The sequence below is a fragment of the Pseudoalteromonas sp. S16_S37 genome (assembly GCF_014694405.1).
Lineage (GTDB): Bacteria > Pseudomonadota > Gammaproteobacteria > Enterobacterales > Alteromonadaceae > Pseudoalteromonas.
Genome location: NZ_JAAUWV010000028.1, coordinates 1 through 53268, shown reverse-complemented (window position 1 = coordinate 53268; position 53268 = coordinate 1). Strand labels below are relative to the sequence as shown.

Sequence of the window (53268 nt, the reverse complement as noted above, 5' to 3'; positions counted from 1 at the left end):
AATGGCTTAGAAACAAGGTAAATATTTCGCTATGTAGTTATTCTACATGAGAAATATTTAACGCAGTTAATGAGTCATTTAGCTCGCTAGAATGATCAATGTATTAATAAAATTGGTATCAGAGTACATTGCTGACAACGCAGAAGAGAATTTACGGAAGAGAGCAGTGTGTTAAATCAGGCCTTGTGCATTAAATCAGTGGTGACAGCGTGTAACATATTGTGCAAAATAGTATCAGCATTCATGGTGTTATGTTGTTCTTTTGTTTATTTAGCGATTCATAAGATCACTAGACATCATGAATGTTCCCCACATTTTCCAAAATTTCTAAAATCTCCATCTTATTGATATATAAACACTAGTTTTGGGGATGCCTTAGCCTAGCAAGGGTAAATCTATAGACAGATCCTTCAGCAACTCTAGTACTTAATAAATATGAGTTCCCTATTAGAATCTTAACTGTACTAGCTGCCCCCTTTTTAGGCGAGGCCCAGCTCAACGGTTTATACGCATTCAAGCAAGTATAGAAATTACCTAACTTTCCTTCTCCATATCTAACGTCTCGTTTGGTATCAAAGTTCTGAATCTGATATGAGGATAATGAATCAAAATTTGATAATTCATTTATATAACCCCTTGCTTGCAAGGTCTCATTCACGCCATATACAAATCCGAGAGTCGTTAAAAAGTAAATGAGCCCAATAAATACTTCAACATGACTGGCGAGTTTATTTAACGCCTTTGCCGGTAAATCTGAAAATGGTGGATAAGCTTCTAAAAAGTTGGCAATTTCCTGATGTTCAACTTCCATGGTTTGCCTTTATATAAAACAGTCAGTTAACCCATTGTGGGAGAGAGCTGAGTAATTTGCAATGCCGCACTCGTATGCAGGGCTCTGATGCATTGTGGCTGGTGATACAATTTTTGCTTTTATAACAGTGTCCAAGAAAGAGCGAGTGCGCTAACTGCGCACTCGCTTTTGGTTGTTAAAAGTGTGCGGCATGAAAACGCAGGTGCTCATCTATAAAGCTACTGATAAAAAAGTAACTATGATCGTAGCCTTCACGCAGGTTAAACGTAAGTGGATAATTGATACGCTCAGCCGCTTTTTGCAGATGCCATGGTTGCAACTGCTCATCTAAAAAGCCATCAGCATCTCCTTGGTCTATTAAGATAGGGATAGGCTGCTCAAATTCTTTGGTCGACATAAGCGCTGTTGCGTCGTACTGCTGCCAAGTTTTGGTATCAATGCCTAAATAACCAGTAAACGCTTTGATACCCCAAGGACATTGCTGAGGATGAACTATCGGACTAAACGCAGAGATACTTGAGTACTGCTCAATATTACGCAAACCAATTGTGAGCGCACCATGACCACCCATAGAATGACCACTGATAGCCTGCTGCTGGGTAACAGGGAAGTGACGTTTAATGAGCTGCGGCAATTCAGTCACCACATAGTCATACATTTGATAGTGCTTATCAAATGGCGGCATGACGGCATTGAGATAAAATCCTGCACCTAACCCGAAATCATAATCGCCTTTGGGGTCATCAGGTACGTGTTCGCCTCGAGGGCTAGTATCAGGTGCTACGATGGCGATACCTAATTCGTTGGCAACTTTAAAAGCTCCCGCCTTTTGCATAAAGTTTTCATCTGTACAAGTTAGACCCGATAACCAGTAAAGCACAGGGACTTTTTGCCCTGTATTAGTAATTTCAGGTAAAAAAACAGCAAAGGTCATATCACAGTGAGTAGTTGTGCTAGCATGGCGATAGCGCTTATGCCAGCCGCCAACTACTTTATTGCTGGCGACAAGTTCCATAACAGCCTCTTATTTATAGTGAACCACAGAGCGAATGCTCTTACCTTGGTGCATCAAGTCAAATGCTTCATTGATGTCTTCAAGGGCCATAGTATGGGTGATAAAGTCATCTAATTTGAATTCGCCAGCCATATAGCGCTCAACAATTTCTGGTAGTTCTGAGCGACCTTTAACACCGCCAAAAGCACTACCACGCCATACTCGACCAGTTACTAACTGAAACGGGCGAGTCGATATTTCTTGACCTGCACCGGCAACGCCAATAATAACCGATTCTCCCCAACCTTTATGACAGCACTCAAGTGCGGAGCGCATCACATCAACATTGCCAATGCACTCGAAAGAGAAGTCAACACCGCCATCGGTCATCTCGACAATCACTTCTTGAATTGGTTTATCATAATTCTTAGGATTTATAACATCAGTTGCGCCAAGTTTAGTGGCTAACGCAAACTTGCTTTCATTGATATCGATACCTATGATGCGCTTGGCACCCGCCATGGTCGCGCCAATAATTGCAGACAAACCAATGCCACCTAGGCCAAAAATAGCAACGGTATCACCAGCTTGTACTTTTGCCGTATTCATTACCGCGCCCATGCCAGTAGTAACGCCACACCCTAGCAAACAGATCTCTTCAAGGGGAGCCTCTGGGTTTACCTTTGCTAACGAGATCTCTGGCAACACCGTATACTCTGAGAACGTTGATGTTCCCATATAGTGATAAATAGGCTTACCGTCTTTATAAAAACGGGTTGTTCCATCTGGCATAAGCCCTTTACCTTGAGTGTCACGGATCTTTTGGCACAGGTTGGTTTTTCCCGACGTACAGAATTTACACTCACCGCACTCAGGTGTATAAAGCGGAATGACGTGGTCTCCAATCGCGACGCTAGTGACACCTTCACCAACAGCTTGCACGATGCCAGCACCTTCGTGGCCCAAAATAGCAGGGAATACGCCTTCAGGATCATCCCCCGACAGAGTAAAAGCATCGGTGTGGCAAACACCGGTTGCGGTGATCTTAACCAGCACTTCACCTGCTTTGGGCATCATTACGTCTACTTCTTCAATACTTAAAGGTTGTCCCGGACCCCAAGCGATAGCGGCTTTTGATTTTATAAATTCTGACATGGTTTTTTCTCATTCTTAATCAAGATAGGTTAAGTATAATTACTTTATAATTTTTGATAATATCAAAATATCTAAAACACTTTTACGTATTTGTAATAATGGATAGATGGACGGGTATTGATGAGTTTGTTGCTGTAGCAACGTTGGGATCATTTACGCAAGCGGCCAAACAGCTGGGTACATCAGTTGCACAGGTGAGTAGAAGAGTAAAAGAGTTAGAGCAGCAGTTAAACCATCAGCTCCTAACGCGCACAACAAGAACTTTAACGCTTACGCAAGAGGGCAAAGTATTCTTAACCCATGCAAGACATCTACAGCATGCCTACAATGATGCGCAATTAGCGCTTCGCCAGCGGGATCAGCAGCCTTCTGGTGTATTGAAACTGACGGCTCCGGTGATGTTTGGAGAGCGTTACATTATGCCACTTGTACACGATTTTATGCGCAAGTACCCAAAAGTCAGTGTTGAAATGCTTTTGAGTAATGAGCAATTAGACATTGTAACTATGGGTATTGATGTTGCGATTCGTTTAGGTAATTTGAAAGACTCGTCACTGAAAGCACGAAAACTATCCACTAGAAACACGCTGGTATGTGCATCGCCTTCTTATATTGCCAATTATGGCCAACCATATAGTTTAAATGAGCTCTCAGCGCATAACTGTTTAATTGGAAACAGTCGTACTTGGCGATTTTTAGATGATACTAGAGAGCGAAATATCAGTGTTCGAGGCAGCTTGATATGCAACAGTGGCTGGGCATTATTGGATGCTGCATGCAAGGGGCTTGGACTAGTTCAATTACCACATTACTATGTTCAAACGGCTATAGAGCAACAAAAGCTCGTGGAGATACTGCCCAAGTTTCGACCAGAGCCAGAAGGCGTCTGGGCACTTTATCCACCCAGACAGTATTTACCTACCAGTTTGCGCCTGCTGCTTGATCATTTGGCAGAGCTGTTTGCTCATGAGCGTTCATAGCGGCTAGTGCTAATTTAAGTGCTTCTTCTCGACTGTCGCAAAATGCGTTGCCACCTAATCGCTCGTTGATATTGAAGCGATGTAATTGATCGCTGGTTTCCTGATTTGGCGAATAAATGAATACGTCGCAATTAACATCAAGAGCGTCAATGATCGCATTCTCTAGTGCAAGGCTTACCGTAACATCAAGCATCGCCACATCACTTAAATCTAAAACCATTGCTTTATATTTAGCAATATCTCGATGCTGGCGCGCAATTGCTTTTGACACGCTAAAGATCATAGGGCCAGAGAGATAAAAGTAGAGCAGTTTTCCGTTTGCTTGATTAAATAACTCGCGCTCGGTATCACTCATTGGCACATCGTCATCGCTATCACTAATCGCTTTAACCTGTTCAGCCTGAACGCGGCTTAAGCGTTCTATCACTATGATATTAGAGATAAATACGCCTAGACCAACGGCAACCATCAAATCAACAAAAACGGTCAGTAGCATAACGCCATACATAATGGCCATTTGCATTAGGCTCAGCTTGTGTGCCCGTTGGATAAAGCTCCAGTCTAAAATATTGAATCCGACATACACCGCGATACCAGCAAGCACGGCCATTGGAATTGGCTCGGTTAAGCCACCGGCAACAAATACCACTGCCATTAATATAAGCGCACGAATGATCCCAGCAGCAGGGGAGCGCGCACCCACTTGAATATTCACGACCGTGCCCATGGTTGCCCCAGCACCTGGCAGAGCACCAAACAGACCCGATATCATATTAGCAATACCTTGGCCTCGTAGCTCTTTATCCGAGTTATGTTCGGTACGCGTTAAGCTATCGCCAATAACTGCTGTTAATAAGGTATCGATACAGCCTAAAGTGCCCAAAATTAGAGCGTCAATCACCATTTCTGTGAATACTTCTGCCCCAAAAGTTGGCCAAACTATATCTGGCAGGCCACTGGGGATTTCGCCAATTCTGCGAATGCTGTCTGTATCAAAAAAGATAATAGAAAACAAAGTGATGGCTACTAGTGCAACAAGTTGCGCGGGGACATACTGGCGATATTTTTGAGGTAAATAGAAAAGGATACCAAGCGTTAATATACCAAGTAGCAGTTCAGAAAAGTGCAGGTTCATCACAAGCTCTGGTAGCGCAGATAAGGTGCCGACTACGCCACCTGATGGTGCTTTGTGACCTAGCAAAGGAGCAATTTGCAAAATAATTAATATCACACCGATACCAGACATAAATCCGGATATCACGCTGTATGGCATTAATGTTACATATTTTCCTAATTTTAGGGTGCCAAGCAAAACTTGAAACGCGCCAGCCATCATGACGACGGTAAAGGCCATGGCCATGCCAGTTTCAGGGTATTTTGCCATCATGGTGGTCAACACTGCGGTCATAATAACCGTCATCGGACCTGTTGGTTCAGAAATCAGAGAGGTAGAGCCGCCGAATAGAGCAGCGAAAAGGCCTACAAGAATTGCACCCCACATACCGGCTTCAGCACCAGCTCCAGAGGCAACACCAAAGGCGAGAGCGAGCGGAAGAGAAATGATAGCAGTAGTCACCCCTCCAAATAAATCGCCCTTTAAATTCATGTGCTTAAATCGAGATAAAGACAACATAAAACTTCCATGCCGCGAGATTGACCGCATTTTACACGAAAAATCGAATTTAACTATCGGATATTCAATATTTTTTTACAATTTGCAGCGTACCCAAGCAGCACTGGTTTGTGATAGTATTCGCAGCATTAACATTTAAACATAATCAAAATCAAATATGTTTCAGCCAGTTAGCCTGTTTGTTGGCTTAAGATATGCCAAAGCTGCTAAAGGTAACGCCTTTATTTCTTTTATCTCATTTTTTTCTATCGCAGGTATAGCCCTTGGTTTGATGTCTTTGATCACGGTTAGCTCGGTAATGAACGGCTTTGAGCAATCTCTCAAAACGGCAATGCTTGATTTAATACCCCATGTTCAGCTTAAGCATTCCGCAAAGTCTGAGAGTAGCGCGCAACTAATAGAGCAATTAACCAGCAGCGAACAGGTTAAGCGTATCCAACCTTATCTAACTTCTGATGTGATATTGCAAACGAATAAAGAATTAGTTGGCGTTAGGTTACAAGGCGTGTTCGAAGGGTATAGTAATCCTGTAGAGCGACACATTTATAGTGGCTCAAGTGAGCGATTGGTACAGAGTAAATATCAGTTAATGATTAGTCGCTATTTGTCGAGCAAACTGGGCGTCGGGGTTGGAGATGAGGTGCGCGTTATTATGCCTGATATTTCAAGCTATACGCCTCTTGGTCGAGTACCCATGCAACGGCTGTTTTCTGTTGCAGCAATTTATGATTCAAGCAGTGAAGCGGATACATCTCTGACGTTTGCCGATGGTAAGAGTTTAGCTAGGCTTATGCGCCGAGCTGACAGCACAACTTACGACATTAGTATAACCTTGCACGATGCATTTTCGCTTAACGATTTCTACGTTGCTCACCCACAGCTAAAAAGTGAATTTGATGTAGACGACTGGCAATCTCAACAGGGCACCTTATTTGCTGCTGTTGCGATGGAAAAACGCATTATGTCTTTGCTTTTGGGGCTTATCGTCATCGTGGCGATATTTAATATTTTATCTGCGTTGTCAATGATGGTAAGTGAAAAACAAGGAGAGGTAGCGATTTTACAAACGCTAGGCTTCACACCACAAATGATAGGCCGAGTGTTTATGGTGCAGGGGTTATATAACGGATTAGTGGGAACGGTGATTGGTGTGCTATTGGGTATTTTAGTTGCCAATTATATTAATGAAATACTGGCTTTTAGTGGTTTGTCATTACTTGGAGGGGCGCGCTTGCCGGTCGTTTTTTCGCCATCAGGGTTAGTGATAATGGCACTAGTAAGTATTTTTATGAGTTTTATAGCAACGTTATATCCGGCAAAGAAAGCTGCAAATGTGCTACCTGCAGAGGTATTAAGGTATGAATAATTTAGTCATTGATTGTCAAAAGCTAGGCAAGTCTTATCAAGATGGCAAAGCCCAAATTGAGGTTTTAAAAGGTGTAGACTTACAGGTCCGCCAGGGAGAAATGCTAGCCATCGTGGGTAGTTCAGGCTCTGGTAAAAGTACCTTATTACATATTTTAGGGACTCTTGATACGGCATCATCTGGCAGTGTGAGCATTAAAGGCGTCGAGGTCGGTAAATTGTCTCGTGCTAAGCAAGCTGAATTTAGAAATCAAAATATGGGCTTTATCTATCAGTTTCACCACTTATTAATGGAATTTACGGCGCTTGAAAATGTTGCCATGCCATTACTGATCAGAGGCGTCAGTGCTAAAGAAGCAGAGCCAGAGGCGCTTGCAATGTTAGAAAAGGTGGGATTACAAAACCGCTCATCTCATAAGCCATCGGAGTTATCGGGTGGCGAGCGACAACGTGTGGCAATTGCAAGAGCGCTAGTCACGAAACCCGCGTTGGTACTTGCTGATGAACCAACAGGTAATTTGGATAAGCATAACGCCATACGTATCTATGAATTATTAGCACAATTGAACCAACAGCTAAATACCAGTTTTGTGGTGGTGACACACGACTTAGAGCTGGCAGCAAAGCTTGGGCGCAGTGTTCAGTTAGATGATGGTGAGCTTGCTGAGGTTAGCCATGCTTAGCGCGTTTTTGAGTAAGCGGTTTCGTCATGCTAAGCATAAAACAGGTATTGTGAGTCTTTTAAGTAAGGCTTCTACATTAGGTGTTATGCTTGGTGTTACAGTTTTGATCATTGCACTGTCGGTTATTAACGGCTTCGAGCAACAACTTGAAGAGCGCCTGCTATCAGTGGTTCCCCACGTAAGTTATCAAGCACCATATGAGCCAATCAGCGACTGGCATGAGAAAGTTGAAATGCTCAAAGCGCATCCAAATATTGTTGCGGCAACACCCGAAATCGACTTAACCGCCATGGTGCAGTTTAAAGGTAAGCTCAAGGCAACACAGTTAAAAGGGGTTGTACCAAGGCTTCATCAAACGGTATCTGGAGTTGGTAACTTCGTTCAAGGTAAAGGAATTGCTCAGCTCGAATTAAATGAGATCATCATAGGTAACAGAATAGCAAAGTCATTGGGTGTTAATGTTGGTGATAAAGTCACCGTTCTTGTTGCAAATCAGCATTCAGAACAACCGTTAGCTGCACCAAAACGAATTACCTTACAGCTTGTTGGAGTAATTAATATGGGCGGGCCAATCGATGAATCGCTCGCTTTGACCCATTTAGAAACTCTGCAAAATACGCTAGGTCTCGAAAAGGGACAGGTTACAGGGTTAAGAGCGAAAGTTGATAATGTGTTTAATGCCCACGATGTTGCAATGAACGCGGGGCAAACTCTGCCTGATCTTGTTTATGTCAGTAGCTGGTTTAGAACACAGGGTAGCCTCTACCAAGATATTCAGATGGTTAGAACTATCGTGTTTTTAGTTGTTTTTCTTATTATTGCGGTCGCTAGCTTTAATATCGTCTCTTCAATGGTGATGGAAGTGAAAGATAAACAAGCAGACATTGCCATTTTGAAAACAATGGGGGCAAAGGATAGCACCATATTTGCAACCTTTGCGCTTCAAGGTATCACTTATGCTGTGATAGGTGCATTTATTGGCACTGTAGTGGGGGTGTTACTTGCCATAAACCTGCCAAATTTGTTTAATGCTGTGTTTGCAGAGGCGGGCAGTAATCCGCTTGCAGGCGTATATTTTGTTGAGTTTTTGCCATCAAAACTCATTTGGTCGGATATTTTTATCACACTAGCCGTCACTTTATTGTTGGCTGTTAGCGCGAGTGTGTATCCTGCGTGGCAGGCGACAAAAACTGAGCCAGCACAAGTACTTGGCAACACTTAATCGATAACGCCAGTAGCTTTGATAGAACAATATGCAATTGTGTTGGCTATACGTTTTGGCTAAAGGGTTGCAAGGGGACTATCAAAACCGTACATTACTGGCATTAAAACAAGCTTAAAAAGAAGTAGAACATGAGCGAACAACAACAATTAACACCTCAACAACTTGAAGAATTAGAACAGCAGTGGCAAAGAGAGTGCTTCCAAAATGCACAGAAGCACCTAGCTGAAAAGGGTATTATTCCAAGCACTGTATTTGATAAAGAGAGTCGTTTTCTTGCTCCATTGTGCGCTATATGGAAAATGAAAGCACAGTCTGGCAAAACATATTGGGTAGTTACTGGTCGTTTACCAACCGATCATATGGAGACAAGTGGCGCGGCGACAGCCAGAGAAGCGCTAAAGCATTTTTCTTATCGTTGGCAACTTAGGGCCGATGAAATAGTTGCCGCGGGCGTAAATGATGAGACACAAGCAAAGTTTGCAAACCTGCTTGTAAATAGAGCCCACGGCCTCTATGAAATTGCAGACAAAGATGAACTATGGGTCAATGAAGCATCGTAAATGGCTCGGTTCTAAATGCAGAAATAGGGCACCTAAGCTTTTGTCTTGGGATGCCTGCTTCCATAAATACACAGCCTTGTTTTAAAAAGCCATTTTCAACAAAATTAGGCACTTCATCTAAAATACAATTCACGTAAATATTGTCTAACCCTTTATCACTGGCGAGTAAAACTAAATAATTGAGAAGTGATGTATAAGCGTCACGGTTGCGATGAGATTGGATAACTGCAATACGGCTTATTAAACCATCAGGGCTTAGTCTTCCTGTACCGACAGGTTCATCGTTGTCGTTGCAAATAATGACGTGATCTGACTCTGCATCAAGAGAGTCAAATTCAACTTCCTTGGGTATGTGTAACTCATAAACAAAAACGCGCTCACGAATTTGCTTTAATTGCGCTTTTTTATGAAGCCAACTGACCTTGTCAACATGGTAACTCATGATTCCTCCACTTAATACTTAGCGTATTTGCGCAGGTTCCCAAGTCTTTAAGTGCATATTTTTGCGCCCATTTAATCATTGTACAAGCCGTGCACAATGATTAAAAATAAACCTAAAGTTACTTGGCAACGGTCACAGTTTGAGCTGCCATTGTCGGCTTACTCAAACTCATCGCCTTCTTGTAAGTAATACGTTCCCTCACTAATCAGTTTAGTAAAGGTTTTCATAAATTCCACACAATTTAATGCATTTTTAATTTGCGATACTGTAAAGCTATTTTCATCAGTTAACAGTTTCACTCCTGCCAATGATGTTAGTGGCAAGCGATAAGTTTCACCGTTAATGCTAAGTAATATTTGCTCGGGTGTAATTTGATAAACACTACGAACGCCCCCAGCTCGCACAACTGTTTCTGCTGAGGCTAGGTACTCAACAAGTTCTTCGCAGTGCAAAGGTTCATCTAGCGGTGCAAGATCCATATCATGCTTGGGTTGGCTGATCATTGTGCCAAACCAATGTTTAAATGTAGATCTATCTTCCAGTAGGTCTTTCATTAGCTTTTGAACTGTATCAATTTCATCTTCACTGATTAGTCCTACTGAGTCTGGTTTAAATAAGTTCGGATCGCTGTAACGTTTGTTTCCAAGCTCATGGTCGATTAAATAGTCAGCAAAGTTTGATATTAAGTCTTTTTGATCTGGAGCTCTAAAACCAACTGAGTAATTAAGTGCATTTTCAACAGCATAGCCCTCATGAGGGCAACCTGGGGGGATATAGAGTATGTCGCCAGGTTCCAAAACCGCATCTATTAGCGCTTCAAATTGCTCTACTTGAAGTAAACTTTTGTTCTGAGCAAACTGCTTTAGTGATGGGTCGGGCATACCAACTCGCCAATGGCGCTTGCCTTGTCCTTGAATAATGAATACATCATACTGGTCTAGGTGAGGCCCAACACCGCCACCAGGTGTAGAATAACTAATCATTAAGTCATCAATACGCCAATTAGGAATAAAGCGGAACGGTTCAATCAATTGTGCAGCATCAGGATGCCAGTGATCTACAGCTTGAACGAGCAAGGTGCTATTGGTATCAGTTAAGCGAGAGAAGTCTTCAAATGGTCCGTGATAGGCTTGCCAATCATCATTGTGATTTGTGATAAGGCGTGACTCTATCGTTTCTTCCATTGCTAAACCTGCAAGCTCTTCAGGCTCAATAGGGTCGACAAAGTTTTGGAAACCGCCTTTGATTAATAGCGGCTTCTTTTGCCAATAATTTGATAAAAACTGATCGGTAGTTAAATCATTGATGCGTAACTGATACATAAATTTTCCATAAAAAAAGCGAAAGATTTTACTCTTTCGCTTTATAACTTAATTTTGTTCGAAGTTATACAAGCTCGTCGATGAAAGCTTCTGCACGGCCAATATAATTAGCTGGCGTCATTTGTTTCATTTGTGCTTTTACCTCTTCAGGTAGTTCTAAGCCGTCGATAAAATCAGCCATGATCGCTTGATTTACTCGTTTACCACGGGTTAGTTCTTTTAGCTTTTCGTATGGCTTTTCAATGCCATATTTACGCATTACTGTTTGAATTGGCTCAGCAAGTAGCTCCCAGTTCTGATCAAGCTCTTCAAGTAACTTATCGGCATTCACTTCAAGCTTGCTTACCCCTTTAAGGGTTGCTTGATAAGCGATTAAGGCATATCCCATGCCAACACCTAAGTTACGCAAAACAGTCGAATCGGTCAGGTCGCGTTGCCAGCGAGAAACAGGTAACTTTTGTGCCAAGTGAGCAAAGATTGCATTAGCAAGACCTAAATTACCCTCTGAGTTTTCAAAATCAATCGGGTTTACTTTATGTGGCATAGTTGAAGAACCAATCTCACCAGCAACCGTTTTTTGCTTGAAGTGGTTTAGTGCAATGTAGCCCCAAACGTCACGATCAAAGTCTAACAAAATAGTGTTAAATCGAGCGATAGCGTCAAATAGCTCTGCAATATAGTCGTGAGGCTCTATTTGCGTTGTGAATGCGTTCCAAGTTAAACCTAAGCTGGTCACAAATTGCTCGGCATGAGAGTGCCAATCATAATCAGGGTAAGCGCTAAGGTGTGCATTGTAGTTACCTACAGCGCCGTTGATTTTACCTAAAATCTGTACGTTTGCGATTTGCTCGCGTTGACGCTGTAAACGTACATAAACGTTGGCAAATTCCTTACCCATAGTAGAAGGAGAGGCTGGTTGACCGTGGGTACGTGTCATCATGGCAACTGAGCGGTATTCAATTGCTTTTTCTTTGATAGCTGCAAGTAGCTTATCGCAGTATGGCAATAAAACTTTATCCCTTGCTTCTGTTAACATTAAACCATGAGATAAGTTGTTAATGTCTTCAGAAGTACATGCAAAGTGAATAAACTCATTGATTGCGTTTAGCTCAGCGTTATCGGCAACTTTTTCTTTTAGAAGGTACTCAACTGCTTTCACGTCGTGGTTCGTAGTGCGCTCGATTTCTTTTACGCGCTCAGCATCTGCTTCACTGAAGTTATCTACGATGCTATCTAGCAACGCATTAGCTTGCTCACTGAACGCTGGTACTTCAGCAATACCTTGTGCCTTCGCCAGTGCTTGTAACCAACGAACTTCTACAGTCACGCGGTATTTTACTAAGCCAAACTCACTGAATATGCCACGTAACTCGGTAGTTTTGCCACCATAGCGACCATCCACTGGAGAGATAGCGGTTAACGCTGAAAGCTCCATAATTACTCCTAAACTAATTGGTTTTGAACGATATTTTTAAACTCTTTTCTGTGCTTCGGCGATGATTTTCTTTTTACCAAAGAAAAACTGACGGCGTTTTCCGCCAAGCTGTCGCCAAAGTACGGCACTGCGAATACCTGCAAGTAGCAGTGCTCTAATTTTTTGTTGAGTCGCGGTTTGTTTGAGCAACTCAGGTTGTCCGAAGACTTGAATTTTTTGACCTAATGGGCTGATAACTTCACTATAAATATCAGCAAAGGCAGCGATTATGGTGCTGTCTGTAATTTCAAAGTGCTGCAGTTGGCGCTCGACGTCTTTCAGTCGCCTAGACAACTCGTCAAGCGCACTTTTGTTACTCATCAAGGCTCTTTCAAGTTGCATTAAACTGCCAACATATTTGACCATTTCAACGTCTTTATCACCTTGTGGCGACAATTGCGCCAACAAAATACGATAACCTGATTTTAAAGCGAATGAATCAGAATACACGTCTTCTGGTTTCTCAGGGGTGAGATTAACAATGCTGTGTAAAAAGCTTTCTACTTCACGTTCGTTAAACTGCCCATATTTAGCTGTTTTTTGTACTAACTTTGTGATTTGGCACATCGCAGCCAAGGGCATCACATAATTTGCTGACATTATTTAATCACCGAATCAATAATCCCGCCGCCTAAACAAACTTCATTTGCGTAAAATACCGCTGATTGTCCTGGCGTCACCGCTTTTTGAGGCTCATCAAACAACACGCGAGCCATGCCGTCTTCACCGACAAGCAAAGTACAAGGAATGTCGTTTTGGCGATAGCGTGTTTTAACCGTGCAACGAGTTGTTCCTTTAGGGCCTTGTCTGTCAACCCAGTGTAACTGGTTTGCATTCAAGCCATTACTGAATAGGCGAGGGTGGTCGCTACCTTGGCCAACTACAAGTACATTTCGCTCAATGTCTTTATCAACAACGTACCAAGGCTCACCGTTGCCTTCTTTCATTCCACCGATAAGCAAGCCTTTGCGTTGACCAAGTGTGTGATACATCAAACCTTCATGGTCGCCAACAACATTGCCGTCTGTATCTTCAATTTCACCAGGTTGCGCGGGTAGGAACTTTTGTAGGAAATCTTTGAACTTGCGCTCACCAATAAAACAAATGCCGGTACTGTCTTTTTTGTCGTGTGTTATTAGGTCTTGCTCTTCTGCAATGCGACGTACTTCTGGTTTAGCAATGTCACCAACAGGGAAAAGAGTTTGCGCAATATGCTCGTGACTTAAAGTATACAAAAAGTAACTTTGGTCTTTATTATCGTCAAGACCTCGGCACATGACGAATTTGCCATCACGTTCTTCGCGGCGGACATAGTGACCCGTCGCAATATAATCGGCGCCAAGGGCCTGTGCTGCAAATTCCAAAAACGCTTTGAATTTGATCTCTTTGTTACACATGATATCTGGATTGGGTGTGCGTCCTGCTTTGTACTCTGCAAGGAAATATTCGAATACATTGTCCCAGTATTCTGCTGCAAAGTTGACAGTATGTAGCTCAATACCTAGCTTATCGCAGACAGCTTGTGCGTCTTTTAAATCTTCAGCAGCAGCACAATATTCATCATTATCATCTTCTTCCCAGTTCTTCATGAACAGACCTTCAACTTGATAGCCTTGTTCTTTTAATAAGTATGCTGAAACTGAAGAATCTACACCGCCGGACATGCCAACAATGACTTTAATGTGACTATTATCGCTCATAATGTTTGCTGTAAATTTACCTGATTTGGAAAGGCCGTGATTATAGCACGCAAAAGCCCTATGCTAAAAGCTGATAAGGCATTCATTGCTTACCAAGTACTTTATATTCGCCGTTTTTTAATCCATCTAAGGTATATTTGCCAATTTTTGCTCGGATCAAACGTAAAGTTGGGTGGCCTATATGCGCTGTCATTCGTCTGACTTGACGATTTTTTCCTTCACTAATGCTTATACTCAGCCACGTAGTGGGGATATTGGCTCGTTCTCTAATTGGTGGTGTTCTAGGCCAAATATCAGGCTCCGGTATGATCTCAACTTTGGCGGGGCGAGTTAGGCCATCTTTTAGCTCAACCCCATCACATAACGCATTTATTGATGCTTGAGATGGTACGCCTTCGACTTGGACCCAGTAGGTTTTTAGCGAGTTTTTGCTTGGATCAGTGAGCTGATGTTGCAGCTTGCCGCAGTTGGTCAGTAACAACAGCCCTTCACTGTCTCTATCTAAGCGTCCTGCTGCATAAACATCTTTTTCTTTTATAAAGTCGGCAAGTGTTTTGCGGTTTTGGTCATCGGTAAATTGGCACAAAACGTCAAATGGCTTATTAAACAGAACTATTTTTACCTGTTCTGGAGGTAACGCCTGTTTAACTGTTCTTGTTTTAGTGAACTTAGTAGAACGTTTTGCTTTGTTAAATTGAACTTTTTTTGCGGTAGTTTTGTTCATCTTCTCACCAGATAATCACAACAAAATAAATTGTAACATTGCTCAGCCCTGAACCACAAAGCTTTGTATTATTGTTTGGTTTTTTCGTGACAAATGTGCTTAATATTACTAAGTTATGTATAACAATATTGGGAAAGCCAAGACGGATATTATGATCAAAACGAGAGTGGTTTATTTTGTTAGTACTTTTGGCGTGCTCATCGCGTTGTCGTGTCGTGCTCAGGATGAACTTTTTACTCTCACATTAGAAGAATTACAAAATGTGCCTATTGCTGTTGCGACTAAAACAAATGTACAGCTTAAATATGCGCCCTCGACAGTGAGTTACTTTTCGGCTGAGCAAATAAAGTTGCTAGGGATTGAAACACTTAGTGAACTTTTTACTCATATTCCTGGCTTTTACTCCATGTATAACTCAGTGGAAGGAAACCAGTCTTATCTTATTGCACGTGGTCACCCACAAAAATATGCAAACACTTTATTGGTACTCGTCAATGGCCAACGTTTAAACGAAGACTACACTGGCGGCATTAATTATATTGACCGGTTTGTGAGCTTACATAATGTAGATAAAGTTGAAGTCATAAGGGGTCCTGGCTCGACTTTGTATGGTTCTAATGCCTTTCACGGCGTGATAAATATAGTGACTAAAGTTGAAAACTATCTAGAGCTTTCGATTGGTTCATTTGCAAAAAAAGAACTCAATGGCGGTTTAGTACATCAATTTGATGACCTTATGCTAGGCATTGATATTCATTGGTATAAAGATAATGGTGACACGCTTGACAATGTTTTTGATAGGTTTGCGTTGCAAGAGACAACCAGCGATGCGCACGAGTCAAAACAGCTCGAGCTGTTAGCAAAGTACAAAAATTTCACTTTTCGAAATCACTATTTAAATTCTACCCGAGATAACCACTACCTCTTTAGACGCCTAAGAGATGGAACTAATAACGTAGATACTAAACACTGGTTGTCACGACTTGAATATGAGACCAGCGAGCAAGATATTTGGACTCTCAATGTTGGCATGGAGTATTCAAAAGCAAGGCGCAAATCTCTTTCAGCTCTTGAGCTTAGAGGAACAGGGCCTTTTGAGCAGAGCGATTTTTTATTTGGTGAGAATTTTACACACGATTCATATCGAGCAAATGCCGACTACAGTTATCAAGTAGGCGATTCTCATCGGCTTTCAGTGGGGGCTGAGGTTGTGCGATCTCAAGTGCCTGGGGGTTATTTACGAAGCAATTACGATATTTTTGGTGATCTTGATTTCTTTGGCGAAGTTGTAGAGTTAACCCAACCAAGCCAGCGAATTGTGCAAGATAAAAAGCGTAAGATTCGAATGGCGTATGGCCAGTTGGAGTCTAACTGGAATGAACGCTGGCGCTCGACTATTGGGTTACGCCGTGATGGGTACAATGACGTTGAAGATAAAACCAATCCTAGAGCGACCATTATTTATGCGCCCAATAATGCACACACCTTTAAATTGATATATGGAGAGGCGTATCGCGTGCCCTCATTAGGAGATTTGTACGATGAAGAAAGTGGCCTGACTGTTGGTAATAACCAGCTCAAACCAACCACTTTAGAAGCACTAGAGATGGTTTATCAGTATGTAAACCAAGACTTTACATTTAGCACGAGTTTTTATCGCAATAAAATTAGTGAGTTGATTGATTTTCGTGTTGAAGGTGACAATGTTTTCTTAGGTAATATCGCAGACAATAAAGCCGAGGGGCTAGAGCTGGAGTGGCAGGCTAGGATATTCCCAAACTTAGAATTAAAAGGTTTTATCACTCACTTGTTTAGCAACAAAACAACCATCGAGCCAGGTCAAACAACTTCTCCATCGGATAAATTAGTGCCGAAAACTTACGCGATGACATCGTTGCTTTATGCCCCCTCTGAACACTGGAGCATGTCGCTGTCAATGAGTGGGCGAAGTGGCGTTGACACCTTGGTAGATAAAGACTCGAACAAAGTGCTTTCTGGAACCCTTAATTATCAGGTTAATAGTAATTCTACAATTACCTTAGATGTAAATAACTTACTAGATAAAACCTATAGTACAGCTGCCATAATTCCGTTTGGTGAAAAAGCAGGTAAGCCGTTTGGTGAGTATAGAGCTAGGGGACGAGACATTAAGTTATCGTATAGATATCTATTCTAAAGATATGTATCTGCAAATAAAAAAGCCTGCGAGAGCAGGCTTTTTTGGGTCTATATTTTTTAAATCTTAAACTAATTTAGCCAAGATTTGGTTGAATGTATTGCTAGGACGCATAGCCGCAAATGCAAGCTCGTCGTTAGGCTGATAATAGCCGCCAACATTCATTGCTTTGCCTTGTGCGCCGTTTAATTCATCAACAATTGTTTGCTCTTGTGCTTCCAAATCACGTGCAATATCCGTGAATTGAGATTGCAGCTGTGTGTCTGTTGTTTGTGCAGCTAGTGCTTGAGCCCAATATAGAGCAAGATAGAAGTGGCTACCACGGTTATCCAGCTCGTTTACTTTACGTGATGGAGATTTGTTCTCATCTAAGAACTTACCAGTAGCTTGATCAAGTGTATCAGCAAGAACCTGAGCTTTAGCGTTACCAGTTATTTGGCTTAAGTGTTCAAGAGAAGCCGCAAGTGCCAAGAATTCGCCCAAAGAATCCCAACGTAAGTGGTTTTCTTTTTCAAACTGTTGAACGTGCTTAGGTGCTGAACCACCGGCACCAGTTTCGAATAAGCCACCACCATTCATAAGAGGCACAATTGAAAGCATTTTCGCACTTGTACCAAGCTCAAGAATAGGGAACAAGTCAGTTAGATAGTCACGTAATACGTTACCTGTTACTGAAATTGTGTCTTTACCTTCTTTCATACGCTCTAGTGAGTATAAAGTGGCATCAACAGGTGCTTTAATTAACAGCTCTAATCCTTCAGTATCGTGCTCAGGAAGGTATGCATTCACTTTTTTGATTAGTTCAGCATCGTGTGCACGCTTTTCATCTAGCCAAAATACTGCTGGGACACCAGTTGCACGAGCGCGGTTAACTGCAAGTTTAACCCAATCTTTGATTGGCGCATCTTTAACCTGACACATACGCCAGATATCGCCTTGCTCAACATCATGAGATAACAACACATTGCTGTTATTGCTATCAACTACGCGGATTGTGCCAGCTGCAGGTGCTTCAAATGTTTTGTCATGTGAACCATATTCTTCAGCTTTTTGTGCCATTAAACCTACGTTAGGAATAGTACCCATGGTACGTGGGTCAAATGCACCGTGCTTTTTACAAAAGTCGATAGTGGCTTGGTATACGCCTGAGTAACAACGGTCAGGGATCACAAAGCTAGTGTCTTGCTGTTTACCTTCAGCGTTCCACATTTGACCGCTGGTACGAATAGCCGCGGGCATTGATGCATCAATGATCACGTCGCTTGGTACGTGAAGGTTAGTGATACCACGGTCCGAATCTACCATCGCAATAGCTGGGCTTGATTCATATACAGCAGCGATGTCGGCTTCAATTTCTTGACGTTTAGCATCATCCAGTTGTTGGATTTTTGAGTAAACATCACCTAGGCCGTTGCTTACATCAACGCCTAATTGTGCAAACAACTCTGCATGTTTAGCGAATACGTCTTTGTAGAATACTTTTACAGCATGACCGAAGATAATAGGGTCTGATACCTTCATCATGGTTGCTTTCATATGTAGTGAGAAAAGCACACCTTTATCTTTTGCTGATGCAATTTCTGCTGCTAAAAACTCTTGTAACGCAGATACACTCATACAAGATGCGTCAATAATCTCGCCTGCTAGTAGCAGTGTGCTTGCTTTTAATACAGTTACATCGCCGTTTTTAGCTACGTGTTCAATACGTACGTCAGTTGCTTGCTCAACCGTTGTTGATCGCTCAGAACCGAAAAAGTCACCATCGCTCATGCTTGCAACATATGATTTTGAGTCTGCAGACCAAGCACCCATTGAATGCGGGTTCTTGCGCGCATAGGCTTTAACTGATGCTGGCGCTCGACGGTCAGAGTTACCTTCACGAAGTACAGGGTTTACTGCACTGCCTTTGATTTTGTCGTAAGTAGCTTTAATAGCTGCTTCTTTGTCGTCTTTTGGCTCTGCAGGGTAATCAGGTAACGCATAACCTTTTTCTTGTAACTCTTTAATGGTGGCGCGTAACTGAGGAATAGAAGCACTAATGTTCGGTAGCTTGATGATGTTAGCTTCTGGTGTTTTAGCTAATTCACCTAATTCTGCAAGTGCATCGCCAATACGCTGCTCTTCAGTTAAAAACTCAGGGAAGTTTGCGATGATACGTCCCGCAAGAGAGATATCTCGAGTTTCAACTTCTACGCCAGCGGCATTGGTGTATGCTTGAATGATCGGTAGCAATGAATATGTGGCTAACGCCGGAGCTTCATCGGTTTTTGTATAAATAATTTTTGATGTCATCATCATTCCTAGATTTTGTGGCTTTTACAGCCATTCAACAATGCAAAGGGAATGCTATGTTGCCTAAGGCAACAGGTTATAGCAAGTTTGTTAGATATTTTCACTCAAGGGTAAATAAATATATCTAACCTACCTGACGACAACGGGCAGTATTGTAGCAAGCATTATAACTGAGGGCTAATTAGAAATTTTAAAGGGGAAGAAAGAAAAATTATAAGGAATATGAAGCGAGAAACAAATGCAACCCGCTTCCGATAGCCAAAACTACAATCACGCCATTTCTTCATCGCGAGGTGCGATGTTGGTAGCGTGTAGACCTTTCGGTCCCTCTTGTAGCTCGAATGTTACATCCTGACCAGCTTTAAGCGTTTTGTATCCATCCATTACAATCGTTGAGTAATGGGCGAAGATATCTTCCTCACTGCCGTCTTCTACGATGAAACCAAACCCTTTGGCATTGTTGAACCATTTGACTTTTCCGCAAGCCATACTTCTACATCCTTCTATAAGTTGACTAATTTAGTTAATCTAAACTTTATAATTTGCTAGACTGCCCATAGATTAAGCAATCTATAACGACTGTAGTTTAAATGAGCAGTCAGTCAAGTTTTTTAACGTTTTTTTTAACATTTTATTTATTTTATAATTCAAGTTTGCTTGAGTTACCAAGACAAGACTATATTTATTATGAGTGGGACGAAAGATTCAGGTGTGATAGACACGGTACGTGAAAGCGCAAAGCAAAAGCTGAGCCCTCCACGTAAGTACAAGGTCATTTTGAATAACGACGATTACACGCCAATGGAGTTTGTAATTGAAGTTTTGATGACATTTTTTAATATGGATAGCGAAAGAGCAACTGAAGTGATGCTGAAAGTGCATCATGAGGGAAAAGCTGTATGTGGTATATATCCTGCAGATATTGCCCACACAAAGGCTGAGCAGGTAAATCGTTACGCTCGCGATCATGAGCACCCGTTGCTGTGTAATTGTGAGCAAGAATAACCTTTTTGATTCTCGTTTGGGGGTTGCCAATGCTAAATAAAGACTTAGAAGTTACCTTAAACGCCGCTTTTCGTGAGGCACGTACACGTCGCCACGAATTTATGACAGTAGAGCATTTGTTATTGGCGCTAATCGATAACCCATCAGCAGGAGAGGCGTTAGGCGCCTGCGGGGTTGATATAGAAAATTTAAAACGTGAATTGTCAGAGTTCATTGATGAGACAACTCCCGTCATCCCAGATTTGGAGGAAGATAGAGAAACCCAACCTACACTAGGCTTTCAACGTGTATTACAGCGTGCCGTTTTTCATGTGCAATCATCAGGTAGAAGTGAAGTAACCGGTGTAAACGTACTGGTAGCCATTTTTTCAGAGCAGGAGAGTCAAGCAGTCTATCTTCTTAAAAAGAGCGATATTAGCCGTCTTGATATTGTTAACTTTATCTCCCACGGTATATCTAAAGTTGACGAAGAATCTGAGCATGATGATCATGAAGATATTCATGATGATACTAATGAAGTTCAAGCTGACGATAATACTAAACTGGAGAACTTTACAACCAACTTAAATGCATTGGCGCAAGCTGGTCAAGTCGACCCGCTGGTTGGGCGAGATGAAGAGGTCGAGCGTACGGTTCAAGTATTGTGTCGACGTAAGAAAAACAACCCTCTGTTGGTAGGCGAAGCGGGTGTTGGTAAAACCGCAATTGCCGAAGGGTTGGCTTATCGTATTATTAATAAACAAGTGCCTGAAGTTATTGAAGATGCGGTCGTTTACTCGCTTGATATGGGGGCACTACTTGCCGGAACGAAATATCGTGGAGATTTTGAAAAGCGCTTTAAATCACTGTTAAAAGAGCTTCAAGCAAAGCCTCACGCAATTTTGTTTATCGATGAAATTCATACCATAATCGGTGCTGGTGCCGCTTCTGGTGGCGTGATGGATGCGTCAAATTTAATTAAGCCACTATTATCAAGTGGTCAACTACGTTGTATGGGTTCTACAACATACTCTGAATTTAAAAACATTTTTGAGAAAGACCGTGCATTAGTACGACGCTTTCAAAAAATTGATGTGGTTGAACCAAGTGTTGCTGATACTACAAAAATTCTTTATGGCCTCAAAGAGCGTTATGAAGAGCATCACGGTATACGCTACACACAAAAAGCATTGCGTGCAGCAGCAGAGTTAAGTGCAAAGTATATCAATGAGCGTCATTTACCTGATAAAGCAATTGATGTTATTGACGAAGCTGGTGCAAATCAACGATTGCAGCCTATCTCACGACGCAAGAAAACCATCGGGGTGTCTGACATCGAAATGATAGTGTCGAAGATTGCCAGAATACCTCAGCAAAGTGTGTCGAATAGTGATAAAGAAACGTTGAAAAATTTAGACCGTAACCTAAAAATGTTAGTGTTCGGTCAGGATCAATCTATTGATGCCTTAACATCAGCGATTCGCTTGTCACGTTCGGGTCTTGCTAACGAGGATAAGCCGATAGGTTCATTCTTATTTGCAGGTCCAACGGGTGTTGGTAAAACTGAAGTGACTAAGCAATTAGCTAAGTGTATGGGCGTGGAGTTTATTCGCTTTGATATGTCTGAATATTCAGAACGACATGCCGTTAGCCGTCTAATCGGTGCGCCTCCTGGATATGTGGGCTTTGAACAAGGTGGCTTGTTAACCGAAGCCGTTATTAAGCATCCACATGCAGTAGTGCTTTTAGATGAGATTGAAAAAGCCCACCCTGATATTTACAACATTCTTCTTCAGGTTATGGACCATGGTACATTAACTGACAACAATGGCCGAAAAGCCGATTTTAGAAATGTAGTTGTGGTAATGACAACTAATGCGGGTGTTCAAGAGACTATACGTAAATCTATTGGTTTCCAAGAGCAAGATCATTCACATGATGCAATGGTTGAGATCAACAAAGTGTTTACGCCCGAATTTAGAAATAGGCTGGACAATATTATTTGGTTTAACCATCTTGAAAAAGAGGTGATCTTGCAGGTAGTTGATAAGTTTGTTGTTGAGTTACAAGCACAGCTAGATAAGAAGGCTGTTAGCCTTGAGCTTACCTCTGCTGCCAGAGAGTGGTTGGCAGATCTTGGCTATGATAAAGCGATGGGCGCGCGTCCTATGGCAAGAGTTATCCAAGACAAACTTAAAAAGCCACTGGCAAACGAAATCTTATTTGGCAAGTTGAGTGAGGGAGGTAACGTTAAAGTTGGTGTTAAGTCTGGAGAGCTAGACTTTAGATATGAGTCAACTTTAGTGTCGGCCTGATATTTATTGATTTAATATTGAACGTCAAAAAGCCTAGCATTTGCTAGGCTTTTTGTTAGGCGCTGGTATTTAACTTCAACGCGATTTTAAAGTACATAAAGACCTCCGTACTTTAAAATACAACCTGACTTATGGGTTCTACACCGTTCTATTAACGAGCGCGGAAGACAATGCGTCCTTTGGTTAAGTCGTACGGTGTCATTTCTACCGTTACTTTGTCACCAGTAAGAATACGGATATAGTTTTTGCGCATTTTACCTGAAATATGTGCAACAACCACGTGACCATTTTCTAGCTCAACGCGGAACATTGTATTTGGTAAAGTATCAAGGACTGTGCCTTGCATTTCAATTACGTCTTCTTTCGCCATGTGTAGCGTAACACCTCTTTGAATAATTAAACGCTGCAGATTTTGCCCAAAAGCAGACGATAAGTAAAGGTAAGGGCCAAAAATTTGTTATTTAATTGGCCAATCAGCATTAGGAAGTGATTAATCGCGTCAATTCAAACTTACGGTATGGGTTTTGGAAACGTTAAAACTTACTCACTTGATCAATCCAAACGTCGTTCACAAATCTTTGAGCGGGCAAAAATTGCGATTTGTAGCGCATCTTTTTACAACTGTCTATTTGATACCCTAAATAAACAAAGTCTTTGTTTAGCTTAGTCGCATGATCTATTTGTGCCATGATCATGACATTTCCTAAACTGTAATGCTCATATTCTGGGTCAAAAAATGTATAGATGGCTGAAAGCGAGTTCGGCATTGTATCTGTGACTGCGACAGCTATCAATTTGCTTTCATGCCACAGCTCTAAAAAAGTGATTGGCAACCACTGACAAAACAAAAAGCTTTCATATTGCAATCTATTAGGCGGATACATACTGCCATCACTATGGCGCAGAGAAATATATTTTTCATAAAGAGGGTAGTACTCATCGCGCTCTTTATGACTTACAGTAAAAGAAAAATCGTTAACTGCTTTTTTGAACTTTCGCTTTTGCGATTTTGACGCAATGAAGCGTTTAGCAGGAATTCTCATAGACTGGCAGGCACTGCATTTTGGGCAATGAGGGCGATATATTTGGTCACCGCTACGTCTAAAACCCAATTCTAATAATCCCTCAAAGCGTGCTGGCGTGTAGCAGGACGGGTCCAAAATTACTAGCAACTGCTCCTGTTGCTGAGGTAAATAGCTACAACTAAACTGCTGACTTAAACCAATTTTAGAAGGGAAATGTTCAGTCATAAATGTTTTCCAATGTTTGAGCAAGCCACATTGTGTCAGGCACGCTATACTGTGCCGCTGTATTTAGTTTAGTCAAAAATTCTTCTCGTGATACAACTTTTGCACCTAAACTTGTTAAGTAAGGGTTTTCAAGTTGGCAATCGATAAAGTGCGCATTGTGCTGTTTGAGCCAATTCACTAAGGCCCACATCGCTAGCTTTGACGCATTGGGTATATGGAAGAACATAGACTCACCACAAAAGACGCCAGATTGCATCACACCATACAAACCACCGACTAATTTGCCGTTATGCCAGATTTCTAAACTATGTGCTAAGCCTTGTTTATGCGCTTCGTGATAAGCGAGCAACATATCACTATTGATCCAAGTGCCCTCATTATTAATTCGTTGTTGACGACAGGCCATCATCACTTGCGAAAAAGCCATGTTGACGGTCACAACAGGGTTCAGTTTACGTTGAGCTTTTTTTAGGCTTCTGTTGATATGAAATTCATCAAGCTCAATAATGCCCCTTTGACTGGGTGACCACCACATAATAGGCTCATTTTCGTTAAACCAAGGGAAGATGCCGCTAGCATAAGCATTTCTAAGTCTTTTTATACTTAAACATCCGCCAATCGCCAACAAGCCATCGGGGTCTTTTAAAGCAAATTCACAAGGTGGAAATCGTTGGTCATTTAAGCTTAAGTGAAACAATTGTTGTGTCATACAAGGAGGTGTGAACTAGATATGTTAATTAACATAGCGCAATTTGAGCGTAAATAAAATGGGAGCAAGAGCTCCCATTGTCAATAACCGATTATTTTAGGTTATCTAAGTATCTTTCAGCATCTAAGGCTGCCATACAGCCAGTACCTGCAGAGGTAATTGCTTGACGATATATATGATCTGATACATCACCGGCGGCAAAAACACCCTCAACACTGGTTTGTGTTGCGTTGCCATTTAAACCTGATTGTACTACCAAGTAACCATCTTTCATTTCTAATTGACCTTCAAACATATCAGTATTTGGCTTATGACCGATAGCAATGAAAACACCCGCAAGATCTAACTGCTCGGTATTGTCAGAATCGGTTTCTTTGATGCGAATACCAGTCACACCCATCTCGTCACCTAAAACCTCATCAAGTGTACGGTTTAAATGCAAAACAACATTACCATTTTTCGCTTTTTCCATTAGGCGATCAGACAATATTTTTTCACTTCTGAAAGTCTCACGACGGTGAATAACGTGAACTTCTTCGGCAATATTTGACAGATAAAGCGCTTCTTCAACAGCTGTATTACCACCACCTACAACCGCAACTTTTTGGCCACGGTAGAAAAAGCCATCACATGTTGCACACGCAGATACACCGCGGCCTTGGAATGCAGTCTCTGATTCTAAACCTAGGTATTTCGCTGAAGCACCAGTTGCAATGATAAGTGCATCACAGGTATACGTGCCTTGATCACCTGTCAAAGTGAAAGGGCGTTTAGTCACATCAACTTTATTAATGTGGTCGAAAATAATTTCAGTTTCAAAACGCTCCGCATGTTCTTTCATACGATCCATTAGAGCAGGGCCTGTTAAACCGTGTGCATCTCCAGGCCAGTTTTCAACTTCAGTCGTGGTTGTTAGTTGGCCACCTTGTTGCATACCAGTGATCAGTACTGGGTTTAAATTTGCACGTGCGGCATAGACTGCGGCTGTGTAGCCTGCAGGGCCTGAACCTAAAATAAGTAGTTTGCAGTGTTTAACGTCACTCATGGGATATTCCTAAAATTTAAATACCAAGAATCAATGAGGTCGATTCTAAGTAATTCAACCTAGATGTAAAATAAAACTCAAATTTCGTTTTTGAATAAATCGTATAGTTGTCAAAAATAGTGTACTTGATGGTTATTTCATCCATCAATCGTGAAACTGACGCTATTGCATGACCACACGCTTTTTTTTTGGTATGTTCTTAGTAATTTTGTTTCGTTATTCTTTTAAGAATAACCCCTAACGAATAGGTATTTATGGCATTTTGGCAGGATACACCTGGATTTGCATTGGCAGCAGATGAAATCAGAGTTTTAACGAATGCAAAGCAGTATCATGATGAGCTAATAAGTCTGATACGCCAAGCAAAGCAAAGGATATACATCACCGCATTGTATTTGCAAAATGATGAAGCAGGCCGGGAAATTCTTAGTGCCTTACATAATGCATCTTTGGCTAATCCATCACTAGAGATAAATGTCTTGGTTGATTTTCACCGTGCACAGCGAGGGTTAATCGGTGAAGAAAAGTCAGAGGGCAATGCAAAGCTATATTGTGATGCGCTAGAGGCAGCAAACAGCAATGTTAAAGTGTACGGGGTACCAGTAAAAGCAAAAGAGCTTTTTGGTGTACTACATTTGAAGGGCTTTGTAATTGACGATAAGTTATTGTACAGCGGCGCAAGTTTAAACAATGTTTATCTGCAGTATGAAGATAAGTATCGATTAGACAGATATTTTGTTATCAACCAAGCAAAGCTTGCCGATAGCTTCTGTCAGTTTACAGAGCAGTATTTACTAAGCTCTGAAGCGGTTGCACGTCTGGATAAGCGTCCATTACCGAAGCTCGCAGATATCAAACTTGCACAAAAGAAACTGATGCGAGACTTGAAAAAGGCAAAATATACGTTTGCCGGCGCTGATTGTAGCGACGCTTTGAACGTTAGGCCATTTTTGGGCTTTGGTAGACGAACAAATAAACTTAATCGCTTAATTAAAAGTTTATTTGATACCACTGAGCAAGAGTTAGTACTTTACACGCCGTATTTTAACTTTCCGGCACCATTGTTACGCTCTTTGCGACGCTTATTGAAGCAAGGGCAGCAAGTGACAATTGTGGTTGGTGATAAAACGGCAAACGATTTTTATATTTGCCCGAGTCAGCCTTTTAGCAAAATAGGTGCGCTGCCTTATCTGTATGAAACCATACTCAGAAAGTTTTTAAAATCTCAGCACCGTTTTATTAAGTCCGGGCATCTAAAAGTATATCTGTGGAAAGAAGGCAGTAATTCATTTCACTTAAAGGGGATCTGCAAAGATAATCACACCCATTTACTCAGTGGACATAACCTTAACCCTCGTGCTTGGGGCTTGGACATTGAGAATGGTATTTTAATTGAAGATCCTGACAAGCAAATATTGGCAGACATAGACCGTGAAAAGCAGGCTATTTTGGCAAATTGCAGGCTATTAACAGGGCCTGAAGACGTTGAGACGCTTGAAGACTATCCACTTCCCGTTAAAAAACTGCTAGGTCAGGCAAAGCGCGTCAAAGTAGACTTTATTATTAAGCGCTTTATTTAAAAGCGCTTGTTACCAATTTTGATATAAAAAAACCAGCAATCGCTGGGTTTTTTATATTCAAGGCAGTCAGTTATGCCTTGTAAGCGTCGTTATGCACGTTAGCTGCGCGGCCCGATGGGTCAGCGTTATTTAGGAATGATTCATCCCACGCGAGTGCCTGAGGTGTTGAGCAAGCCACAGACTTGCCATGTGGTACGCAGTGTGCGGCTGCATCACCAGGGAAATGCTCAGTAAAGATCTGACGGTAGAAATAGGCTTCTTTACTATCAGGCGTATTGATAGGGAAGCGATACTGTGCATTTTCTAACTCTTGGTCAGTTACTAGCTCTTCAACATGCGCTTTTAATGAGTCAATCCAACTGTAACCTACACCGTCTGAGAACTGTTCTTTTTGACGCCATAACACTTCATTCGGTAGATATCCATCGAATGCCTGACGCAGAATATGTTTCTCGATACGACCATCTTTACACATTTTTTGCTCAGGGTTAGTGCGCATTGCCACATCAACAAATTCTTTGTCTAAGAATGGGACACGTGCCTCAACGCCCCATGCAGCCATTGACTTGTTAGCGCGTAAGCAGTCAAACATATGTAGTTTAGACACTTTACGGTTTAACTCTTCATGGAACTCTTGCGCGTTAGGTGCTTTGTGGAAATATAAATATCCGCCAAATAATTCATCAGCGCCTTCACCAGACAATACCATCTTAATGCCCATCGCTTTGATTTGGCGAGACATAAGGTACATCGGGGTTGAGGCTCGAATGGTCGTGACATCATAGGTCTCAAGGTGATAAATCACCTCTTTCAACGCATCAATGCCTTGTTGTACGGTAAAGTGAATAGGGTGGTGTATAGTCCCAATTTCATCAGCAACTTTTTGTGCTGCAGCTAAATCAGGCGAACCTTCAAGGCCTATTGAAAAAGAGTGAAGTTTTGGCCACCAAGCATCTGTTGCGTCGTTATCTTCAATTCGCTTTGCTGCAAACTTTTGGGTAATGGCAGAAATTACCGAAGAATCTAAACCACCAGAGAGTAACACGCCATAGGGGACGTCACACATTAGTTGACGTTTAACAGCCGCCTCAAGCGCATGCTTGATATCTTCAGCGCTCGCAGGGTTATTTTTAACTGCATCATACTCTTGCCAGTCACGTTGATAGTATTGACGAATGCTACCTTCTTTAGAGTATAAATAGTGGCCCGGAGGGAACTCCTCGATTTGCGTACAAATAGGTGTCAGTGCTTTCATTTCACTAGCGACATAAAAGTTGCCATGTTGGTCTCGGCCCGTATACAAAGGAATAATACCAATGTGGTCACGACCGATTAGATAAGCGTCTTGCTCTTCATCGTACAAACAAAATGCAAAAATGCCATTTAAGTCATCTAAAAACTCAGGCCCTTTTTGCTTGTATAAAGCTAAAATTATTTCGCAGTCAGACTCGGTTTGAAATTCGAAATCAGTAATTAGTTCTTTAGCTAACTCTTTGTGGTTATATATTTCACCATTTACCGCTAAAATATGTGTTTTTTCAGGGTTGTATAGTGGTTGAGCGCCACTAGATACACCAACAATAGCAAGGCGTTCGTGAACTAAAATGGCTTTATCTGATGAATAAACACCAGACCAGTCTGGTCCTCTGTGGCGTAGTAGCTTTGACATTTCTATCGCTTGAGAGCGAAGTTGAGTGGGATCGGATTTAAGCTCCAATACGCCGAAAATAGAACACATAAATTACCTCATTCCTGTGTATTGATTTATTTTTATACGTTAACAGTGCCAAAATAAGTGAGTGATAGGTACTGTTTGATATAGATTTACCAGAGTTGGCAATCGAAGTCACATGAAACTTCTAAAACCTGACACTTATAACAGCGAAATTACTGAAAAACAGTCTTATTTTGTACGATTGTGTTATTCAAAAATTGAGTGGGTGACGGGAGTTGATCACTAAACAATGCAAACGTGAAATTTGATGTTCACTTAAACGCGGTATAAACCAGCTTAGTTGAGCCTACACCGCGAAAGTTACCGAACTAGCCTAAAGTGATAGGTTAATTGAATTTGGGGCGCTTTTCTTTAGGAAACTGATCGTTTCCGCTGCCGCCCATGATTTGTTTTAAAACATTGGGCGATGTGATCACTTTTTTAGTTGCAGGCGTTGTTTGTGCCATTTTATCTTTCCTTACTGTGATTTTAGTGTATTAAAAATTTTATAAAAATTAATGGGTTGTACCCGCGGCAATCTTTACATCTTGTTTGTCTTGCATCGCGCAAGTAATTATTACACGCAGTGCACTGACTACAGTCTCTAAGCTCATACTGGGTGCATTAGCATGGTTTAGGGCTTGTGATGGTAAGTAAGGGATATGTACAAAGCCACCTTTAACGAGCGTATCGTGCTGGTTGATTAAGTGCATTAAGCCATACATTACGTGGTTGCACACATAAGTACCTGCGGTATTTGAGATAGAAGCCGGAATTTGCGCTTGTTGTAGTGCAAGAAGCATCCGCTTAATTGGCAGATTGGTGAAGTACGCGCTTGGTGCCCCGGCGATGACAGGGGTATCAACGGGTTGTTTTCCTGCATTATCGGGGATCCGTGCATCGTTCACATTAATTGCAACGCGCTCAATAGATATATCTGCTCGACCTCCCGCTTGGCCTACACAAAGCACAAGCTGAGGTGCATATTTATCGATGGCTTGATGCAGCTCTTTTAAAGAGGTGCCAAACTCACATGGCAGCTCTTTGGTGTGGATAACACTACCGCCAATGTGTTCGCCCTCAAGTTCAGATACCGCTTGCCAAGAAGGATTTAGCTGCTCACCGTCAAACGGTGCAAAGCCTGTAATTAAAATGCTGGGTTTTTGTGTTTTAGTCATTAAAGATCACTCCATACATGAGCAATATGTTAATCGCAAGCAAGGTCAACGCGGTTGGGATCTGAACTTTGATCACTTGATACTTGTCTTTTAGGTCAAGTAGCGCTGCTGGCACAATATTAAAGTTTGCCGCCATTGGTGTCATTAAGGTGCCGCAGTACCCCGAGTACATACCAATTGCGACCAAAGGAGCAGGGGATGCCCCGTGTCCTTGTATTAAAAAAGGCACTGCGATGCCCGCTGTCATTACCGGAAATGCGGCAAACGCATTACCCATAATCATAGTAAATAGCGCCATGCCGACACAGTATAATACCACCAGCATAAAGCGATTATCCGGTGATATAAAAAGCGTCACCAAATCCTGAATAGCGGTGCCTGTTTGCGCTACGATAAATACACCGCCCAGCATTGCCAACATTTGCGGTAAGATTGCCGCCCATCCGATGGAGTCGACCAAGCGGCGAGATTCGCTAAGTGCTAACAGTGGTGAACCAGACGTTATCTTCCAGCCAACAAGTAAGGCTAATGTACAGGCTAATGTCAGCGCCGCCAGCGTAACGTGACGTTGATCGAAGAGGTAAATATTGGCAATGTTAATGTTGTTTAAAAGTAGCGTGCAAACAACGGTGACTATGGGGATCATCACAGCAGGTACAAATAAGCGATTACCTATGCGGTTTGAACTTATTTCAAGCTCTGCATCTGTGGGCATGTCGTAACTGCCCATAGATACTTTGCCTAAGCCAGCAAGTAGCGCGATTGCTAAAACACTAAACCCAACCCATTGATAGGTAATTGATGGGCCAAACATCTTAATTGATAAGTCACCAAACAAAAAAACACTGCCAAATAAAAACCAAAAAAGCGCCGTAGTCCATTTTTTTGGATGACCTTGATCTTGTAACGTTTTTACCACCAAAAACATCACGACAAAACCAATCAGCAAATAAATGTTGTTGATTGATAAAACAGCAGAAGCCTCTGTATGCGTTGTTACTGGCGCGCTCATGATAGCTTCTCGCTTAATGTGTGTGTTTGGTTATTGGTATGCTCTTGCATTTGCTGGCTTATTTTTGCCTCTAGTCGCGCCAGTCTAAACAAATGAACAATCAAAGCGGCAATGGCGGTGGGTATTGCCCACAGGCCAATGTGCAGCGGCTCTATGCCTTCGATACCATTTTCTTTCAAAAATGCGTCCATAAGTAACACCGCACCAAAAGCGATAAATATATCTTCACCAAAAAACACTGCGATATTATCGCAAGCAGCTGCATGGGCACTGATCATATCTTTGATATGCTTAGGTAACGGGCCATGTAAGTTTGTTGCCGCCCCGAGTGCCATTGGTGCGAGCAATGGCCTAACTGTTTGCGGATGACCCGCTAAACTTAATAGCCCCAGTGCTGCTGAGCATTCACGAACTACAAAATAAAGGCTTAAGATGCGAGCTGTAGTGGCTGATTTTATGCTGGCAATCCAAGATTTAGCTCTTTGCTGAAGCCCATATCTTTCGCAAAGGGCGATAACGGGAAGGATGAGCAAAAAGCTGGCGAGTTGACGAGCGTTCATGAACTTTTCGCCAAAGGTTCCAATCAAGGTTAAAAAATCTAGGTCAACGGCCCAGCCAGTTACAAGGCCGGCAATACTCACCACCAATAAGGGGTTAAATCGCAGAGCAAAGCCAAGCACTACGACTGCAATACCTATCAAAGGTAATAGGTTCAACTCATTCATAAATGATTACTCTAGTTATTATTTTTGGCCAAACGAAACTGCGCTAGGTGGGCGCTGAGTTTATCGCTGGCTTTACGTGCCTGAATTAGATCACATTCCACAAAATTACATTGCTGATTAGCGCTAAGTTGACTGAACATGCGCAAGTCAGCATCGATAACGGTTGCAACAATTGGGTAGCCCCCAGTTGTTTGACAATCGTTTAATAAAACAATGGGCTCCCCGCTGGGTGGTATTTGGATAACCCCTGGATGCACAGCTTGTGTAGCAATACTTACATCATGGCTTAACAAAGCTTTGCTGTTGAGCCTGCTGCCCATTCTGTTGCTCGCTTCGCTTATTGTCCAGGGCCCATTTACAAGTTGTTCGAATGACCCAGCTGGCAGCTTATCACAGTGGGGTCCTTTAAGTACTCGTACCTGTTTTTTGTATTCTGGCTGTTTTACACCCAGAGGTTTTAACGCGGATGGTGACGGCTCGTAGTTGAGGCAATCGCCTGATTGCAGTGCTCGCCCTTGGTGTCCACCAAAGCCCGCTTGTAAATCAGTAGAACATGATGAAAGGGTTGGCTCTAGAGCAAAACTACCTTGCACGGCAAAGTAAGCGCGCTGCGCGATTGCACTGGTCGCAAAAGTGAGCCGATCACCAGCGTGAGCATAGTAGCGCCATCCCGGATAAACCGAACGACCTGCAAGCTTGGCGTTTAAGCAGCCACCAGTTAACGCAAAATTACACGGTTGAGTGAATTCAAATTCTGCCAAGCCTATGGTTATTTCAATGACCGCATGGTGAGGTGGGTTATCAAGCAGCATATTTGCTAAACACACTGCAAATGGGTCTAATGCTCCGCTTCTGCATACCCCGTAATGCCGGTAGCCAAATCGACCTATGTCTTGAATGCTTGCCATTACACCTTGTTTTATTACCTTCAGCATATTCCTTCCTTACTCGGTACAAAAATGACCTTGTCTCCAGGCGCAAACAAGCTTGGAGGGTTGGCTGTTGGGTCAAACAAAGTGTGCGCACAGTGTGCGAGCAAATGCCAGCCACCGGGAGAACTGCTTGGATATATCGCACTTAAATCTTCTGCAATCGCTACAGACCCTTTAGGAACCTGCTTGCGAGGTGTTGATTTTCGCGGTAACTGAAGTGCTTTAGGTAGCGTGCCCAAGTAAGCAAAACCTGGCAGAAAGCCCAGAAACTCAACCTGATAGGTACTTTCGCTGTGCTGCAGCACAACTTGTTTGGCACTTAAGTTTAGCCGCTGCGCAACATCGATTAAGTCGGGACCGTGCTCACCACCATAAATTGCCTCAATGTGGTGGGTTTTTACGTTAAAGGCCACTTCTTCACTTTCTTGCCACAACAACATCGCTTTTTTGAGCCAGTATTGGTACTGACTAGGATCTGCTAAATAGGCAGTAACAGAGGCTTTGGCTGGCACAATGTCTAAAAATGCATTGCTGTGCTGTAGGCTGACTGTTAAAGCAAATAAACGACGTTGTTCGCTCGGCGAGGGTTTGTCAGTGTGTAGGGCAACCACTAACGCATTTTCACCTAATAAGTAACTGTGCGCTTCTAACATACTTGTTTTCTTTTTTATTATCTTGACCTTAGTATAGCCAACAGATGGGGGAGAGATGCAAGTGTTATAAAAAAGTCATACCTTATCTTCTGTTCATAAGGTCGGATTATTGGGTTTTAACTAGAGAGCTGAAGAAGCTATGTGAAATAAATTACCACGTGAAATGGTCTAGGTAAGTACAGTGAAACAAAATGTGGTAATAGGTATGTTAAAACGAATTGGTTACGCTTTATTGGTTGCTTTGACCTTAATTGGAGGATGGGTGCTAGCCCAGCAGCCAGCAAAGGTACCTTCTCAAGCAAGCTCTCATATTAAAACGCTGGTGCTTGGTTCTGGTTGCTTTTGGGGCGCAGAAAAACGTTACGAGGCGATGGCAGGCGTACTTGATGCACAGTCAGGCTATGCCGATGGTAGTGGCTTTAAAGCAAGTTATAGCGCCATAACACATGCAAAAAGACGCTTTGACGAAAATAATTATGCTGAGGTTGTTAAAGTCACTTACAACGCCAATATGCTTAGCACCGAACAGCTGCTGATGCGTTATTTTGAGAGCCATGATCCGACGCAAAAAAACCGTCAAGGTAATGACATTGGCACTCAGTATCGTTCCATCATTTTATACTCAGAGCCTGAACAACAGGCCGTTGCAGTAAATCTAACAGCACAATATCAGGCGCTGTTAGACGAGGCTGGTTACGGTGAAATTCAAACGCAAATAATGCCTTTAGATAGCTTTTATCCCGCCGAAGAATATCACCAAAATTATTTAGCAAAGAATCCCAATGGCTATTGCCCAGACCACTCCACAGGTGTTGTGTTCAAAGAAAAACATGATAAACAACCAAGCAATAAAGGACTTTTGACTGGTAAACATATTGTTGTCATTGATTCGCAAAGCTATTGCCCTTATTGCGAAAAGCTTAAAAAAACCGTACTGAATGATTATCAAGGCAGCATCCCCTTGCATTTTAGATATGCGAATCAACTTCAAGAGCTGGCTCTAACTACACCAACTTGGGCGACCCCTACAATTTTGTTCATAGAGCAAGGTAAAGAGGTTTATGGTCATCAAGGCTTGATAAACAAAGACGGCTTTTATCGTGCCTTAGGCGCGTTCAAATTAGGCGATAGTGAAGCGTACAAAGTGGCTTTTAATAGCAAAACAGATGCGCCATTTTGTAAACAATATGACTTGTTTAAAAATAGTGGCGAGGGAATATTCATAGATAAACTCAGTGGTGCTCCCTTGTTTGATACCAAAGACAGATTTAATTCCGGTACTGGTTGGTTGTCATTTAAACACCCAGTAAAGGGCAGCGTTACCTATCATGAAGACAACAGCTATGGCATGCGCCGTACTGAGATCCGTTCAAAATCCAGTGGTATTCATTTAGGTCATGTGTTCGCAAAAGAAGGGCCGAGGGGAACTGACAGATATTGTATTAACGCGACGGTATTGGAGTTTGTGGCAAAAGGTAAGTTATGAGATAAAAAAAACCCCTCGTGAGAGGGGTTTTGGGTAACTCAGCGCCATTGGCACTGGGAATGAGGTCGGTACATGGTGTTAGGCAAACTGCATTTCAGGGATATCGCCTTCGACGATTAGCTTACCTGCTGTTTTGCTTATAATTTCATCAACACTAACACCCGGCGCGCGTTCTAGCAAATGAAATGCGCCGTCTTTAACTTCTAACACAGCAAGGTCAGTTACGATCTTTTTGACACAATTCACACCCGTTAGTGGCAAAGTACATGCTTCTAACAGTTTTGAATCGCCGTGTTTACTAGCATGGGTCATAGTCACAATAATGTTCTGCGCGCCGGCAACCAAGTCCATCGCACCGCCCATGCCTTTGATTAATTTTTTCGGGATCATCCAAGAGGCAATATTGCCTTGTTGATCAACTTCGAATGCACCTAGAACCGTCAAGTCTACATGACCACCCCTGATCATGGCAAAACTATCTGCACTATTAAATATTGCAGCACCTTTGGCAGCTGTCACGGTTTCTTTACCCGCGTTGATCATATCTGCGTCAACTTGGTCTTCAGTTGGGTACGGACCCATACCTAATAAGCCGTTTTCTGATTGCAGCATTACTTCAATACCCTCAGGTACATAGTTTGCTACGAGGGTCGGAATACCAATTCCTAAATTAACGTAAAAACCGTCTTGTAGCTCTTGAGCTACGCGCATTGCTACTTGTTCACGTGATAAAGCCATTATTAATTCTCCTTATTTACGCGTAGTAACACGCTCAATGCGCTTTTCAAAGTTGCCCTTGATAACGCGGTTAACGTAAATACCTGGGGTATGAATTTGGCTTGGCTCTAATTCACCAGGTTCAACAATTTCTTCAACTTCAGCAACCGTAATTTTACCAGCGGTTGCAGCCATAGGGTTGAAGTTCATTGCTGTGTGGCGAAACACAAGGTTACCGTAGCGGTCTGCTTTCCATGCTTTAACGATAGCGAACTCGCCAGTGATTGACTCTTCTAAAATATAAGGGCGGCCATCAAACTCTTTGACTTCTTTACCTTCAGCCACTGGTGTGCCGTAGCCCGTTGCTGTGTAAAATGCAGGAATGCCAGCACCACCAGCACGCATCTTTTCAGCAAGTGTGCCTTGTGGTGTTAGTTCAACATCAATGATGCCATCTAGTAACTGTTGTTCAAATAAAGCATTTTCACCAACGTAAGACGCAATGATTTTTTTAATTTGACGATCGTGTAGCAAGATGCCAAGACCAAAATCGTCAACACCACAGTTATTTGATACTACGGTTAGTTCTTTGGTTTTTTTACGCTTAATTTCGTTGATCAAGCCCTCTGGAATACCACACAATCCGAAGCCGCCAGCGATGATGGTGTCGCCATCTTTTAATCCATCCATTGCTTGCGCATAGCTTGTTACTACTTTATCGAAACCGGCCATTAGCCCACTCCTAAAGATTGTTTATTGTTCAATATGCATCAAACTATAATGCATAAAAATTATGTTTGTTTCTAATCGCACTTCGCTTTTAAAGCCAAAGAGACTTTGCTCACTGGGGGCTTATTCAGCGCCTCACAAATTGCCCAGCCAGCTTTGGCTAGTCTTTCTAAATCAATTTGGGGGTCAATGCCAAGCCCTTGTAGTAAGTAAACAACATCCTCTGTGGCAACATTTCCTGACGCGCCCTTAGCATAGGGACAACCACCTAGTCCGGCGACTGCGCTATCTACGGTCGAAATGCCCATTTCCAGTGCCTTACTAATGTTAGCTAAAGCTTGTCCATAGGTATCATGAAAATGCACCGCTAGCTTATCAGCGCTGATGTGTTCGAGCAGTAGGGTAAGTAACGACTGTACGTTATTTGGTGTGCCAACACCTATGGTGTCGCCAAGGCTCACTTCGTAGCAACCCATAGCCAACAATTGTTTACACACATCAAGCACAACCTCTGGTTTGACCTCTCCTTGATAAGGGCAGCCAAGCACGCAACTGATATAACCACGTACTTTTACACCGTGCTGTTTAGCAAGCTCAACAACGGGTTTGAATCGTTCGATACTTTCATCAATCGAACAATTGATGTTTTTTTGTGTAAACGCTTCGCTGGCTGCAGTAAAAATTGCAAACTCTTTAATGCCCACTTCAAGCGCCGCTTCGGCGCCTTTCAAATTAGGGGTTAAAGCACTAAAAGTCACACCTGGGTGAATACCTAACCCTTTGATAACGTCGCTGGAGTCTGCCATTTGTGGCACCCATTTGGGAGATACAAAGGCACCAGCTTCGATATCCTTAAGGCCTGCGTCACAAAGTGCATTGATCAGGTTGATTTTTTGCTCAGTTGTTACACTAGCTTCATTTTGTAAGCCGTCACGGGCACCCACTTCGACAATTCGAACACTCGTAGGATATGCCATGTTATGCCTCCAATGGCTCTACAATTGCCAGCATATCGCCGTGGCTAACCAGCGCACCTTCTTCAAAGCAGTAACTTGTTAATGTGCCGTCAAACGGTGCATTCAAGGTATATTCCATTTTCATCGCTTCAATGATTACCACCGCATCACCTTTGCTTACTTGGCTGTTAAGCGGTTGTAGGTGTTTCACTACAGTCCCGTTGAGCGGGGCTGCCAGCGGTGCGGCTTCATGCTCATGCTCACTAATGTAATGCTTAGATTTCAGCTCAAAGGTATGTGCATGTGCTTGATACATCACGGTGATTGAATCATCTTCAACTAGTACATTCGCGTGGTACTTCTTACCATCAATGACGGCATTAAGCTGAGTTTGCTGCAGTGATGCGCTGATATTAATTGCTTTACCTTCGTGTTCAACGCTTATCAACTCGTTGTTTAAAGTGGCCTCTACAGGTCCATCAAAAAATGGCACGCTTACTTTTGCACTTTGATTTAATCTAAAGCCCAATGCATTTTGCCAAGGCGTGTTATTTTTACTAGGTATAGCATGTTTAATAAATGCTGCGACGGCTAGTAAAATCATTTGCGATAGAGGCTCTGGTTGCTGAGTAAGCGTGTCAGTTTGACTATCAATAAAGTGTGTATCGGGGGCGCCGGCCACAAAAGTCGGATGACCTGATAAATGATGTAAAAATGCGATATTGCTTTTTACACCAGCAAGATGCACTTCTTCTAATGCATGATGCAATTTTAGTAACGCGGTTTCGCGGTCTGGCCCATGTACAATGAGTTTGGCAATCATTGGGTCGTAAAACGAGCTGATCTCAGCACCTGTTTGCACGCCAGTATCAACGCGCACGCCTTCGCTTTGTTGTGGGAATGACAAGTGTGTCAGCTCCCCCGAGAACGGCATAAAGTTTTCACGAGGGTCTTCGGCGTAAATACGCGCCTCAAAGCTATGACCCTTTAACTCGATGTCTTCTTGAGTCAACGGTAACGGCTGATTGTTGGCAACACGAATCTGCCACTCAACCAAGTCTAAGCTGGTAACCATTTCTGTAACTGGGTGTTCTACTTGCAGGCGCGTGTTCATCTCCATAAAGAAGAACTCTTCGCCACATAATAAAAACTCGACCGTACCGGCGCCGCGATAGTTAATCGCTTTGGCGCAGCGCACCGCGGCTTCGCCCATTTCTTTGCGAAGAAAATCAGATAAGCCGGGGGCAGGGGCTTCTTCAATTACTTTTTGGTGGCGACGTTGCAGTGAACAGTCTCTATCGCCCAAATACACGCAGTTACCGTGATTGTCGGCAAATACTTGTACTTCAACGTGACGTGGAGTGTCAACATAGCGCTCTAGCAGTACTAGGTCGTTACCAAACCCTGCAAGTGCTTCACGTTTTGCACCCTCTAATGCGGCCATAAACTCTTTGCTTTCGCGAACCACGCGCATACCTTTACCGCCGCCGCCAAACGCGGCTTTGATAAGCACCGGGTAGCCGATTTTTTCTGCTTCTGCAGCTAAAAAGTCGCTATCTTGGTTTTGACCATAGTAGCCCGGTACCAATGGCACACTGGCTTCGGCCATAATTTCTTTAGCACGGGTTTTTGAACCCATGGCTTCAATGGAGCTTGCCAGTGGTCCAATAAATGCGATACCTGCATTTTCGCAAGCTGCGGCAAACGTGTCGTTTTCAGATAAAAAGCCATAGCCTGGGTGTACGCAGTCGGCGCCAGATAACTTGGCAACTTCTAGTATTTTATCTGCTACTAAGTAGGAGTCTTTGCTGGGAGCAGGACCAATATGATAGGCCTCGTCTGCCAGCTGCACATGCAATGCATTGGCGTCGGCATCTGAGTATACCGCTACGGTTTTTAAACCCAGTCGCTTAGCTGTTTTCGTAACGCGGCAGGCGATTTCGCCACGGTTTGCAATGAGGATCTTTTTCAACATGATTTATCCCTTACTGTTTTGCCGCGTTTTGCCAACTTGGCGCACGCTTTTCAAAAAAGGCAGTTAAGCCTTCTTGCCCCTCTGGGCTTACTCTAATTTCAGCAATACGTTTGGCTGTATGTGCTATCAACGGCTCATCTATTGCTTTATTTGCTACTTCGTTAATGAGCAACTTGGCAGATTGCACCGCAGCAGGGCCATTATTTAATAGCGTATCGATGAAATACTGCTGGCTTTTTTCTAAGTCGTCGCTGATCTCATGGATTAAGCCCAAAGAGAGCGCTTGTTCAGCTTTAAATACTTCGGCTGTTAAAAAGTAACGACGGGCTTGGCGCTCGCCAATTGCTTTTATCACATAAGGGCTAATTACAGCTGGGATAAGACCTAGCTTTACTTCACTTAAGCAAAACTTTGCATCCGGTGTGGCAACGGCAATATCGCAACATGCAATAAGGCCTAAAGCTCCACCAAACGCCGCACCTTGTACCAAACAAAGAGTTGGGTGAGGTGACGTTGCAAGTACAGACATTAACTTGGCAAGCTTGGATGAGTCGGCAACATTTTCATCGTAGTTGTTGTTGGCCATTGATTTCATCCAACCAAGATCTGCACCCGCTGAAAAGTGCTTACCTTGAGTTTTGAGCACAAGGGCACGGATCTCAAGACTATTAGCATGCTCTATACACTGGATAAGCTCTGCTATCACCGCATCGTCGAACGCATTATGTTTTTCTGGGCGACTTAACTCTAAAATCGCCACTTTTGTTTTTGTTATCGTTAAAGTGACCGACATAGTCTGCTCCTATTACATTCTGAAGATGCCAAATTTTGACTCTTTGCGAGGTGCATTAGCAGCCGCTTCAAGCGCAAGACCTAAAACTGTACGGGTATCTGCTGGGTCAATAATGCCATCATCCCACAGGCGTGCACTGGCGTAATAAGGGTGACCTTGTTTCTCGTACTGTTCAATGATTGGCTTTTTGAACGTTGCAACTTCGTCGTCGCTCATGCTCTGGCCCTTGCGCGCTAAACCGTCTTGGCGAACTTGTGTGAGTACGCCTGCTGCTTGCTCACCGCCCATTACAGAGATACGGGCATTCGGCCACATCCACATCATGGTTGGTTCATACGCACGACCACACATACCGTAGTTACCAGCACCATATGAGCCACCGATCAATACTGTAAACTTAGGCACGTCAGCACATGACACAGCAGTTACCATCTTCGCACCGTGCTTGGCGATACCTTCAGCTTCGTACTTCTGACCAACCATAAAGCCGGTGATGTTTTGTAAAAACAGCAGTGGAATATCACGTTGTGCGCAAAGTTGGATAAAGTGTGCGCCTTTTTGCGCAGATTCAGAGAATAAAATACCGTTGTTCGCCACAATCCCAACTGGGTGGCCATAGATTTCAGCAAAGCCAGTAACCAGTGTTTCACCAAAGTAACGTTTGAATTCATCAAATTGTGAATCATCTACAATACGGGCGATGACTTCACGCACGTCAAATGGCTTTTTAAGATCTGTGCCAACAATGCCGTATACTTCGCGAATATCGTAACGAGGTGGTTTGACGTCTTTTAAAATAGGGCGAGTAGGGCGCTGATGGTTAATACGGGCAATACACTGCCTGGCGATTGACAGCGCATGTTCGTCATTTTCAGCATAATGATCAGCAACACCAGAGATTTTACAGTGTACATCTGCTCCACCTAAGTCTTCGGCGCTTACTTCTTCACCCGTTGCCGCTTTAACCAGCGGTGGACCCGCTAAGAAAATAGTCCCTTGCTCTTTTACGATGATACTTTCATCCGCCATTGCAGGTACATACGCACCACCTGCGGTACATAAACCCATCACCACGGCAATTTGTGGGATACCTTTGGCTGACATACGCGCTTGGTTATAAAAGATGCGACCAAAGTGTAACTTATCAGGAAACACTTCATCTTGCTCTGGTAAGTTAGCACCGCCTGAGTCAACCAAGTAGATACAAGGTAAATGGCATCGCTCGGCAATTTCTTGGGCACGAAGGTGTTTTTTCACAGTCAGAGGAAAGTATGTTCCGCCTTTAACCGTGGCGTCGTTACCGACAATCATGCATTCAATGCCTTGCACACGGCCAATACCTGCTACCACGCCTGCACAAGGAATATCTTGCTCATATACACCAAAGGCGGCAAATTGTGAGATCTCTAAAAAAGGTGAGCCTTCGTCGAGTAGGGTATTAATGCGGTCACGAACAAATAATTTACCGCGGCTTTGATGACGGGCGATGAGTTCTTCACCCCCACCTTGAGATAACGTAGCGACTTTGTCGTTTAAATCAGCAACCAGCGAAGCCATGGCTTCGCTGTTTGCTTTAAACTGACTGTCGTGAGGGTTAACTGAAGAGTTAAGTACAGTCATGTTTTATCCTTAGCGGCTTTCGGTGAAAAGCTCTCGTCCAATTAGCATGCGGCGAATTTCTGAAGTGCCCGCGCCGATTTCATATAGTTTGGCATCACGTAATAAACGGCCAGTGGCATATTCATTGATATAACCGTTGCCACCTAAAATTTGAATGGCATCTAATGCCATTTTGGTTGCCAGTTCTGCAGCGTATAAAATGGCACCAGCGGCGTCTTTACGGGTAGTTTCACCGCGGTCACAAGCTTTAGCAACCGTATAAACGTATGAGCGAGCGGCATTCATCTGAGTGTACATGTCGGCAATTTTGCCTTGGATAAGTTGGAACTCACCGATAGACTGATTAAATTGCTTACGCTCGTGAATGTAAGGTACAACGATGTCCATACACGCTTGCATAATGCCCAGTGGACCAGCTGCAAGTACAACGCGCTCGTAGTCTAGGCCGCTCATTAGTACTTTTACGCCTTCATTTAACTGGCCAAGAATGTTTTCTTCTGGTACTTCGCAGTCTTCAAATACTAGTTCACACGTGTTCGAACCACGCATGCCCAGTTTGTCTAGCTTTTGAGCTGTCGAGAAACCAGGGAAGTCTTTTTCAACTAAAAATGCGGTGATCCCTTTTGAACCTGCGTTTAGGTCAGTTTTTGCGTAAATCACTAAAACGTCAGCGTCTGGACCATTGGTGATCCACATTTTGTTGCCGTTTAAAATGTACTTATCGCCTTTTTTCTCAGCTTTAAGTTTCATTGATACCACGTCAGAGCCCGCGTTTGGTTCACTCATTGCCAGTGCACCAATGTGCTCGCCGCTGATTAATTTAGGTAGGTATTTGCGTTTTTGTGCTTCATTACCGTTACGGTTAATTTGGTTAACGCACAAGTTTGAGTGTGCGCCGTAGCTTAAACCAATTGACGCACTGGCGCGGCTGATCTCTTCCATGGCAACAACGTGCTCAAGATAACCCATGCCTGCACCACCAAACTCTTCAGGCACTGTGATACCTAATAAACCCATGTCGCCAAATTTTGGCCATAGTTGATTTGGGAAGCTGTTCTCATGGTCGGTTTTTTCAGCCAAAGGGGCGATTTCAGCAGTTGCAAAACCATTTACATGATCTCGGATCATGTCGGCTGTTTCGCCTAAACCAAAATTCATTTCTTTATATAAAGATACGGTACTCATAATAGTTATCCTGTGAGAGATTATTCTTCTAAATTCTTTAACGTGTCGCGACAACGGCGCTCGGCAGTCACCAGCTCCATTAACACAACTTTGATATCGTCCATTTGCTGACTTAAATCGGCTTTTTTCTCTTCGATAAGTTGCAACATGGTAGAAAGCTGTTTAGCGCTTGATTTATCAGCGTCATACAACTCAAATAAACGGCCAGTTTCAGCCAATGTAAAGCCCAAACGCTTGCCTCTGAGGATCAGTTTTAAACGCACTTTGTCGCGTTTTGAGTAAACACGGGTTTGCCCGTGACGTTCGGGAGATAGCAAGCCCTGATCTTCATAAAAGCGTATGCTGCGCGTTGTAATATCAAATTCTTTCGCTAACTCGCTGATTGAGTAGGTTTCTTCGTTATGGTTATCTTGCATGATTATTTACACATTGACTTCAATACTGATTTGTCCAATATAAGTGAAGTTTACGTAAAGGTAAAGTTATGCGTGAAAATCATACTTAGGTATTAGGTGGGTTATATGTGATTTATATGACAAAAAATCACCATCAAACTGAGTAAAAACGCTATCTGGAAAGCTAAGTGTGCAACAAATGTTTACAAAACCAGACATCGCACTTTGCTTGATTTTAGATTTACGTTGGCGTAAACGTAAATATTATGTATGCTCAAATTAATTAATAAATCGTTTAAGCAGGATGCCATAACTAAGGGTATCTGTGAATAGGAGTTTAAAATGAGTAATGATGCTGTAGTCATCGTAGCCGCAAAACGTACCCCAATGGGTGGCTTTATGGGCGCTTTATCTGACGCGAGCGCAACGGATTTAGGTGCAAGCGCGATTAAAAGCGTGATGGCTGAAACGGGTCTCACTGATGCGTCTATTGACGAAGTGATCATGGGCTGTGTGTTACCAGCAGGCTTAGGTCAAGCGCCAGCACGTCAAGCGATGTTACATGCAGGTCTTGCGCGCTCAACCGGCGCAACCACAATCAATAAAGTGTGTGGCTCTGGCTTAAAAGCTGCGATGTTAGCACATGATCTGATTAAAGCTGGTAGCATCAATACAGCGATTGCTGGCGGTATGGAAAGCATGACTAACTCGCCTTATTTCATTCCTAAAGCGCGTGGTGGTATGCGTATGGGCCATGGTGAGATAAAAGATCACATGATGGCTGATGGTTTAGAAGATGCGTATGACAACAAAGCAATGGGTTGTTTTGCGCAAGATACAGCTGATCAGTACGGCATTACTCGTGAACAAATGGACGAATTTGCTTTGGGCTCACTAAGCAAAGCAACCGCAGCCATTGAAAATGGCAGCTTCACTAACGAAATTACGCCTGTTACGTTGTCTACCCGTAAGGGCGATGTAGAAGTAAGCATCGACGAGCAACCAGGTAATGCGCGCCCTGAAAAAATTCCTAGCCTACGTCCTGCATTCAAAAAAGACGGCACGGTAACTGCGGCTAACTCATCATCAATTTCAGATGGTGCTGCCGCACTCATTTTAATGAGCGAATCAGCAGCTAAAAGTCACGGTTTAACACCACTTTGTAAGATTGCAGGTCATGCAACGCATTCACAACTACCTTCAGAGTTTACGCTAGCACCAGTGGGCGCAATGAATACTTTGCTAGAGCGCACAGGTTGGAGCAAAGATGAGGTTGATCTTTGGGAGATCAACGAAGCGTTTGCCATGGTGACTATGCTCGCTATCAACGAAATGGGCTTAGACAGCAGCAAAGTTAACGTAAACGGCGGTGCATGTGCACTTGGTCACCCAATTGGTGCAAGCGGCGCACGTATTTTAGTTACGCTTATTCACGCGTTACGTAACCGTGGTTTATCAAAAGGTATCGCATCACTGTGTATCGGTGGTGGTGAAGCCGTGGCTCTAGCAGTAGAAGTCTAAATACAATTCTTAGGGCACCAAAATCACAGGCAAGACAACTATTATAGCCTTTGGTGCCATAACACATAATCTGGGGAGGAGTGCACTATGCACCATGTACCTTTATACATCAACGGCGAATTCACACAATCATCAACCGATAAATGGATTGATGTTGTAAACCCTGCAACTCAAGAAGTACTTGCGCAAGTACCTTGTGCAACTGAGCAAGAAATGCGTGCTGCAATTGACTCGGCACAAGAAACCTTTAAAACATGGAAAGAAGTACCGGTCACTGAACGTGCGCGTATCATGATGCGTTATGCTGCACTTTTAAAAGAGCACCACGATGAACTTGCAACAATCATCTGCCATGAACTTGGCAAAACCTTTGAAGATGCGAAAGGCGATGTTTGGCGTGGTATTGAAGTAGTTGAGCAAGCTGCCAATGCGCCGTCAATGATGATGGGTGAAACGGTAGAAAACGTAGCACGTAAAATCGACACTTACTCATACATGCAACCATTAGGGGTGTGTGCGGGTATTACACCGTTTAACTTCCCTGCGATGATCCCACTTTGGATGTTCCCAATGGCGATTGTGTGCGGTAACACCTTTATTCTTAAACCGTCTGAGCAAGACCCTCTGACGCCAATGCGCTTAGTTGAATTATTTGAAGAAGCGGGCGCGCCAAAAGGTGTTTTACAAGTTGTGCATGGTACCAAAGAGCAAGTAGACCAAATTTTAGAAGCGCCTGAAATTCGCGCTATCTCGTTTGTTGGTTCTTGTGGTGTAGGCCAATATATCTACTCTAAAGGCACACAACATCTTAAACGTGTTCAAGCGTGTGTTGGCGCTAAAAACCACATGGTGATCATGCCAGACTCTAAAAAAGAGCAATTGATCAATAACCTAGTTGGTTCTTCAGTGGGCGCTGCTGGTCAGCGTTGTATGGGTATTTCGGTAGCCGTGTTTGTTGGTCAATCTAAAGAATGGGTAAATGACTTAAAAGAAGCACTTTCTAAAGTTCGCCCTGGTATTTGGAATGATCCTGAAGCAGCATACGGGCCACAAACAACTTTGCAAGCTAAAGCACGTATTTTGTCATTGATTGAAAGTGCTAAGCAGCAAGGTGCAACCTGTTTATTAGATGGGTCTGATTGTACGGTTGAAGGCTATGAAAAAGGCAACTGGGTTGGACCTACGTTGTTTACAGATGTAACGACTGACATGGACCTATACAAAGAAGAGATCTTTGGTCCGGTATTGGCGTGTATGTTTGTTGATACTTTGGAAGAGGCAATTGCCCTTATCAATGCGAGCCCTTACGGAAACGGCACCTCACTGTTTACGTCAAGTGGCGCTGCGGCACGTAAGTTCCAACACGAAATTGAAGTGGGTCAAGTGGGTATTAACGTGCCAATTCCTGTGCCATTGCCGTTTTTCTCATTCACAGGTTGGAAAGGGTCATTCTACGGCGACCAACACACTTACGGTAAGCAAGGTGTGCGTTTTTATACAGAAACTAAAACCATTACCTCACGTTGGTTTGAAGACGATATCGCGTCTGGTCCAAACATGAGTATTAACCTGAAGTAATTCAGCGTTTCAAAGAATATTACAATAATTATTAACTAAGCCAGAGTTTATCTGGCTTAGTCATCAACACAACAAGAGGTCTTTATGGACTTTAATCTAACCGAAGATCAACAGGCGTTCGCCGAAACTGCGTATCAATTTGCAATGAGCGAACTGGCTCCTAATGCAGCACTTTGGGACCGCGAACATATTTTTCCTAAAGACGTGATTAAAAAAGCCGGTGAACTGGGCTTTTGTGGTTTATACACGCCAGAAGAGGCAGGTGGCCTTGGTTTATCGCGTTTAGACTCAAGTATTATTTTTGAACAGCTAGCAATGGGCTGTACTGCCACAACAGCCATGTTGACCATTCACAACATGGCCACGTGGATGATTGCCAGCTTTGGCACAGACGCTGTAAAAGAAAAGTATATTGACCAACTCGTTATGGGTGAATTGCTGGCTTCGTATTGTTTAACTGAGCCAGGTTCAGGCTCTGATGCTGCATCGCTTAAAACCAAAGCGGTTAAAGAAGGCGATGAATACGTCTTAAACGGCTCAAAAATGTTTATCTCTGGTGCCGGTGAAACAGACGTATTGGTTGTGATGGCGCGCACCGGTGATGCAGGGCCTAAAGGTATATCAGCATTTGTAGTACCGGCAGATGCCGCTGGTGTTGTATACGGAAAAGCCGAAGAAAAAATGGGTTGGAACGCTCAACCTACACGCTTAGTGACGCTAGAAAATGTACGTATTCCATCTGACCACTTATTAGGCCAAGAAGGCGAAGGATTTAAATTTGCCATGCAAGGCTTAGATGGCGGTCGTATCAATATTGCAACTTGCTCGATTGGTACGGCGCAGCAAGCGTTAAATACCGCAAAACAATATATGCAAGAGCGCGAGCAATTTGGTAAGCCACTTGCCGCATTCCAAGCGTTGCAGTTTAAGATTGCAGATATGAACACCGAACTTGTGGCAGCGCGCCAAATGGTGCGTTTAGCGGCATTTAAGCTGGATACAAATGATGGTGAAAAAACCACTTACTGTGCGATGGCAAAACGCTTTGCAACCGATGTGGGCTTTAAAGTATGTGACGATGCACTGCAAATTCACGGCGGTTACGGCTATATCAAAGAATACCCGCTAGAGCGTCATGTACGTGACGTACGCGTTCACCAAATTTTAGAAGGTACTAACGAGATCATGCGTGTGATCATCGCACGCCGTATTTTAGCCGAAGGCGCGGCAAGTGTTTTATAAGGAGAACATCATGAGTGCACAATTAAAACTTGAAAAACAAGGTAATACAGCAATTATCACCATGAGCAATCCACCTGCTAACACGTGGACGCGCGATACCTTAGTGGGTTTAAAAGAGCTCGTAAACGAGTTAAATGCAGATAAAAACATTTACGCGTTGGTTATCACAGGTGAAGGCGAAAAGTTCTTCTCGGCGGGCGCCGACCTAAACGTATTTGCTAGCGGCGATAAAGGCGTAGCGGCGGATATGTCGCGCGTGTTTGGCGAAGCGTTTGAAACATTGAGCGACTTTAGAGGCGTATCGATTGCCGCTATCAACGGCTTTGCGATGGGCGGTGGCCTTGAAGTGGCGCTGGCGTGCGATATTCGCATTGCTGAAGCGCAAGCACAAATGGCATTGCCAGAAGCCAAAGTAGGCCTACTTCCTTGTGCAGGTGGTACGCAAAACCTGTCTTGGCTCGTTGGTGAAGGCTGGGCGAAGCGCATGATCTTATGTGGTGAGCGCTTAAAAGCAGATAAAGCTCAGCAAATCGGCTTAGTAGAAGAAGTGGTTGAGACTGGCGAAGCACTTAACGCTGCAATAGCGCTTGCGCAAAAAGTAGGTGAGCAAAGCCCTGTAGCGGTTACTGCGTGTAAAGCGCTTATCCAAAAAGGCCGTACGGGTACCATTAACAGTGCGCTACCGCTGGAGCGTGAGCTATTTGTAACCTTATTTGACACGCAAGATCAAAAAGAGGGGGTTAACGCCTTCTTAGAAAAGCGCAAACCAAACTGGGTGAACGGCTAATGGCTAAGTTAGAGTTACTCAACCAAGCTGATGCGCCTGTGATATTTGAGTTAGCGCACTGTGATAACGGTATGCAGGTTGCGTTTGCGACATTAAATGTACCTAAATCACTGAATGCACTTAACCTTGATATGATCCGCTTATTAACACCGCAATTAGATGCTTGGGCTAAAGATGACCGAGTGGCTATGGTGGTGTTAAAAGGTGAAGGTGAAAAAGCATTTTGCGCTGGCGGCGATGTCGTTAGCTTGTACAAAGCAATGGCAGCAAACGACGGCAACAATTACCTTGAAACTTTTTTTGCCGAAGAGTATCGCCTAGATTATCAAATTCATACCTATGCTAAGCCAATCTTGCTTTGGGGTAACGGCATTATTATGGGCGGCGGATTAGGCTTGATGGCTGGCGCGAGCCATAAAGTGGTAACCGAAACTGCCCGTATCGCCATGCCTGAAATAACCATTGGTTTATACCCAGATGTAGGTGGTAGCTACTTCCTCAATAAAATGCCGCAAGGTGTTGGGCTATTTTTGGGCCTGACGGGCGCATCTATTAATGCCAGCGATGCATGTTACACAGGCCTTGCTGATCACTTTGTGAATGCCGACAAATACGGCGAACTGTTGGCCGAACTATTGGGCATTAACTGGGATAAAGCAAGCAGCTTAAACCATGAAAAGCTCACCCAAGTGTTGCTAGAACTTGAGAAAAACTCAGCACTGCAGCCGCAAAGTGAGCTGAAAGCCATTCAACCTCAACTTGATGAACTTGACTCATTAAGCTCATTACAGGCCCAAGTTGACTACATTTTGGCACTGCCAAGCGCTGACAACAAATGGCTGCATCGTGCTCAAAATTCACTAAAACATGGCTCGGCACTGAGTGCCGTGCTGGTCAGTGAGCAGCTTAAAGCGGGTAAAGGTAAGAGCTTAAAAGAATGCTTTATGTTTGAGCTGGGTATGAGCGTGCAAGCAGGTATTGCTGGTGAATTTCAAGAAGGCGTGCGAGCACTACTCATTGATAAAGACGGTGCGCCACAATGGCAATTTAGCTCGGTCAGTGAGGTAACTGCCAGCGCAATTACCCCGTTTTTAACGCCTAAATGGGATGATCAAACTCACCCATTAGCGGATATGTAAGGAGCAAAACATGGCAAAGATTGGATTTATTGGCCTAGGTAATATGGGCGGCCCAATGGCGGCTAACCTTGTTAAAGCGGGCCATATTGTTACGGTTTTTGATTTAAACGAAAGCGCAGTGAACGAATTGACGATTCAAGGTGCAAAAGCAGCTGGCACCGTTGAGCAAGTTTGCGTAGACGCAGAATTTGTAGTGAGCATGCTGCCTGCTGGTAAACATGTACGCATGATTTATTGTGGTGAAAATGGCTTAATTAACCATCTAGAAAAATCAACACTCGTCATTGATTGCTCAACCATAGATGCGGAGTCGGCACAGTTTGTGGGCGGCGAACTTGCAAAAGCAGGCATTAGCTTTGTTGACGCACCGGTATCTGGCGGTGTTGCCGGTGCAGCTGCGGGCACACTTACCTTTATCGTAGGCGGCTCAGATGCCGACTTTAACCGTGCTAACAGTATCTTGACTGACATGGGTAAGAACATTTTCCACGCGGGCAATGTTGGGGCTGGGCAAGTAGCTAAGATCTGTAACAACATGCTGTTGAGTATTTTAATGGCCGGTACTAGTGAGGCGCTACAGATGGGAATTGATCACGGTTTAGATCCTAAAGTACTCAGTGAGATCATGCTCAATAGCTCTGGCCGCAACTGGACGTTAGAACTTTATAACCCATGCCCAAATGTACAAGAAAATGTACCTAGTTCAAATGGTTATAAGCCTGGTTTTATGGTTGATTTAATGGCTAAAGACTTAGGCCTTGCTCAGCAAGCTGCGCAGCAAACCAACTCTGCAACGCCATTAGGTGCGATAGCTAAAAACCTGTATAACCTGATGCAAAACCAAGGCAAAGGCGCAGAAGACTTTAGCGCGATTTTTAAATTATATAGTGAAAAGTAACCCTATGGATATTAACAATAAAACCGTAGTGATCACCGGTGGCGCGCAGGGCTTAGGCTTTGCAATGGCAACCGAAATGGCAAAGTTAGGTGCAAACCTTGCGCTGATAGATATGCAAGAAGACGTATTGGCGAGCGCTAAAGCCCAGTTAAGTAAACTAGGCACGCAAGTGCACACCTACATTGCTAACGTGAGTGTTGAAAGCGAAGTAGAAGCTGTATTCAATGCCATCCAAGCAGATTGCGGCAATATTGCTGTATTAATTAACAACGCAGGCATTTTGCGTGATGGTTTATTACTCAAAGCCAAAGAAGGCAAAGTAATCGACAAAATGGCGTTATCGCAATTTCAATCGGTGATTGACGTAAACCTTACTGGCGTATTCCTATGTGGCCGTGAAGCGGCGGTTAAAATGGTTGAAGCAGGTGAGGGCGGCGTGATCATTAATATGTCGAGCGTAGCGCGCGCTGGTAATATGGGGCAAACCAATTACTCAGCGGCAAAAGCGGGTGTAGTTGCCATGACCACAAGCTGGGCCAAAGAGCTAGGTCGCTTTGGTATTCGCGTTGGTGCCATTGCACCGGGTGTTATTCGCACAACCATGACCGACGCCATGAAGCCAGAAGCCAAAGAGCGTTTAGTGAAAATGAAGCCGGTAGGGCGCTTAGGTGAGGCAGAAGAAATTGCGCATACAGCTACGTACATCATCGAAAATGACTTTTTTACTGGTCGTGTGGTGGAAATTGACGGCGGTATTCGTTTGTAATTAAACGTGAATTGACTATTTGAAAAGGCATGTACTTTTTTGGTACATGCCTTTTTTATTTGTCTATAGGGCTGCTTGTGAAGGCAAAGGTATCGCCAATGACGTGAGTATAAATTTGTGTAGTTTTAACGTCTTCATGGCCAAGCAACGTTTGTACAGTGCGTATATCTGAGCCTGCTCGCAACAATTCAGTCGCGAAAGAATGCCTAAAAGTGTGCGCTTTTACCCGCTTACAGATATCTGTTTTCAATAAAGCTGTACGCAGTGCTTTGCGAAACGTTGTTTCATGTAAGTGATGTCGGCACACATAGTTATCATACGGATGCACACACCGTGTGCTTGAAGGAAACAGATATTGCCACGCAAAATCTTTCACAGCGTGTTTATATTTCCTAACAAGGGACGGCGGCAAAGATGCCATACCAAAGCCGTCGTCTAGGTCACGCTTATGTACACGTTTTACATCGTCAATTTGTAACTGTAATGGTTGATATAAGGTCTTTGGTAATAGCGTGTAGCGGTCTTTTTTACCTTTACCCCTAAAAACAAAAACTGTACCTTGATTAAAGTCTAAATCTTTAACCCTTAATGATAACGCTTCATTTATACGTAAGCCGCTACCGTATAGCATGTTTGCGATGAGTGCATATTTGCCATGTAAATGACTAATTATTTGTATCGCTTCATCATGCGTGAGTACGGTAGGCAATGCTTTTTCTACTTGGCTAGAAGCGTAATTTAAACCTTTAATTTCTCGTTTTATGATATAGTGATATAAAAATATGATGGCGCATAGCGCAAGGTTTTGCGTTGCAGCACTTACCGTTTTAGTATTTATGCGACACGTAGTTTGTGTTGCATAAATACTAAAACGTTATATCTCTAAAGGGAATTCATGAGCAAAATTAAGATTAAGTTAGTATCTATCGGTCATTTGCCTTTGGGATTTGATCCAAAGAAAATCAAAAACTTTCCTTCTTCTATATTTGAAGTCATTGGAAATATTGATAATCATGAACTTAGATGCAATTCAGATGGATTTGGCTGGGAATTTTCTGATGATTTAGTACGAAACCAAATGCCCAAACTAAATGGCGCAGACTTTATGATTGCAATCGTTAACGTTCCATTGGAAGACAATTGGTACTCCCGACGATTAGGCAATAATCAAGTAATTTTCACGTTTTACGAAATCAAAGAAATATTGGAGAGTGCTAATATTCCTTTGGAAAACGTCATTTATCGCCTTCTCAATGCCTATACCTTTGCATACAAAAGAAACGAGAATCAGATACCTGAATTTCATGAAATGACAGATTTTACTCACGATGAAACGCGTGGGTGTATTTTCGACATGAACGGGATTAAATCAGACTTAATTGCCTCATGTCACAATCCAATCATTTGTAGCGAGTGCAAAGAAAAGCTTAGGCGAGATCGAGTTTCAAATGACGACATTGAGTCAGCTGAAAAAGATATTAAAAAGATTCGTAAAGACCTTTACTTTCGCATTCTGGAAAAGGTTAAGCGCAACCCAATTTGGGCTTTAGCTCTTTCAAGTTTATTTGCCTTCTTGCTTGGGGTTGCAGGCTCAATCACAGGATCTTATGTATTTGAGTATCTTAACAGTGCCGAGAGTGAACCACGAGATATAACAAGTGGTTCAATAGGACAGCCTGCTGCTACGGTTGAAAAAACACCTCCGCAGCAGTCTGCCAATTAACCAAGCGTTGAACTAAGCCGCTACGCGGAGATCCTCTTCTGAACATTTGAGCCACACTTACCTTGGGGTTATCCCATAACTTGGAGGTAAGTCATGAATACACTCATTGAACAAGTCAAAACTGA

Annotated in this window: 48 protein-coding genes and 1 pseudogene; 18 read left to right on the top strand and 31 right to left on the bottom strand. The window is 43.1% G+C overall.

The genetic code is table 11. The features are described from left to right. Positions 1-358: 358 nt before the first annotated feature. From HC733_RS13220 to HC733_RS13210, 3 genes are all read right to left on the bottom strand, one after another. Positions 359-811, bottom strand: a complete 453-nt coding sequence (locus HC733_RS13220) for a hypothetical protein (RefSeq protein WP_190365518.1) — start codon at positions 809-811, stop codon at positions 359-361. Between the two features lie 175 nt (positions 812-986). Then, complete coding sequence (gene fghA, locus HC733_RS13215; protein ID WP_190365515.1) at positions 987-1826, bottom strand: S-formylglutathione hydrolase; 840 nt, start codon at positions 1824-1826, stop codon at positions 987-989. Positions 1827-1835: 9 nt separating this feature from the next. Continuing rightward, positions 1836-2960 carry an S-(hydroxymethyl)glutathione dehydrogenase/class III alcohol dehydrogenase gene (locus HC733_RS13210; RefSeq protein ID WP_194710054.1) on the bottom strand — a complete coding sequence of 375 codons (1125 nt, stop codon included), beginning with the start codon at positions 2958-2960 and terminating at the stop codon, positions 1836-1838. Positions 2961-3058: 98 nt separating this feature from the next. On the opposite strand from HC733_RS13210, the gene HC733_RS13205 reads away from it, so the two are divergent. Further along, positions 3059-3940 carry a LysR family transcriptional regulator gene (locus HC733_RS13205; protein ID WP_190365514.1) on the top strand — a complete coding sequence of 294 codons (882 nt, stop codon included), beginning with the start codon at positions 3059-3061 and terminating at the stop codon, positions 3938-3940. On the opposite strand, the gene HC733_RS13200 is transcribed toward HC733_RS13205, so the two are convergent. Continuing rightward, positions 3879-5573: a SulP family inorganic anion transporter gene (locus tag HC733_RS13200; RefSeq protein ID WP_190365513.1), complete on the bottom strand. Its 1695-nt coding sequence runs from the start codon at positions 5571-5573 to the stop codon at positions 3879-3881. The two genes, HC733_RS13205 and HC733_RS13200, sit on opposite strands and share 62 nt — an antisense overlap. Positions 5574-5730: 157 nt before the next feature. Between HC733_RS13200 and HC733_RS13195 the strand changes: the two genes are divergently transcribed. The 4 genes from HC733_RS13195 to HC733_RS13180 all read left to right on the top strand — a co-directional run bounded on the left by HC733_RS13195 (position 5731) and on the right by HC733_RS13180 (position 9406). Next, a complete protein-coding gene (locus HC733_RS13195; RefSeq protein WP_190365512.1) occupies positions 5731-6939 on the top strand; it encodes a lipoprotein-releasing ABC transporter permease subunit in 1209 nt (402 codons plus the stop codon). Next, entirely contained in the window at positions 6932-7621 is a 690-nt protein-coding gene (gene lolD / locus HC733_RS13190) for a lipoprotein-releasing ABC transporter ATP-binding protein LolD (protein ID WP_190365511.1), read from the top strand. The genes HC733_RS13195 and lolD overlap by 8 nt, the downstream gene beginning before the upstream one ends. Beyond that, the gene (locus HC733_RS13185; RefSeq protein ID WP_190365510.1) at positions 7614-8843 is read left to right on the top strand and encodes a lipoprotein-releasing ABC transporter permease subunit; all 1230 of its coding nucleotides are present in this window, start codon (positions 7614-7616) and stop codon (positions 8841-8843) included. The genes lolD and HC733_RS13185 overlap by 8 nt, the downstream gene beginning before the upstream one ends. Before the next feature lie 131 nt (positions 8844-8974). Then, the gene (locus tag HC733_RS13180) at positions 8975-9406 is read left to right on the top strand and encodes a DUF4826 family protein (protein WP_190365509.1); all 432 of its coding nucleotides are present in this window, start codon (positions 8975-8977) and stop codon (positions 9404-9406) included. Here the strand turns inward: HC733_RS13180 and HC733_RS13175 are convergent. The 6 genes and pseudogenes from HC733_RS13175 to HC733_RS13150 form a co-directional block, all read right to left on the bottom strand. Next, positions 9390-9848 carry a GNAT family N-acetyltransferase gene (locus tag HC733_RS13175; RefSeq protein WP_190365508.1) on the bottom strand — a complete coding sequence of 153 codons (459 nt, stop codon included), beginning with the start codon at positions 9846-9848 and terminating at the stop codon, positions 9390-9392. The two genes, HC733_RS13180 and HC733_RS13175, sit on opposite strands and share 17 nt — an antisense overlap. A 158-nt stretch (positions 9849-10006) precedes the next feature. Continuing rightward, entirely contained in the window at positions 10007-11170 is a 1164-nt protein-coding gene (locus tag HC733_RS13170) for a cupin domain-containing protein (RefSeq protein ID WP_190365507.1), read from the bottom strand. A gap of 64 nt (positions 11171-11234) precedes the next feature. Next, positions 11235-12605 carry an adenylosuccinate lyase gene (gene purB, locus HC733_RS13165; protein ID WP_190365506.1) on the bottom strand — a complete coding sequence of 457 codons (1371 nt, stop codon included), beginning with the start codon at positions 12603-12605 and terminating at the stop codon, positions 11235-11237. A 36-nt stretch (positions 12606-12641) separates the two neighbouring features. Then, positions 12642-13244 (bottom strand): high frequency lysogenization protein HflD, encoded by a 603-nt coding sequence (gene hflD / locus HC733_RS13160; protein ID WP_190365505.1) that lies wholly within the window; start codon positions 13242-13244, stop codon positions 12642-12644. After that, positions 13244-14350, bottom strand: a pseudogene (gene mnmA, locus HC733_RS13155) (tRNA 2-thiouridine(34) synthase MnmA); the annotation flags it as partial. The pseudogene mnmA and the gene hflD, both read right to left, overlap by 1 nt. A gap of 76 nt (positions 14351-14426) precedes the next feature. Further along, a complete protein-coding gene (locus HC733_RS13150) occupies positions 14427-15068 on the bottom strand; it encodes a pseudouridine synthase (RefSeq protein WP_190365503.1) in 642 nt (213 codons plus the stop codon). Positions 15069-15219: 151 nt separating this feature from the next. Here HC733_RS13150 and HC733_RS13145 point away from each other — a divergent pair, with 151 nt between their 5' ends. Continuing rightward, complete coding sequence (locus HC733_RS13145) at positions 15220-17244, top strand: TonB-dependent receptor plug domain-containing protein (RefSeq protein ID WP_190365502.1); 2025 nt, start codon at positions 15220-15222, stop codon at positions 17242-17244. Positions 17245-17310: 66 nt separating this feature from the next. Here the strand turns inward: HC733_RS13145 and HC733_RS13140 are convergent, their stop codons facing one another. Both HC733_RS13140 and cspD read right to left on the bottom strand, forming a co-directional pair. Further along, entirely contained in the window at positions 17311-19536 is a 2226-nt protein-coding gene (locus HC733_RS13140) for an NADP-dependent isocitrate dehydrogenase (RefSeq protein WP_190365501.1), read from the bottom strand. A gap of 270 nt (positions 19537-19806) precedes the next feature. Then, positions 19807-20025: a cold shock domain-containing protein CspD gene (gene cspD / locus HC733_RS13135; protein ID WP_152085782.1), complete on the bottom strand. Its 219-nt coding sequence runs from the start codon at positions 20023-20025 to the stop codon at positions 19807-19809. A gap of 198 nt (positions 20026-20223) precedes the next feature. On the opposite strand from cspD, the gene clpS reads away from it, so the two are divergent. Beyond that, on the top strand, positions 20224-20541 hold the full coding sequence (clpS, locus tag HC733_RS13130; protein WP_190365500.1) for an ATP-dependent Clp protease adapter ClpS: 318 nt from the start codon (positions 20224-20226) through the stop codon (positions 20539-20541). A 29-nt stretch (positions 20542-20570) separates the two neighbouring features. Then, entirely contained in the window at positions 20571-22835 is a 2265-nt protein-coding gene (gene clpA, locus HC733_RS13125; protein ID WP_190365499.1) for an ATP-dependent Clp protease ATP-binding subunit ClpA, read from the top strand. Positions 22836-22986: 151 nt separating this feature from the next. Here the strand turns inward: clpA and infA are convergent, their stop codons facing one another. From infA to trxB, 4 genes are all read right to left on the bottom strand, one after another. Next, the gene (gene infA / locus HC733_RS13120; RefSeq protein ID WP_058029687.1) at positions 22987-23205 is read right to left on the bottom strand and encodes a translation initiation factor IF-1; all 219 of its coding nucleotides are present in this window, start codon (positions 23203-23205) and stop codon (positions 22987-22989) included. Positions 23206-23368: 163 nt separating this feature from the next. After that, positions 23369-24085: an arginyltransferase gene (locus HC733_RS13115; RefSeq protein WP_190365498.1), complete on the bottom strand. Its 717-nt coding sequence runs from the start codon at positions 24083-24085 to the stop codon at positions 23369-23371. After that, complete coding sequence (aat, locus tag HC733_RS13110) at positions 24078-24794, bottom strand: leucyl/phenylalanyl-tRNA--protein transferase (RefSeq protein ID WP_190365497.1); 717 nt, start codon at positions 24792-24794, stop codon at positions 24078-24080. Before aat ends, HC733_RS13115 begins: the two co-directional genes overlap by 8 nt. Before the next feature lie 91 nt (positions 24795-24885). Further along, the gene (gene trxB, locus HC733_RS13105; RefSeq protein WP_190365496.1) at positions 24886-25839 is read right to left on the bottom strand and encodes a thioredoxin-disulfide reductase; all 954 of its coding nucleotides are present in this window, start codon (positions 25837-25839) and stop codon (positions 24886-24888) included. A 254-nt stretch (positions 25840-26093) separates the two neighbouring features. On the opposite strand from trxB, the gene pssA reads away from it, so the two are divergent. Further along, on the top strand, positions 26094-27419 hold the full coding sequence (pssA, locus tag HC733_RS13100) for a CDP-diacylglycerol--serine O-phosphatidyltransferase (protein ID WP_190365495.1): 1326 nt from the start codon (positions 26094-26096) through the stop codon (positions 27417-27419). A gap of 70 nt (positions 27420-27489) precedes the next feature. On the opposite strand, the gene asnB is transcribed toward pssA, so the two are convergent. From asnB to pxpB, 6 genes are all read right to left on the bottom strand, one after another. Then, positions 27490-29157, bottom strand: a complete 1668-nt coding sequence (gene asnB, locus HC733_RS13095) for an asparagine synthase B (RefSeq protein WP_190365494.1) — start codon at positions 29155-29157, stop codon at positions 27490-27492. 491 nt (positions 29158-29648) lie between these two features. Beyond that, on the bottom strand, positions 29649-30311 hold the full coding sequence (gene pcp, locus HC733_RS13090) for a pyroglutamyl-peptidase I (RefSeq protein WP_190365493.1): 663 nt from the start codon (positions 30309-30311) through the stop codon (positions 29649-29651). Further along, entirely contained in the window at positions 30304-31323 is a 1020-nt protein-coding gene (locus HC733_RS13085) for a DUF979 domain-containing protein (RefSeq protein ID WP_190365492.1), read from the bottom strand. The genes pcp and HC733_RS13085 overlap by 8 nt, the downstream gene beginning before the upstream one ends. After that, complete coding sequence (locus HC733_RS13080; protein ID WP_190365491.1) at positions 31320-32048, bottom strand: DUF969 domain-containing protein; 729 nt, start codon at positions 32046-32048, stop codon at positions 31320-31322. The genes HC733_RS13085 and HC733_RS13080 overlap by 4 nt, the downstream gene beginning before the upstream one ends. An 11-nt stretch (positions 32049-32059) precedes the next feature. Beyond that, positions 32060-32983, bottom strand: coding sequence for a 5-oxoprolinase subunit C family protein (locus HC733_RS13075; RefSeq protein ID WP_190365490.1), 924 nt, complete (start codon positions 32981-32983; stop codon positions 32060-32062). Continuing rightward, positions 32977-33633, bottom strand: coding sequence for a 5-oxoprolinase subunit PxpB (pxpB, locus tag HC733_RS13070; RefSeq protein ID WP_190365489.1), 657 nt, complete (start codon positions 33631-33633; stop codon positions 32977-32979). The genes HC733_RS13075 and pxpB overlap by 7 nt, the downstream gene beginning before the upstream one ends. A gap of 205 nt (positions 33634-33838) precedes the next feature. Here pxpB and msrA point away from each other — a divergent pair, with 205 nt between their 5' ends. Beyond that, the gene (gene msrA / locus HC733_RS13065) at positions 33839-35119 is read left to right on the top strand and encodes a peptide-methionine (S)-S-oxide reductase MsrA (protein WP_190365488.1); all 1281 of its coding nucleotides are present in this window, start codon (positions 33839-33841) and stop codon (positions 35117-35119) included. A gap of 78 nt (positions 35120-35197) precedes the next feature. Here the strand turns inward: msrA and HC733_RS13060 are convergent, their stop codons facing one another. From HC733_RS13060 to HC733_RS13025, 8 genes are all read right to left on the bottom strand, one after another. Next, complete coding sequence (locus HC733_RS13060; protein ID WP_190365487.1) at positions 35198-35857, bottom strand: CoA transferase subunit B; 660 nt, start codon at positions 35855-35857, stop codon at positions 35198-35200. Between the two features lie 12 nt (positions 35858-35869). Further along, positions 35870-36568 (bottom strand): CoA transferase subunit A, encoded by a 699-nt coding sequence (locus tag HC733_RS13055; RefSeq protein ID WP_190365486.1) that lies wholly within the window; start codon positions 36566-36568, stop codon positions 35870-35872. Between the two features lie 71 nt (positions 36569-36639). Beyond that, positions 36640-37542 carry a hydroxymethylglutaryl-CoA lyase gene (locus HC733_RS13050; protein WP_190365485.1) on the bottom strand — a complete coding sequence of 301 codons (903 nt, stop codon included), beginning with the start codon at positions 37540-37542 and terminating at the stop codon, positions 36640-36642. Between the two features lies 1 nt (position 37543). Next, positions 37544-39496, bottom strand: coding sequence for an acetyl-CoA carboxylase biotin carboxylase subunit (locus HC733_RS13045; protein WP_190365484.1), 1953 nt, complete (start codon positions 39494-39496; stop codon positions 37544-37546). A gap of 10 nt (positions 39497-39506) precedes the next feature. After that, a complete protein-coding gene (locus tag HC733_RS13040) occupies positions 39507-40289 on the bottom strand; it encodes an enoyl-CoA hydratase-related protein (protein ID WP_190365483.1) in 783 nt (260 codons plus the stop codon). A gap of 12 nt (positions 40290-40301) precedes the next feature. Next, positions 40302-41909, bottom strand: a complete 1608-nt coding sequence (locus tag HC733_RS13035; RefSeq protein ID WP_190365482.1) for a carboxyl transferase domain-containing protein — start codon at positions 41907-41909, stop codon at positions 40302-40304. Positions 41910-41918: 9 nt separating this feature from the next. Next, positions 41919-43094, bottom strand: a complete 1176-nt coding sequence (locus tag HC733_RS13030) for an isovaleryl-CoA dehydrogenase (protein WP_190365481.1) — start codon at positions 43092-43094, stop codon at positions 41919-41921. Positions 43095-43114: 20 nt separating this feature from the next. Further along, on the bottom strand, positions 43115-43510 hold the full coding sequence (locus HC733_RS13025; protein WP_171624144.1) for a MerR family transcriptional regulator: 396 nt from the start codon (positions 43508-43510) through the stop codon (positions 43115-43117). A 321-nt stretch (positions 43511-43831) separates the two neighbouring features. Between HC733_RS13025 and HC733_RS13020 the strand changes: the two genes are divergently transcribed. From HC733_RS13020 to HC733_RS12990, 7 genes are all read left to right on the top strand, one after another. Then, positions 43832-45010 (top strand): thiolase family protein, encoded by a 1179-nt coding sequence (locus HC733_RS13020; RefSeq protein ID WP_190365480.1) that lies wholly within the window; start codon positions 43832-43834, stop codon positions 45008-45010. 87 nt (positions 45011-45097) lie between these two features. Continuing rightward, positions 45098-46588 carry a CoA-acylating methylmalonate-semialdehyde dehydrogenase gene (locus HC733_RS13015; protein WP_190365479.1) on the top strand — a complete coding sequence of 497 codons (1491 nt, stop codon included), beginning with the start codon at positions 45098-45100 and terminating at the stop codon, positions 46586-46588. An 84-nt stretch (positions 46589-46672) separates the two neighbouring features. After that, on the top strand, positions 46673-47830 hold the full coding sequence (locus HC733_RS13010; protein ID WP_190365478.1) for an acyl-CoA dehydrogenase family protein: 1158 nt from the start codon (positions 46673-46675) through the stop codon (positions 47828-47830). A 10-nt stretch (positions 47831-47840) separates the two neighbouring features. Continuing rightward, on the top strand, positions 47841-48617 hold the full coding sequence (locus tag HC733_RS13005) for an enoyl-CoA hydratase (protein WP_190365477.1): 777 nt from the start codon (positions 47841-47843) through the stop codon (positions 48615-48617). After that, positions 48617-49756 (top strand): enoyl-CoA hydratase/isomerase family protein, encoded by a 1140-nt coding sequence (locus tag HC733_RS13000; protein ID WP_190365476.1) that lies wholly within the window; start codon positions 48617-48619, stop codon positions 49754-49756. The genes HC733_RS13005 and HC733_RS13000 overlap by 1 nt, the downstream gene beginning before the upstream one ends. Before the next feature lie 10 nt (positions 49757-49766). Then, the gene (mmsB, locus tag HC733_RS12995; RefSeq protein WP_190365475.1) at positions 49767-50654 is read left to right on the top strand and encodes a 3-hydroxyisobutyrate dehydrogenase; all 888 of its coding nucleotides are present in this window, start codon (positions 49767-49769) and stop codon (positions 50652-50654) included. 4 nt (positions 50655-50658) lie between these two features. Beyond that, positions 50659-51420: an SDR family oxidoreductase gene (locus tag HC733_RS12990; RefSeq protein WP_190365474.1), complete on the top strand. Its 762-nt coding sequence runs from the start codon at positions 50659-50661 to the stop codon at positions 51418-51420. A gap of 55 nt (positions 51421-51475) precedes the next feature. On the opposite strand, the gene HC733_RS23170 is transcribed toward HC733_RS12990, so the two are convergent. Further along, the gene (locus tag HC733_RS23170; RefSeq protein WP_342366017.1) at positions 51476-52258 is read right to left on the bottom strand and encodes an integron integrase; all 783 of its coding nucleotides are present in this window, start codon (positions 52256-52258) and stop codon (positions 51476-51478) included. Positions 52259-52315: 57 nt separating this feature from the next. Between HC733_RS23170 and HC733_RS12980 the strand changes: the two genes are divergently transcribed. Then, a complete protein-coding gene (locus tag HC733_RS12980; protein WP_190365473.1) occupies positions 52316-53143 on the top strand; it encodes a hypothetical protein in 828 nt (275 codons plus the stop codon). Positions 53144-53268 lie beyond the last annotated feature (125 nt).

Bases quoted from the DNA above. Each gene is read 5' to 3' on its own strand.
- HC733_RS13220 (WP_190365518.1), bottom strand. From the start codon at position 811: ATGGAAGTTGAACATCAGGAAATTGCCAACTTTTTAGAAGCTTATCCA.
- fghA (WP_190365515.1), bottom strand. From the start codon at position 1,826: ATGGAACTTGTCGCCAGCAATAAAGTAGTTGGCGGCTGGCATAAGCGC.
- HC733_RS13210 (WP_194710054.1), bottom strand. From the start codon at position 2,960: ATGTCAGAATTTATAAAATCAAAAGCCGCTATCGCTTGGGGTCCGGGA.
- HC733_RS13205 (WP_190365514.1), top strand. From the start codon at position 3,059: ATGGATAGATGGACGGGTATTGATGAGTTTGTTGCTGTAGCAACGTTG.
- HC733_RS13200 (WP_190365513.1), bottom strand. From the start codon at position 5,573: ATGTTGTCTTTATCTCGATTTAAGCACATGAATTTAAAGGGCGATTTA.
- HC733_RS13195 (WP_190365512.1), top strand. From the start codon at position 5,731: ATGTTTCAGCCAGTTAGCCTGTTTGTTGGCTTAAGATATGCCAAAGCT.
- lolD (WP_190365511.1), top strand. From the start codon at position 6,932: ATGAATAATTTAGTCATTGATTGTCAAAAGCTAGGCAAGTCTTATCAA.
- HC733_RS13185 (WP_190365510.1), top strand. From the start codon at position 7,614: ATGCTTAGCGCGTTTTTGAGTAAGCGGTTTCGTCATGCTAAGCATAAA.
- HC733_RS13180 (WP_190365509.1), top strand. From the start codon at position 8,975: ATGAGCGAACAACAACAATTAACACCTCAACAACTTGAAGAATTAGAA.
- HC733_RS13175 (WP_190365508.1), bottom strand. From the start codon at position 9,848: ATGAGTTACCATGTTGACAAGGTCAGTTGGCTTCATAAAAAAGCGCAA.
- HC733_RS13170 (WP_190365507.1), bottom strand. From the start codon at position 11,170: ATGTATCAGTTACGCATCAATGATTTAACTACCGATCAGTTTTTATCA.
- purB (WP_190365506.1), bottom strand. From the start codon at position 12,605: ATGGAGCTTTCAGCGTTAACCGCTATCTCTCCAGTGGATGGTCGCTAT.
- hflD (WP_190365505.1), bottom strand. From the start codon at position 13,244: ATGTCAGCAAATTATGTGATGCCCTTGGCTGCGATGTGCCAAATCACA.
- HC733_RS13150 (WP_190365503.1), bottom strand. From the start codon at position 15,068: ATGAACAAAACTACCGCAAAAAAAGTTCAATTTAACAAAGCAAAACGT.
- HC733_RS13145 (WP_190365502.1), top strand. From the start codon at position 15,220: ATGATCAAAACGAGAGTGGTTTATTTTGTTAGTACTTTTGGCGTGCTC.
- HC733_RS13140 (WP_190365501.1), bottom strand. From the start codon at position 19,536: ATGACATCAAAAATTATTTATACAAAAACCGATGAAGCTCCGGCGTTA.
- cspD (WP_152085782.1), bottom strand. From the start codon at position 20,025: ATGGCTTGCGGAAAAGTCAAATGGTTCAACAATGCCAAAGGGTTTGGT.
- clpS (WP_190365500.1), top strand. From the start codon at position 20,224: ATGAGTGGGACGAAAGATTCAGGTGTGATAGACACGGTACGTGAAAGC.
- clpA (WP_190365499.1), top strand. From the start codon at position 20,571: ATGCTAAATAAAGACTTAGAAGTTACCTTAAACGCCGCTTTTCGTGAG.
- infA (WP_058029687.1), bottom strand. From the start codon at position 23,205: ATGGCGAAAGAAGACGTAATTGAAATGCAAGGCACAGTCCTTGATACT.
- HC733_RS13115 (WP_190365498.1), bottom strand. From the start codon at position 24,085: ATGACTGAACATTTCCCTTCTAAAATTGGTTTAAGTCAGCAGTTTAGT.
- aat (WP_190365497.1), bottom strand. From the start codon at position 24,794: ATGACACAACAATTGTTTCACTTAAGCTTAAATGACCAACGATTTCCA.
- trxB (WP_190365496.1), bottom strand. From the start codon at position 25,839: ATGAGTGACGTTAAACACTGCAAACTACTTATTTTAGGTTCAGGCCCT.
- pssA (WP_190365495.1), top strand. From the start codon at position 26,094: ATGGCATTTTGGCAGGATACACCTGGATTTGCATTGGCAGCAGATGAA.
- asnB (WP_190365494.1), bottom strand. From the start codon at position 29,157: ATGTGTTCTATTTTCGGCGTATTGGAGCTTAAATCCGATCCCACTCAA.
- pcp (WP_190365493.1), bottom strand. From the start codon at position 30,311: ATGACTAAAACACAAAAACCCAGCATTTTAATTACAGGCTTTGCACCG.
- HC733_RS13085 (WP_190365492.1), bottom strand. From the start codon at position 31,323: ATGAGCGCGCCAGTAACAACGCATACAGAGGCTTCTGCTGTTTTATCA.
- HC733_RS13080 (WP_190365491.1), bottom strand. From the start codon at position 32,048: ATGAATGAGTTGAACCTATTACCTTTGATAGGTATTGCAGTCGTAGTG.
- HC733_RS13075 (WP_190365490.1), bottom strand. From the start codon at position 32,983: ATGCTGAAGGTAATAAAACAAGGTGTAATGGCAAGCATTCAAGACATA.
- pxpB (WP_190365489.1), bottom strand. From the start codon at position 33,633: ATGTTAGAAGCGCACAGTTACTTATTAGGTGAAAATGCGTTAGTGGTT.
- msrA (WP_190365488.1), top strand. From the start codon at position 33,839: ATGTTAAAACGAATTGGTTACGCTTTATTGGTTGCTTTGACCTTAATT.
- HC733_RS13060 (WP_190365487.1), bottom strand. From the start codon at position 35,857: ATGGCTTTATCACGTGAACAAGTAGCAATGCGCGTAGCTCAAGAGCTA.
- HC733_RS13055 (WP_190365486.1), bottom strand. From the start codon at position 36,568: ATGGCCGGTTTCGATAAAGTAGTAACAAGCTATGCGCAAGCAATGGAT.
- HC733_RS13050 (WP_190365485.1), bottom strand. From the start codon at position 37,542: ATGGCATATCCTACGAGTGTTCGAATTGTCGAAGTGGGTGCCCGTGAC.
- HC733_RS13045 (WP_190365484.1), bottom strand. From the start codon at position 39,496: ATGTTGAAAAAGATCCTCATTGCAAACCGTGGCGAAATCGCCTGCCGC.
- HC733_RS13040 (WP_190365483.1), bottom strand. From the start codon at position 40,289: ATGTCGGTCACTTTAACGATAACAAAAACAAAAGTGGCGATTTTAGAG.
- HC733_RS13035 (WP_190365482.1), bottom strand. From the start codon at position 41,909: ATGACTGTACTTAACTCTTCAGTTAACCCTCACGACAGTCAGTTTAAA.
- HC733_RS13030 (WP_190365481.1), bottom strand. From the start codon at position 43,094: ATGAGTACCGTATCTTTATATAAAGAAATGAATTTTGGTTTAGGCGAA.
- HC733_RS13025 (WP_171624144.1), bottom strand. From the start codon at position 43,510: ATGCAAGATAACCATAACGAAGAAACCTACTCAATCAGCGAGTTAGCG.
- HC733_RS13020 (WP_190365480.1), top strand. From the start codon at position 43,832: ATGAGTAATGATGCTGTAGTCATCGTAGCCGCAAAACGTACCCCAATG.
- HC733_RS13015 (WP_190365479.1), top strand. From the start codon at position 45,098: ATGCACCATGTACCTTTATACATCAACGGCGAATTCACACAATCATCA.
- HC733_RS13010 (WP_190365478.1), top strand. From the start codon at position 46,673: ATGGACTTTAATCTAACCGAAGATCAACAGGCGTTCGCCGAAACTGCG.
- HC733_RS13005 (WP_190365477.1), top strand. From the start codon at position 47,841: ATGAGTGCACAATTAAAACTTGAAAAACAAGGTAATACAGCAATTATC.
- HC733_RS13000 (WP_190365476.1), top strand. From the start codon at position 48,617: ATGGCTAAGTTAGAGTTACTCAACCAAGCTGATGCGCCTGTGATATTT.
- mmsB (WP_190365475.1), top strand. From the start codon at position 49,767: ATGGCAAAGATTGGATTTATTGGCCTAGGTAATATGGGCGGCCCAATG.
- HC733_RS12990 (WP_190365474.1), top strand. From the start codon at position 50,659: ATGGATATTAACAATAAAACCGTAGTGATCACCGGTGGCGCGCAGGGC.
- HC733_RS12980 (WP_190365473.1), top strand. From the start codon at position 52,316: ATGAGCAAAATTAAGATTAAGTTAGTATCTATCGGTCATTTGCCTTTG.